This is a genomic window from Bordetella tumbae (genome assembly GCF_054780995.1).
Window position 1 is genome coordinate 113,219 of record NZ_BAAGVG010000009.1, and the last position, 57,671, is coordinate 170,889.

40 protein-coding genes (2 of these 40 running past the window's edge) are annotated in these 57,671 nt (G+C 60.6%); 15 read left to right on the forward strand and 25 right to left on the reverse strand.

Annotation, left to right across the window (positions count from 1 at the left end; translation table 11 throughout):
- Window positions 1-92 carry the 5' portion of an efflux RND transporter permease subunit gene (locus tag ACYVI2_RS07040; protein WP_415821683.1) on the reverse strand. It extends 3,094 nt beyond the left edge of the window, so the window shows 92 of its 3,186 coding nt (coding positions 1-92); its start codon is at window positions 90-92; its stop codon lies off the left edge, out of view.
- Entirely contained in the window at window positions 89-1,141 is a 1,053-nt protein-coding gene (locus ACYVI2_RS07045; protein WP_415821700.1) for an efflux RND transporter periplasmic adaptor subunit, read from the reverse strand. The genes ACYVI2_RS07040 and ACYVI2_RS07045 overlap by 4 nt, the downstream gene beginning before the upstream one ends.
- A gap of 233 nt (window positions 1,142-1,374) precedes the next feature.
- Between ACYVI2_RS07045 and ACYVI2_RS07050 the strand changes: the two genes are divergently transcribed.
- Complete coding sequence (locus ACYVI2_RS07050; protein ID WP_415821699.1) at window positions 1,375-2,031, forward strand: TetR/AcrR family transcriptional regulator; 657 nt, start codon at window positions 1,375-1,377, stop codon at window positions 2,029-2,031.
- Between the two features lie 113 nt (window positions 2,032-2,144).
- Here the strand turns inward: ACYVI2_RS07050 and ACYVI2_RS07055 are convergent, their stop codons facing one another.
- Together ACYVI2_RS07055 and ACYVI2_RS07060 are read right to left on the reverse strand one after the other, a co-directional pair.
- On the reverse strand, window positions 2,145-3,314 hold the full coding sequence (locus ACYVI2_RS07055) for a tetratricopeptide repeat protein (RefSeq protein ID WP_415821682.1): 1,170 nt from the start codon (window positions 3,312-3,314) through the stop codon (window positions 2,145-2,147).
- Between the two features lie 210 nt (window positions 3,315-3,524).
- Complete coding sequence (locus tag ACYVI2_RS07060; protein ID WP_415821681.1) at window positions 3,525-4,214, reverse strand: GntR family transcriptional regulator; 690 nt, start codon at window positions 4,212-4,214, stop codon at window positions 3,525-3,527.
- A 143-nt stretch (window positions 4,215-4,357) separates the two neighbouring features.
- Between ACYVI2_RS07060 and ACYVI2_RS07065 the strand changes: the two genes are divergently transcribed.
- The 3 genes from ACYVI2_RS07065 (at window position 4,358) to ACYVI2_RS07075 (ending at window position 6,776) form a co-directional block, all read left to right on the forward strand.
- Entirely contained in the window at window positions 4,358-4,795 is a 438-nt protein-coding gene (locus ACYVI2_RS07065; RefSeq protein ID WP_415821680.1) for a carboxymuconolactone decarboxylase family protein, read from the forward strand.
- 27 nt (window positions 4,796-4,822) lie between these two features.
- A complete protein-coding gene (locus ACYVI2_RS07070) occupies window positions 4,823-5,710 on the forward strand; it encodes an amidohydrolase family protein (RefSeq protein WP_415821679.1) in 888 nt (295 codons plus the stop codon).
- Window positions 5,711-5,801: 91 nt separating this feature from the next.
- The gene (locus ACYVI2_RS07075) at window positions 5,802-6,776 is read left to right on the forward strand and encodes a Bug family tripartite tricarboxylate transporter substrate binding protein (RefSeq protein ID WP_415821678.1); all 975 of its coding nucleotides are present in this window, start codon (window positions 5,802-5,804) and stop codon (window positions 6,774-6,776) included.
- A gap of 93 nt (window positions 6,777-6,869) precedes the next feature.
- Here ACYVI2_RS07075 and ACYVI2_RS07080 read toward each other — a convergent pair whose 3' ends face one another.
- From ACYVI2_RS07080 to ACYVI2_RS07120, 9 genes are all read right to left on the reverse strand, one after another.
- Window positions 6,870-8,978 carry a TonB-dependent siderophore receptor gene (locus tag ACYVI2_RS07080; RefSeq protein WP_415821677.1) on the reverse strand — a complete coding sequence of 703 codons (2,109 nt, stop codon included), beginning with the start codon at window positions 8,976-8,978 and terminating at the stop codon, window positions 6,870-6,872.
- Window positions 8,979-9,104: 126 nt separating this feature from the next.
- Complete coding sequence (locus ACYVI2_RS07085) at window positions 9,105-10,772, reverse strand: AMP-binding protein (RefSeq protein ID WP_415821676.1); 1,668 nt, start codon at window positions 10,770-10,772, stop codon at window positions 9,105-9,107.
- An 18-nt stretch (window positions 10,773-10,790) separates the two neighbouring features.
- A complete protein-coding gene (locus ACYVI2_RS07090; RefSeq protein WP_415821675.1) occupies window positions 10,791-11,987 on the reverse strand; it encodes an acetyl-CoA C-acyltransferase in 1,197 nt (398 codons plus the stop codon).
- Between the two features lie 19 nt (window positions 11,988-12,006).
- Entirely contained in the window at window positions 12,007-14,400 is a 2,394-nt protein-coding gene (locus ACYVI2_RS07095) for a 3-hydroxyacyl-CoA dehydrogenase/enoyl-CoA hydratase family protein (RefSeq protein WP_460490282.1), read from the reverse strand.
- A gap of 64 nt (window positions 14,401-14,464) precedes the next feature.
- A complete protein-coding gene (locus tag ACYVI2_RS07100) occupies window positions 14,465-15,757 on the reverse strand; it encodes an OmpP1/FadL family transporter (protein ID WP_415821673.1) in 1,293 nt (430 codons plus the stop codon).
- Window positions 15,758-15,819: 62 nt separating this feature from the next.
- Complete coding sequence (locus ACYVI2_RS07105; protein WP_415821672.1) at window positions 15,820-17,781, reverse strand: 3-hydroxyacyl-CoA dehydrogenase NAD-binding domain-containing protein; 1,962 nt, start codon at window positions 17,779-17,781, stop codon at window positions 15,820-15,822.
- Window positions 17,778-19,064, reverse strand: a complete 1,287-nt coding sequence (locus ACYVI2_RS07110; RefSeq protein WP_415821671.1) for an acetyl-CoA C-acetyltransferase — start codon at window positions 19,062-19,064, stop codon at window positions 17,778-17,780. The genes ACYVI2_RS07105 and ACYVI2_RS07110 overlap by 4 nt, the downstream gene beginning before the upstream one ends.
- A 24-nt stretch (window positions 19,065-19,088) precedes the next feature.
- Entirely contained in the window at window positions 19,089-21,437 is a 2,349-nt protein-coding gene (locus tag ACYVI2_RS07115; RefSeq protein ID WP_415821670.1) for an acyl-CoA dehydrogenase, read from the reverse strand.
- A gap of 86 nt (window positions 21,438-21,523) precedes the next feature.
- Window positions 21,524-22,282, reverse strand: coding sequence for a TetR/AcrR family transcriptional regulator (locus ACYVI2_RS07120; protein ID WP_415821669.1), 759 nt, complete (start codon window positions 22,280-22,282; stop codon window positions 21,524-21,526).
- A gap of 303 nt (window positions 22,283-22,585) precedes the next feature.
- On the opposite strand from ACYVI2_RS07120, the gene epsC reads away from it, so the two are divergent.
- Both epsC and ACYVI2_RS07130 read left to right on the forward strand, forming a co-directional pair.
- Entirely contained in the window at window positions 22,586-23,533 is a 948-nt protein-coding gene (gene epsC, locus ACYVI2_RS07125) for a serine O-acetyltransferase EpsC (RefSeq protein ID WP_415821668.1), read from the forward strand.
- Window positions 23,534-23,547: 14 nt separating this feature from the next.
- Window positions 23,548-24,432, forward strand: coding sequence for an NAD-dependent protein deacetylase (locus ACYVI2_RS07130; protein ID WP_415821667.1), 885 nt, complete (start codon window positions 23,548-23,550; stop codon window positions 24,430-24,432).
- 206 nt (window positions 24,433-24,638) lie between these two features.
- On the opposite strand, the gene ACYVI2_RS07135 is transcribed toward ACYVI2_RS07130, so the two are convergent.
- Complete coding sequence (locus ACYVI2_RS07135; protein WP_415821666.1) at window positions 24,639-25,487, reverse strand: inositol monophosphatase family protein; 849 nt, start codon at window positions 25,485-25,487, stop codon at window positions 24,639-24,641.
- 243 nt (window positions 25,488-25,730) lie between these two features.
- Between ACYVI2_RS07135 and ACYVI2_RS07140 the strand changes: the two genes are divergently transcribed.
- A complete protein-coding gene (locus ACYVI2_RS07140) occupies window positions 25,731-27,392 on the forward strand; it encodes an L-lactate permease (protein ID WP_415821665.1) in 1,662 nt (553 codons plus the stop codon).
- Between the two features lie 948 nt (window positions 27,393-28,340).
- Here the strand turns inward: ACYVI2_RS07140 and ACYVI2_RS07145 are convergent.
- A complete protein-coding gene (locus tag ACYVI2_RS07145; RefSeq protein ID WP_415822012.1) occupies window positions 28,341-29,234 on the reverse strand; it encodes a DUF72 domain-containing protein in 894 nt (297 codons plus the stop codon).
- 87 nt (window positions 29,235-29,321) lie between these two features.
- Here ACYVI2_RS07145 and ACYVI2_RS07150 point away from each other — a divergent pair, with 87 nt between their 5' ends.
- The 7 genes from ACYVI2_RS07150 to ACYVI2_RS07180 all read left to right on the forward strand — a co-directional run bounded on the left by ACYVI2_RS07150 (window position 29,322) and on the right by ACYVI2_RS07180 (window position 39,855).
- Complete coding sequence (locus ACYVI2_RS07150) at window positions 29,322-31,400, forward strand: ATP-dependent helicase (protein ID WP_415822010.1); 2,079 nt, start codon at window positions 29,322-29,324, stop codon at window positions 31,398-31,400.
- A 73-nt stretch (window positions 31,401-31,473) separates the two neighbouring features.
- Window positions 31,474-32,478 (forward strand): magnesium and cobalt transport protein CorA, encoded by a 1,005-nt coding sequence (locus ACYVI2_RS07155; protein ID WP_415822009.1) that lies wholly within the window; start codon window positions 31,474-31,476, stop codon window positions 32,476-32,478.
- Between the two features lie 158 nt (window positions 32,479-32,636).
- A complete protein-coding gene (locus tag ACYVI2_RS07160; RefSeq protein ID WP_415822017.1) occupies window positions 32,637-33,353 on the forward strand; it encodes a thermonuclease family protein in 717 nt (238 codons plus the stop codon).
- A 61-nt stretch (window positions 33,354-33,414) separates the two neighbouring features.
- Window positions 33,415-35,673: an ABC transporter substrate-binding protein gene (locus tag ACYVI2_RS07165; RefSeq protein ID WP_415822008.1), complete on the forward strand. Its 2,259-nt coding sequence runs from the start codon at window positions 33,415-33,417 to the stop codon at window positions 35,671-35,673.
- A complete protein-coding gene (locus ACYVI2_RS07170) occupies window positions 35,670-36,647 on the forward strand; it encodes an ABC transporter permease (RefSeq protein ID WP_415822006.1) in 978 nt (325 codons plus the stop codon). The genes ACYVI2_RS07165 and ACYVI2_RS07170 overlap by 4 nt, the downstream gene beginning before the upstream one ends.
- A 5-nt stretch (window positions 36,648-36,652) precedes the next feature.
- Window positions 36,653-38,134, forward strand: a complete 1,482-nt coding sequence (locus ACYVI2_RS07175) for an ABC transporter permease (protein ID WP_415822005.1) — start codon at window positions 36,653-36,655, stop codon at window positions 38,132-38,134.
- Window positions 38,131-39,855 (forward strand): ABC transporter ATP-binding protein, encoded by a 1,725-nt coding sequence (locus ACYVI2_RS07180; RefSeq protein ID WP_415822004.1) that lies wholly within the window; start codon window positions 38,131-38,133, stop codon window positions 39,853-39,855. The genes ACYVI2_RS07175 and ACYVI2_RS07180 overlap by 4 nt, the downstream gene beginning before the upstream one ends.
- Here ACYVI2_RS07180 and ACYVI2_RS07185 read toward each other — a convergent pair.
- The 10 genes from ACYVI2_RS07185 to ACYVI2_RS07230 form a co-directional block, all read right to left on the reverse strand.
- Complete coding sequence (locus tag ACYVI2_RS07185; protein WP_415822003.1) at window positions 39,812-40,342, reverse strand: DUF1178 family protein; 531 nt, start codon at window positions 40,340-40,342, stop codon at window positions 39,812-39,814. The genes ACYVI2_RS07180 and ACYVI2_RS07185 overlap by 44 nt on opposite strands.
- Before the next feature lie 88 nt (window positions 40,343-40,430).
- Window positions 40,431-40,988, reverse strand: a complete 558-nt coding sequence (efp, locus tag ACYVI2_RS07190) for an elongation factor P (protein ID WP_415807500.1) — start codon at window positions 40,986-40,988, stop codon at window positions 40,431-40,433.
- Window positions 40,989-41,140: 152 nt separating this feature from the next.
- Window positions 41,141-42,337: an elongation factor P maturation arginine rhamnosyltransferase EarP gene (gene earP / locus ACYVI2_RS07195; protein WP_415822002.1), complete on the reverse strand. Its 1,197-nt coding sequence runs from the start codon at window positions 42,335-42,337 to the stop codon at window positions 41,141-41,143.
- An 11-nt stretch (window positions 42,338-42,348) separates the two neighbouring features.
- A complete protein-coding gene (locus tag ACYVI2_RS07200; RefSeq protein ID WP_415822001.1) occupies window positions 42,349-43,551 on the reverse strand; it encodes a DUF2863 family protein in 1,203 nt (400 codons plus the stop codon).
- 143 nt (window positions 43,552-43,694) lie between these two features.
- Window positions 43,695-46,394 (reverse strand): aconitate hydratase AcnA, encoded by a 2,700-nt coding sequence (gene acnA, locus ACYVI2_RS07205; RefSeq protein ID WP_415821999.1) that lies wholly within the window; start codon window positions 46,392-46,394, stop codon window positions 43,695-43,697.
- A 205-nt stretch (window positions 46,395-46,599) separates the two neighbouring features.
- The gene (locus tag ACYVI2_RS07210; protein ID WP_415821998.1) at window positions 46,600-50,445 is read right to left on the reverse strand and encodes an ABC transporter ATP-binding protein/permease; all 3,846 of its coding nucleotides are present in this window, start codon (window positions 50,443-50,445) and stop codon (window positions 46,600-46,602) included.
- 148 nt (window positions 50,446-50,593) lie between these two features.
- Window positions 50,594-51,172 carry a transglycosylase SLT domain-containing protein gene (locus ACYVI2_RS07215; RefSeq protein ID WP_460490283.1) on the reverse strand — a complete coding sequence of 193 codons (579 nt, stop codon included), beginning with the start codon at window positions 51,170-51,172 and terminating at the stop codon, window positions 50,594-50,596.
- Window positions 51,173-51,243: 71 nt separating this feature from the next.
- Window positions 51,244-53,436: a TonB-dependent receptor gene (locus tag ACYVI2_RS07220; RefSeq protein ID WP_415821994.1), complete on the reverse strand. Its 2,193-nt coding sequence runs from the start codon at window positions 53,434-53,436 to the stop codon at window positions 51,244-51,246.
- A 168-nt stretch (window positions 53,437-53,604) separates the two neighbouring features.
- Window positions 53,605-56,196, reverse strand: a complete 2,592-nt coding sequence (gene acnB / locus ACYVI2_RS07225) for a bifunctional aconitate hydratase 2/2-methylisocitrate dehydratase (RefSeq protein WP_415821993.1) — start codon at window positions 56,194-56,196, stop codon at window positions 53,605-53,607.
- Between the two features lie 206 nt (window positions 56,197-56,402).
- On the reverse strand, window positions 56,403-57,383 hold the full coding sequence (locus tag ACYVI2_RS07230) for a tripartite tricarboxylate transporter substrate binding protein (RefSeq protein ID WP_460490284.1): 981 nt from the start codon (window positions 57,381-57,383) through the stop codon (window positions 56,403-56,405).
- Between the two features lie 186 nt (window positions 57,384-57,569).
- On the opposite strand from ACYVI2_RS07230, the gene ACYVI2_RS07235 reads away from it, so the two are divergent.
- Window positions 57,570-57,671, forward strand: partial view of a LysR family transcriptional regulator gene (locus ACYVI2_RS07235; protein WP_415821991.1) — the 5' end (the start) only. The gene runs 828 nt beyond the window's last position; the window shows 102 of its 930 coding nt (coding positions 1-102); its start codon is at window positions 57,570-57,572; its stop codon lies off the right edge, out of view.

Genomic DNA, 57,671 nt, shown 5'->3' on the forward strand with positions numbered 1-57,671 from the left:
AGGGCCTGATGGCGTAGAGCCCAGGCAGACAGATTGAAACGCCCCTCTTCGTGGCGATGCGTGTCGTTGGTGCGGGGGGCGGGCGCGCTCACGAGGCGAAGTCCTCGGGATGCAGCGGTGCCACGGGTTTGACCTTCTGGCCAGCAGATACAGTGTGCACGCCCTGCCAGACCACCCGCTCGCCCGCCTTGATACCGGCCGACAGTACCACGTGGCGGTCGGTGTAGCGCGCGATTTCCACGCGCCGTAACTCCAGCACGTTGTCGCTGGGCTTGACCACCCAGACAGCGGGTGCCGGGCCATCATGGAATAGGGCGGTAGCAGGCAGAGTGAAGGTAGTGTCTGGACCGCTCATGGTATCGAAGGCGATGTTGGCGGTCATGCCAAGCCGGGCGTGCTCGGCGCCCTGCACGGTGAGCTTGATATGGAAGGTGCGGCGCTGCGGGTCGGCGGCTGGCGCCAGCTCGCGCACGGTGGCGTCGAAGGCTTCGCCAGGCGCGGCGGGTAGCGTCACAATGGCCTGCTGACCCACCTTGAGGCGGGCCAGCAGGCTTTCGGGTATATCGGCCACGGCATCGATGTCGCCCGACCAAGCCAGGCTATAGACGGCCTGGCCCGCGGACACGTTTTGCCCGGTATCAGCCTGTTCAGCGGTGATCACGCCTGCATGGTCGGCGACCAGCGTGGTGTAGTTGAGCTGGTCGGCCGCCAGTGCCGCTTGCTGCGCGGCACTATCGCGCTGGGCCAGCGCGGCGGCATACGTATTCTGCGATTGTTCGAGCTGGCTGGCAGCGATCAATTGCTCGCGCGCCTGGGCACGATCACGGGTGAGCTGCTGGCGGGCATAGTCGAGCTGGTGTTGCGCGGCGGTCAGTTGCGACTTTGCTCTGGCTGCGTTTTTTGCGGTCTCGGACGGATCGAGCCGGGCCACCGTCTGGCCTGCTGTCACCATGTCGCCCAGCCGCACCTTGCGCTCGATGATCTTGCCGCTCACTCGGAACGACAGCGGCGTGGTGTAGCGCGCGTCGATACGGCCCGGCACGCTCAGACGCGGGGCGCTGTGATCAGACTGGGCTGGCATGGCCACGACGGTGCGCGGCGGCGCGGCAGTTTCGTCCTTGCCACCGCAACCGGCCAGCATGGCCAGGCACAGCGGCGTGGCTATCAGAACGGCACGCCGCAGGCCGGCGGAGAAAGGGCGGCGAGCGACAGCGCGGGCGGAGGTTCGGAACACGGCATATCTCGATGCGGTTCGGGCGGCGGTCAACCGGATTTGGCTGGTGTCGCACGAAAACAAGGTCGAATTCTAATTCATAAATGTATTTAAATACAATAATGAATCTGAAATTAGGCGCCGATGCTACACTCCACAGCATGGTAAAAGTCCGATTGACACGCGAGCAAAGCCGGGAGCAGACGCGCCAGCGCTTGCTGGACGCGGCACAGACCTTGTTCCTCGCCAAGGGATACCTGGCCAGCAGTGTGGAGGACATCGCAGAGGAGGCGGGCTACTCGCGCGGCGCCTTCTATTCGAACTTCGCCTCCAAGGCGGAAATGTTCCTCGAACTGCTGCGGCGTGATCACGAAACTGTCATGAGCGAGATGGCTGCCCTGTTCGACGACCGGGCCAGCCGCGCCGAGATGGAGGCGCGCGTCGTGGCCTTCTACAGTCAGAAGCACCGCGACAACAAATGCTTCCTGCTTTGGATCGAGGCCAAGCTGCAGTCGGCGCGAGATCCGGTGTTCCGGAACGGATTTTTGTCATTCCTGCGCGAGCAGCGCGCCACCATTGCCGAATTCGCCCGGCAATTCTCAGCCCGTGTGGGCACGCCCCTGACGATGCCGCCAGAGCAGCTCGCGCTGGGCCTGCTGGCGCTTTCCGAAGGTATGCAGTTCAGCTATGCCTTCGATCCCCAGGAGGTGTCGGCCGAGCTGGCCCAGGTCGTACTCGCGGGCTTTTTTGAACGCGTGGTATTCGACCGTCCGCCTGCGACGGGGCCGTCCGCTTGTTCTTTGCCCGACGCGCCATAGGTTCTTCGCCGCAGCCGCATGACATGCGAGAGTTTGCCTATCCTCTCTGACAAGTACCGGCGAAGGGAGTCATGCGATTTGCTTCGTCATTCCATTAATTACAGCGCATTGACCTAGCTGTTGATGCCGGCAAGACGCTGTGCGATTCCTGCCATCATCATTGCCGAAATCTCGTCGTTCAGCTTGCCGAGAAAACGCATGGCCTGGTGATAGTCTCCTTTTACGGCCAGCTTGTCGGCCGCCATGATCAACGCCATGTCGCGGCGTGGCTCATCAATCTTCATCACCAAGTCATAGGCGATGTCTGATTTGCCCAGCAATGCGAATTGCGCTGGCACAGCGCTCATATAGTGCCTCAGGGCCGCGCCTTGCGGGCCGGGTCCGGGGCGAAGCGCCAGGATCTCGTTCAGCAGCTTTTCCGATTTGGTGATTTCTTCTGCGCGGGTAAGCGCCTCTGCGACGATCAGCAGGGTCTGCGCTTTGTCGAGCGGTGCAGAGAGCGCAGACGCTTGCGCGGCAGTGTCGTCCAGCAGGGTTTGTGCCTCGTCCGCCTTGCCATTCTGTCGCAGAGCTCCGGCAAGCTTTGGCGCAAGCCGAAGCACGGCGGCGCGCTCCGGCGCTTGCGCCATGGATCGGCGGGCGCTCGCGATGGCAGCTGTGCGATCTTCGGAGGCGGGCAGGCCAACGGACAGGCCCGTCCAGATCGCGAACTCGAATGCCGAGGGGCCGCCCTCTGCGATCACCTTGACCAAATCCGTGGCAACCGTTGCTGCTGCCTTCGGGTCGATCGATGCCCACGTCTCGAAGATCTGGAAGATTTGTTCGGGCTCCAACGACAATCCCTGGTCCAGGGCCTTGTCCATCGATTCACTGAGATACTGCGCGGCTTCATCCTTGAATCCGATCGCAGCCTGTGATTTTGCAACCTGGACCATCAGCGCAAGCAGCATGGGATTCATCGGAATGCGATGACGGTAATCGGCGATCTCCGCAAGGATAGCGCGCCCCTCGTTCGGTGACCCTGCATCCGCAAAGGCCTGCGCGATCGATTCACTCTGTCTTGTGGTGTCCAGGCGGGTGAGTGTGCCCTTTTTATCGGTCAGTAGCGCATCGGCCTCGCGCAGCGTCTCCAGCGCCCGCGCCTTGTCACCCTGAAGCATCAGGATTTTGGCGTAGGAGGTGAGGAATTCGGCCTTTCCTGTGGCGGTGGGCAGCTCGCGATAGGAGGTCATCGCTTGATCGATCTTGCCATCGAAAAGCTGTGCACTGGCCAGCGCCAGCATGATCCGTTGACGACGAAACTGATCCTGTTCCGGCGCAAGAAAGGTCTGGATGGTGTCGACCAGACAGGTCGTTGTGACGGTCTTGGAGCAATGCTCCACCACCGCTGCGCGTGCATTGGCCGGTTCGGAAGACGACGCCTGCCCCCACGAGGGAGAGGAAAGAAAAAGTGAAGCTGCAAAGAGAGTCAGATATTTGTTCATGGCAAGAGTCTAGGCGATTTGCGTCAGTACCATCATGACGTTTTGGCCTGTGCGTCCCAGGTGCCGGGCGAGTATTTCAGCGGCGCGCACGTCATCGCGGGCAATGGCGGCTTCGAATAGTGCCTGATGTTCTCCAGGCACATTTGCGTCCGGGGCGTGTCGAGTGAGGAAAAGGCGTCGATAACGATCGCTCAGATCGTGCAGGCTGCCGCAGAAACGCAGGAGCAACGGCATATCGCAGGCAGAGACCAGCGCCAGATGAAAGGCCCGGTGCGCTTTTTCCCATCCTTCGGGGCGCTGCCCCCCGTCTTCCAGGCGATGCAGCCGGTGATAGGCGGCAACCAATGCGTCTTCCCAAGCCTCGTCGCCTCGTTTCAACGACTCTTTCAGTGCCGTGATTTCCAGTTGCGTGCGCAGCACGGTGACTTCCCGCAGGTTTTCGGCGGACACCGGGGTGACCTGGTAACCGCGCTGGTCGGTGATTTGGACCAGGTCTTCGGCAGCCAGGCGAGTCAGGGCTTCGCGCAAGGGGCTCAGACTGACGTCGTATGTCTGGCGCAGTTCGTCCAGGCGCAGTCGCATGCCGGGCGGATAGGTGCCGTCCAGGATAGCGGCCCGAATCTGGATAGCGACTGAGGCCGTCAGGGATGTGCTGGCCTGAAGCTTTGGGGGGACAGGAGGAACCTGAGCTTTTTTCATGCCGCATATTGTAGCGCTGAGGCTAAAAAATCGATTTTAAAAATAAAATCGATTTTTTATTGACTTTGCCGACGGCTTCGTCAACCATAAAAAAGAGGCACGGCATGTTGCCGACCTGATACGTCTTGACGAAGGAGTCCGGTATGTCTGCATCTCGCATAGATGCTTCGGTCGTTGTTCAAGCCATGGGCGCGCCGCGCGATCCGGCCGCCCTGGAACGCCAAGCAGATAGTTATCGAGAATTGCTTGGTTATTTGCCGCCGCGAGTTGAGGCGCGTTTGCAGGTGACGGGTGCTCTGGATCCGGTCTTGGTCGACATGCAGGAGCAAATTCGAGCGCACGCCATGAATCCCCCGTGCTTCGACGGCAAGACGGCGCAACTGATGATCTTTGGCATGTTGATGGCGGAATTAAGTGATGCGGCGGTGATTCACGGTATTGCCGCACGCCGTGCGGGCGCGAGTTGGGAAGAGCTGCAGGCAGTGGTGAGCATGGCGTATTTGTTCCGCGGTGTGTCCGCGGCGAATCGGGGAGCGGATGTGCTGGCCCGCATTGCCGAACGCGAAGCACAAGCCCGTTGACGTTGTCATGGTTCAAAGGAGACATACATGAACAGCTCGAACGAGGCACGAGAACCCACGCGTTGTGCTGGCCCTGACCGTCATACTCGACAACCCCGTTTTCAGATGCCTGCGGGGGCATGTGATTGTCACGCCCATATTTTTGGTCCACAGGCGCAGTTTCCTTATTCGCCGCAGCGTAGCTATACGCCGGAGGACTGCACCGTTGATGACTACATCAAACTACTGGCGACGTTAGGCATCGATCGAGCCGTCATCGTGCATGGCGGTGCGCATGGAACGGATAACGCCGCCACGCTGAATGCGTTGGAACGCATGGGGTCCCGCGCGCGCGGCGTTGCAGTGATGCCGCCGGGTTGCCCATTGCCTGAACGTGAGCGCATGCATGCGTTAGGAATGCGTGGCTATCGTTTGTCTACCGTCGTGGGCGGGGGCGTAGGCTTCGATCAATTGGAGGCTTTGGCTGACGAGGCGCAACAGCTGGGTTGGCATCTGGTGCTGCATTTCAAGCATGCCGATGAATTGGTCGCGCTATTGCCACGGTTGCAGGCTTTGCGAGTCGACATTGTGTTGGATCACATGGCGCGTATACGCGGTGACGAAGGCGTGGACAGTCCCGCTTTTGAGGCGCTAGCAAGCTTGATGGACACGGGGCGTGCCTGGGTCAAGCTGGCGAGCTTATATCGACTGTCGTCGCAACCGTATCCTCATGCCGATATGTTGCCGATGATTCATCGTGTGGCAAAACACTGGCCTGACCGCATTATCTGGGGCAGCAATTGGCCGCACCCGATCTGCAATGTGTCTATGCCAAACGACGGCGATCTGGTCGACCTGATTCCCTTGTGGGTGCCCGATACGGCAGTTCAGCAAAAACTATTGGTGGACAACCCGGCCGCGTTGTACGGGTTTTGATTCGAAAAACGGTTTGACGGGGATGCTGCATAACGTTGCACCCGGTCGCAGCCATAAAAAAAGCTCAATATAAAAATGACGGAGACAAGTTATGTTCAAGCAAGTCCGGCGTATGCTGGCGAGCGCCGCTGTAGTGGCATCGCTGTGTGCCAACGCAGCGTTGGCGGCGAGTTATCCCGAGCGCGCAGTGACCATTGTTGTGCCGTTCCCGGCGGGGGGGACCACGGACGTGGTAGCACGTGTCCTCGCTGAAAAACTATCGGGCATTCTCAAGCAGCCGGTGATCGTTGAGAACAAGCAAGGAGCCGGAGGAAATATCGGTGCAGCCTATGTGGCGCGTGCCAAAGCGGACGGCTATACCTTGATGGTGTCCAGCGCAGGTCCATTGAGTATTAATCAGCAGCTATATGCGAATCCTGGGTATGACCCTATTCGCGATTTTGCACCGGTGTCTCTGTTGGCATCGGTACCGATCATGTTGGCGGCGAATCCCAAGGCGCCGTTCCATTCAGTGGCAGAGCTGATCGCCTACGCTAAACAACATCCGGGGCGAGTGGCATATGGATCGCAAGGCAGCGGTACAACGAGTCATTTGACGATGGAGCTGCTCAAGTTGGAAACCGGCATCGACTTGCAGCACATTCCCTATCGCGGCAGCGCGCCCGCAGCTACGGATTTGATGGGCGGGCAAATTCAAGTGATGTTTGATAATTCACCCACGACCTATCCGCAAGTGCAGGCCGGCAAGATGCGGGCGCTGGGCGTGGCTTCGGCAAAACGGCTCGACAGCATGAAAGATATCCCCGCGATCGCAGAAACCGTGCCCAGCTTTGAATCGGAGGCGTGGTTTGGTTTAGTCGCCCCTGCGGGAACGCCGGAGGATGTCGTCGATAGTCTGAATCGCGCGGTGAGGCAAGTGCTGTCGAATACCGAGGTGATCAAGCGTTTCGACGAGGTCGGGGTACGGCTGGTGGGAGATACTCCTCAGGCGTTCGGTCAATTCATTCGCGCTGAGAAGGACAAGTGGGGAAAGATCATCAAGGCGACAGGTATGCAATTGGGCTAAGCATGATCTGAGCGCTGCACCGATGGATAAATCGCCGTAGGCAGGGGAAAGGCTCCTCTGTGCTACGGCGATTTTGTTCTTGCCGTCGTCCGATCAGAACCGATAGGTCGCGCTCATCGTGACCGTACGCCGTTGCCCATAGAAGCAATCGCCGCGGTTCAGGCATGTGACCTCGTAGGTTTTGTCGGCAATGTTGTTCACGTTGAGCGCGTAGCGCCATGCGCCGCTGTCATAGGCCAACATCGCGTCGAACAAGGTGACCGATGGGGTTTCTGGTGCGGCGCCATCGGTGAACGAACCCAGGTAGCGTACGCCCGCACCCGCCGAAAAGCCGGGCATGCTGGCCACAGCAAAGCGATATTTACCCCACAGCGACGCCATGTGTTTGGGCACGGGCTCCAGATCGGAGTCTATGTCGGTGTAGATATAGTTGGCGATGACGTCCAGTTGTTTGGTCACGCGGCCGCGCAGTTCCAGTTCTATGCCTCGTGTCTTGGTCTTGCCTGCCTGAATCTGGTTGTTTGGGTTGGATGGGTCGGGAGCCTGGCGGTTTTTCTCGCGCAGGTCGTAGGCTGCTGCGGTGAACTCCAGATCGGAGTCCGGCGGCATGTATTTCAAGCCGAGTTCCCATTGTTTGCCGCGCATCGGCTTCCATCGATTGCCATAGATGTCCGTGCCGCCGATCGGGGTGAATGACTCGCTGTAGCTGATGTATGGCGACAGGCCGTTGTCTGCAGCGTAGAGCAAACCGAATCGTTTGGTCGTCGCGTTGTCGACTTCGCGGTCGTTGCCTTCGATATCGGTCTGGGCACGGTCGTGGCGGATCCCTGCGACAAAGATCCAGTTTTGATAACGCATCTGGTCTTGCGCGTAAAAACCGAGTTGCTGTTGTTTCGTCTTGGGCGTATCGCTGAGATCGTATTCCGGGATGTTGCCGTAAACAGGATGGTAGACGTTCAACGGGCTGCCGAGGCCCGTGGCTTCTTGTCCCGTTTCGCGATAGCGGCTGTAGTCAGCACCAAACAACAAGGTATGCTGGGTCGAGCCCCAATCCACCTTGCCTTCTACGTTTTGATCGACCAACAACGTACGCATGCGTGGCTTGTGCACGTAATAGTAGCGGTTGAGCGTCATTTGCTCGGGGTCGATGTAGGGGGCTTCGGGATTCGAATACGAGTCCGGATACATCGACTTGTAGTCGACTTTGCTGATCGTATTGCGGAAACTCTGCCGCACGGTCCAGCGATCATTGAACTTGTGTTCAAACAGCCAGCCTACGCTGAATTGCTCGGTGTCATAGGCATCGAAACCCGGTTCGCTGGCAAAGCGGCGCGTGGGAATTTGACCGTTGGGGTTATGGCTGACGCTGCCGCTCCAGGGCAGGAACGATTGCGTGGTGCCGGTTTTGTCTTTTTGGAAATAACCTTGCAGCGTCAGCGAGGTGGCGGCGCTGGGTTGCCACGTGAGCGAGGGGGCAAGCATCAGCCGGTCGTCGCCGACGTGTTGCACTTGCGTGTCGCTGTCACGAGCGACCGCGACGACACGATAGAGCCATTGGCCGTCCTCGGTGACCGGGCCGGTCAGGTCGGCCTGGATTTCTTTGCGATTGTGATTGCCCAGGATGACGCCGATTTCGTGCTGGGCCTCGGCTAAGGGACGTTTGCTGACCAGGTTCAACACGCCGCCGGTGCTGCCTTGGCCGTACAACATGGACGATGGGCCGCGCAGGACTTCGAGCCGTTCCAGCGCGTAAATATCGGTGCGCGGGTTGTTGTAGCTGAAGAACTGGCGCAGGCCATCCAGATACTGCACGGGCTCGACGCCGCGTACGCGAACGTAGTCGGCGCGATTGTCGACGCCGTAGGCGTTGGGGCGCACGCCGGCGGCGTAATTCAGCGCGTCCTGGACATTTTGCGCGCCCTGGTCGACGAATTGTTCACGCGGGATCACCGTGATGGCTTGCGGTGTTTCCAGCAACGGGGTGTCTGTCTTTGTGCCTGTGGCGCTGCGCGTCGCCACATAACCCTCGACGGGGCTGGTGGCGGTTTCCTGGGCGCCAGTGACGCGTACCGTTGGCAGTGTCGCGGCTTCCGTGTCGGTGCCTTGAGCTTGGGCAAAAAACGGGGCCAGGCTGGCGGTCAATAGGGCCAAGGTAAAGGCGGGCGTCTTGCGGACGGGTGTCGCAGGCAAATAACGGTTCAACAGAATCCCCAGATTAGAAAAATGTATCCGATAGTGATAATGATTTGTATTAATTTTATCGAATTATAGTGGGGCTTTGGGAAACTGCAGAGATGGGCTGACCTCGGTATGTCAGATGAGTGGTTTTTACGAGCGAGAGCCGGGTTTCAGTTCGCGGCGCAAGATTTTCCCGACGGCGCTGCGCGGCAACTCATCGCGGAATTCGACGTGGCGAGGGACCTTGTAGCCGGTCAGGTGCTGGCGGCAGTGAGCGATCAGGGTGGCGGCATCCAGTGAAGGGTCGCGGCGGATGACGAACAGTTTGACCGCTTCGCCCGAGCGCTCGTCGGGTACGCCGATGGCGGCGACCTCGCGTACGCCGGGGTGCAGGGCGGCGGCGTCTTCGACTTCGTTGGGATAGACGTTAAAGCCTGATACCAGGATCAGATCTTTCTTACGATCGACCAGATAGACGTAGCCGCGTTCATCGACATAGCCCATGTCTCCTGTGCGCAGAAAACCATCGGGATGAAAGACCAGGGCAGTTTCGGCGGGTTGTTTCCAGTAGCCCGACATGACTTGCGGGCCGCGTACGCAGAGTTCGCCGGTTTCGCCTGGCGGCAGTTCACGGCCGTCATCGTCGCGGATGGATATCTCGGTAGAGGGGACCGGCAGGCCGATGGAGCCGGTAAAGGTGCTGACATCCAGGGGATTCAAGGTGACCGCGGGCGAGGTCTCCGTGAGACCGTAGGCTTGGCATAGCGAGACGCCGGTCACCTCGCGCCAGCGTTGGGCTACTGCGCGTTGGATGGCCATGCCGCCGCCGAGTGTGATGCGCAGCCGGGAAAAATCCAGCTTGGCAAAGTCGGGATGATTCAGCAATGCGCAAAACAGGGTATTGACGCCGGTGAGCGCACTAAAGGGTGTTTTGCGCAGGGCCTTGATGAAGGCAGGCAGATCGCGTGGGTCGGGAATCAGCAGGTTGCGTGCGCCCAGTTTGATGAAGGTCAGGCAATTGGCTGTGAGGGCGAACACGTGATAAAGCGGCAGGGCAGTGACGATGCATTCCTCGCCCTCGCGCAGATGTCCGCGTATCCACGCATGGGCCTGACACAGATTGGCCAGCATGTTGCCGTGGCTGAGCACGGCGGCCTTGGCGACACCGGTGGTGCCGCCCGTGTATTGCAGAAACGCAGGGTCGGCGCGCGTCAGAGTGGGTGGGCGCAGCGACAGGCCACGCCCGGCAGCCAGTGCGGTACGCAGGCGCACGGTGCCGGGCAGTGACCATGCCGGAACTTTGCGTTTGATGTGGCGCACGGCCAGATCGACCACGCGGCCTTTGATGGGGCCCAGCAATTCGCCTATGGAGGTGACGACGATGTGGCGCAGGGCGGTATGCGGCAATGCCTTTTGCAGGGTATGGGCAAAGTTCTCGGCGATGATGATGGCCTGCGCGCCGGCATCGCCCAATTGGTGTGCCAGCTCATGGGCGGTATAGAGCGGATTGCAGTTCACGACGACGCAGCCTGCACGCAATGCCCCGAACAGGCAGATGGGATATTGCAGCAGATTGGGCAGCATCAGCGCGACACGGTCGCCTTGGCGCAGACCGCGTGATTGCAGCCATGCGGCAAAATCGCGCGACAGACGATCGAACTCGGCGTAGGTGATCGTGGTGCCAAGACTCGTGTACGCAGGGTTGCCGGCAAAACGCCGACAACTATCGTCGAGTATCGTCAGCAGCGATTCGTAGGGCGCAGTGTCAATGTCGGCAGGGACGCCGGGCGGGTAATGATCGAGCCAGATGCGTTCCATATGTCGAGTCGATGCGAGCTACAGTGCCTCGAATATACCGGCTGCACCCATACCGGTGCCAACACACATCGTGACCATGCCGTATTTGCCGCCGGTGCGCCGCAGGCCGTGCACGACGGTGGCGGTGCGGATCGCACCTGTCGCGCCCAAGGGGTGGCCCAACGCAATCGCGCCGCCCAGCGGATTGACCTTGGTTGGGTCCAACTGCAGGTCGCGCATGACGGCCAATGATTGCGCGGCGAACGCCTCGTTGAGTTCGATCCAGTCCAGATCCTGTTGTGCGATGCCGGTTTGTGCGAGGGCTTTGGGAATGGCCATTTTGGGGCCGATGCCCATGATTTCGGGGGGAACTCCCGCGACCGAGAAACCCACCACGCGCGCCAGAGGAGCGAGATTGAGTTCACGCAGAATACGCTCGGACACGAGCACGACGGCGGCGGCGCCATCGGACATCTGCGAGCTGTTGCCTGCGGTCACGGAGCCGCGCGCGGCAAACACGGGACGCAGTTTGGCGAGCGCCTCGGCGTTGGTGTCTGGGCGTGGGCCTTCGTCGTGTTCCGCCAGTTTCTCAACCGTACGTACGGTCCCTGCCTCGCCGGGCAGGTGCGTGACGGTCTGATAGGGCGTGATCTCGTCGTCGAAGTGTCCTGCGGCGATCGCGGCGCAGGCTTTTTGATGAGAGGCCAAGGCAAAGGCATCCTGGTCCTCGCGCGAGATCTTCCATTGGGCGGCGACTTTTTCTCCAGTCAGGCCCATGCCGTAGGCCATGCCCAGGTTTTCATCGTGCGCAAAAATCTCGGGATTGATGGCGACTTTATTTCCCATGATTTGCGGCATGGCGCTCATCGATTCGGTGCCGGCGGCAATCATGACGTCGGCCATGCCCAACCGGATTCGCGCGGCAGCATCGGCAACGGCCTGTAAGCCAGAGGCGCAAAAACGATTGACCGTAACGCCCGGTACATTGTCCGGCAGACCGGCGAGCAGCAGGCTCATGCGGGCGACGTTCATACCTTGTTCGGCTTCGGGCATGGCGCAGCCCGCGATGACGTCTTCGACGCGGGCGGGATCTAAAGCAGGGACCTGGGCCAGCGCGGCGCGCAGGGCGGCCGCCAGCATATCGTCGGGGCGGGTCGTAGCATAAAGGCCATTGCGCTTGCCCACGGGCAGGCGGGTGGCGGCGACGATATAGGCGTCTTGAATTTGTTTGCTCATCGGGAATCCTTGTCGGGTGTCAGTTGCGCAGCGGCTTGCCGGTTTCCAGTGTGTGCTGGATACGTGCTTGCGTTTCCTTGGTACGCAACAAGGCCACGAATTCGCGGCGTTCGACGGCCAGCAGCCAGTCTTCGTTCACGCGTGTGCCGGCTTCGACTTCGCCGCCGCACAGGGCGACAGCGGCACTGCGGGCAACCTGGTAATCATGGGCGCTGATCATGCCCCCTTCGCGCATGTTGACCAGCACCATTTCAAAGTTCGCGATACCGGTGCGGCCAGCAACGGGAATGTTGGTCACGGGCAGGGGCGGGGTGTGGCCGGCATCAGCGGCGGCGCGTGCTTGCTTGATCGCGACCCACAGCAATTCGTCGGGATGAAACACGACCTGGTCGTGCGCTTGCGCATAGCCCATGTCGATGGCCTGCAGTGCGCTCTTTGAGACTTGTGCGGTGGCAATGTTCTGGAATACCGGCTGCAGATACGGAAACACCTCGGCGGGCGTTGCCGTCATCGCGGCCAATGCAGCGGCGCGTGCGGCGAGGGCTTTACTGCCGCCTCCTGCCGGCACCAGGCCCACACCGGCCTCTACCAGGCCGATATAGCTTTCCAACGCCAGGACCCGATGGCTGCAATGCATGAGAAATTCGCAGCCGCCTCCCAGCGCCATTCCCTGTACCGCCGCGACGGTCGGCACACGTGCATAACGCAACGATAGCGAGGCGCGCTGGAATTTTTCTACGGTAGCCTCCAACATGTCGAATTGACCGGCGACGCATGCCTGCACGACTTGCGACAGATTCGCGCCCACGGCAAACGGAGCATCATGCCAGACGACCAACGCCTCCAATTGCTGTTCGCTATGCGCCACCGCATGCAGCACGCCGTCGAGGACTTCGTCACCGATGGCGTGCATTTTCGAGGTGAATGACAGGATGCCGACGCCTGGGTCCAATTCGGGCAGATGCCATAGACGCACCCCTGCGTTTTCCCAAAGCGTGGTGCCTCGTGTGACGGAGGCTTCGCCAACCAGACGCTCGGGGAACAACTGGCGTGCATAGACGGGCAGCGCGGAGCGGGGTTGTTGTTTGCCGTCGCGCGCGGAATAGGAGCCCTGCGCGTTGTGTACACCTTCGCGGCCGTTTTCTTGTACCCAGTCCGGTAGAGGAGCCGTGCTCATCGCCGCACCGGCGGCGATATCAGCTGCGATGGCATCGGCAATGCCGCGCCAACCGGCCGCTTGCCAGGTGTCAAAGGGCCCTTGCGCCCAGCCGAATCCCCAACGCATTGCCAGATCGAGATCACGAGCGTTATCGGCGATATGTTCGAGCTGGGTGGCGCTGTAGTGAAAAATGTCGCGGAACAGGCTCCACAGGAATTGCGCCTGAGGATGTTTGCTCGCGCGCAATGCTGCAAAGCGTTGCGCCGGATCGCGTTGTTTCAGGATCGCATCGACTTCGTCGGCAATGACACCCGCCGAGGGGCGATAGTCGCCCGCCGCGGGATCCAGTACCTGGATCTCTTTGCCGACTTTGCGATAGACGCCGATGCCGCTTTTCTGGCCCAACGCGCCGCGCTCGATGAGGGCATTGAGCCACGCAGGCAATTGAAAATGCGGATGCCAGGGATCCGATGGCAGCTTGTCGCGCATGGTGGCCACGACGTGGGCGAGCGTGTCCAGGCCCACGACGTCGGCGGTTCGATAGGTGGCACTCTTGGGGCGGCCGATCTTGGGGCCGGTCAAGGCATCGACCTCGTCAAAGCCCAGGCCGAGCCGTTCGGTGTGGTGCAGCGCGGCCAAAATCGAAAACACGCCGATGCGATTGGCGATGAAGTTGGGCGTATCCAGCGCGCGGATGACGCCTTTGCCCAACTGACTGGTCAACCAGCTTTCCAGATGATCGACGACCTCGCCTTGTGTGTGGCGGGTGGCGATGATTTCGACCAGACGCATGTAGCGCGGTGGATTGAAAAAATGCACGCCGCAGAATCGGGCGCGCAGATTTTCAGGCAGGGCGTCGGCCAATTCGCCGATAGACAAGCCGGATGTGTTCGAGGCCAGGATTGCGTCGGGAGAGACATGCGGGGCGATACGCTCGTACAGCGCCGTTTTCCAGTCCATGCGTTCCGCAATGGCTTCGATGACCAGATCGCAGTGAGGGAGCTGATCGAGGTGGTCATCGTAGTTCGCGGGCGTGATCAACGCGAGGCGCGACGGGCTCGCAAGCGGCGCGGGCTCGAGTTTTTTCAGGCCTGCCAGGGCTTTGTTCGCGATGGCATTGCGATCGCCGTCTTTGGCGGTCAGGTCGAACAAGGTAACGGGAACGCCGGCGTTGGCGAGATGGGCGGCGATTTGTGCGCCCATGACACCCGCTCCCAGTACGGCGGCGTGTTTGACAATGAACTTGCTGCTCAAAGCGGTCTCCTGTTTGGGCAGCGCCAGGCGCTGCCTGATAGCGAACGGGACAACATGATGACGATCAGAACCGGGTGGACACCTGGATCCCCAGGATGTTCCCTTTGCTGCGATAGTCGCCCGCGACGCGGCCCTTGGTCAGCGCATTGCCCGAGGTGGTATCGATGTCGGCATCACGCAGGTACAGATAGGTATAGCCGACGTCGATTTGCGTGTCTTTGCTCACTGCATACTGTACTCCGGTTGAGAACCACCAGCGATCCGTGTCGGGCAGCGACGTGGGGCGATCGCTCGGGTTGTGCACGGGGGACTGATCCCAGGCGACACCAAAGCGCCATTTCCATTTCGGTGCAAGCTGATAATTGGCGCCCAGCGCGACGCGCCAGGTGTCGCGGAAATCCAGCGGCAGCGTGTCGGTCGGTCCGCCGTCGTTTTTGATCTTCAGTTGGGGCAGGCTGCTCCAGCCGGTCCAGGAAATATCGGCCAGCAATTCCCACCGTTCATTCAATTGATGCACGGCGCTCAAGATCAACGAGTCGGGCAGGTCGACCCTGGTGCTGGCGTCGTAGGACAAGGATTGCCCTGGCGCAAAGCCGTCGATCTTGGTGTCGCCTTTGGCGTTGTGGCGAATCTTAGACCGGTAAGATAGCCCGATGCGGGTGTCCTCGGTGGGTTGCAGCATGAAGCCGATGTTCCAGCCCCAGGCATCGCCGTCCAGATTCAAATCGGCATCGCCAGGCAGAAAAGGGCCAGCAGGCGTCACTGGAACCACCACTTTCTTTTTGTATTGCGCGTCGATGTGTTGCCAGTTCACGCCGAAGCCCATCGAAAATTGGTCATTGACCTTGTAGGCAATCGACGGGTTGATGTTGATGGTCTTGATGTCGAATTTATTGGAGTGATACTGGCCGACCCAATCGTCGTTGTATTCGGTCATCAATCCAAACGGTGCACCGACGCCCAGGCCGACAAACCATTTTTCGTTCAGCTGCCACGAGAAATAGGCATTGGGCACGACCCCGAGGTTGCCCGCATCGCCGCCATTGCCTCCCATGGGTGCACCGCCGCCTAGCGCGGTGGGATTGCGGCTATTGCCGTTGTCGCGAAACTTGAAAGACGGTTGTATGGCGTTTACGCCGGCGGAAATATTGAAGCCGGGCAGATAGGTCATCCCGGCGGGATTGTAATAAATGGTGCTGGCGTTTTCCGCGATGGCGGCCGAGCCGGCGTAGGCGTTGCCGAGGCCGCTGGCATTTTGCTCCAACAACTGGAAGCCGGCGGCGTGTACGTTACTGGCACTGCCGATCGCCGTGATAGCAACGGACAAAGTAGCCAAGGCCAACGATTTTTTATGCATAGTGTGTCTCCTCTCGTCAGGCGTGAACATGGGTGTTGCATGGGCCTGTGCGTTGGCGTTTTTTATGTCGTACTTGTTTTATGCAGCTTGTTGTTCCGGTAGTGCAGCGGCCCGCCCGTGAACGGGGCAAAGCCTGTGCCAAAAATCACGCCCGCATCAGCCAGGTCGGCGTCGGCGACGACGCGTTGATCGACCTGCTGTTGCGTGCGTTCGATAAGGGGGGCGATTAATTGTTCTGCCAGGCCCGCGGGCGAGGTCCCTGGTTCACGCTTGCGGGCTTTGCCGTCGTGCCAGGTGTAAAAACCCTGGCCGCTTTTACGGCCCAGATCCCCGCGGGCGATGCGATCGGCGAGGCAGCGCGGCGGCTCGGCCTGTTGTGTGAGTTGCTGGCCGGCCGCCAGGGCAATATCCAGGCCCACCGTGTCGGCTAATTCCAGCGGTCCCATGGGCATGCCAAAGTCTGTCATGGCGCGATCGACGGTTTCAGGCGAAACGCCATCATCGACCTGTCGCATGGCGGCCAACATATATGGCGCCAGCACTGCATTGACCAGAAATCCAGGCGCATCGCTGACGGGCAGGGGCAGCTTGCCGAGCTGGCCGACAAATGCGCAGGCACGAGCTTGTATCCCTTGTTCGTCGGGGCCTGCCTGGACGACCTCAACCAATGGCATTTGCGCGACAGGATTGAAAAAGTGGACGCCGATCAGCCGATGCGGCTGGGTCAGCCCGGCACGCAAGGTGCCCAGCGACAGACTGGACGTGTTCGTGGCCAGGATCGCATCGGGTTTGAGGCGGGATTCGATCGCACGGTACAGGGCTTGTTTGGCCTCGATCTGTTCCGTGATGGCTTCGATCACCAGGTCGGCGCGAGCGACACCGTCGCCCGCAGGGTCCGGGATCAGGCGATCGGCGGCCGCTCGCGCAGCATAGGGATCTTTGAGTTTGCGTGCGTAGAGTGCCGCGGCTCGGCCGATAGCCGGCGCGATGCGTGCGGCGTCCTGGTCCTGCAGCGTGACGGTCATGCCTTTCAGTGCGCACCACGCCGCGATGTCGCCGCCCATGGTGCCGGCACCGACGACGTGTACGTGCTGTACAGGTGAAACCCCATCGCGCGCCTTGCCGCAGGATTTCAGGCGTTCTTGCAAACGGAAAACACGCAGCAGATTGCGCGCCGTATCAGAGGTCAGGATGCGGTCGATGACCTGTGGTGCGGCGAGGGCATTGCCGTCGTATTGCGACCATAGGGTGACGATGGCAGGGGCGGCAGGATAGTGGCCCAGAGGGTCTTTGGCGTTGACTTGCTTCAGGACGCGTTTGGCCACCAGCGATTTGAATGGCGCATGGTTCAACCACGCGGCGATGCCGCGCGCTCGACGAGCCGGTTTGCCGGACAGCACCTGGCGGCGCGCAGCCGTGTCCGATAGCCTCGGCGGCACGCGTGCGTCGACCAGGCCCAGCGTGGCGGCCTTGCGCGCATCGGCCGGGCGCCCCGTCAACATCATGTCCAGTGCGGCGACGGGGCCGATCAGTGCGGGCAACCGGCGCATGCCGCCCCAACCGGGAAAAATACCCAGCATGACTTCCGGCAGCGCGAGCGAGGTGCCCGGCACCTCCACTGCCAACCGATAGCGGCACGCGAGCGCCAGCTCCAGGCCGCCGCCCAGGCAATGCCCCTGGATCAAGGCAAGGGTGGGATAGGGCACGCTGGCCAAGCGGTTGAACAAATGCCAGCCTCGTTCCACCAGCGCGTGTGCTTGTTGCGGCGTGGCGAGCCCGGCGAATTCTTCCACGTCCGCGCCGGCGATAAAGCCTGCAGCTTTTCCTGAACGAATGATGAGGCCTGCAGGCGGGGTGGACTGCAAGGTGTCCAACACCTGGGCAAGCTCAGTCATGACCTCGGCTGACAAGGCGTTGACGGCGCTATCGGCGCGGTCAATCGTCAACCATGCCAAGCCATCGGCTTCGCGCTCCAGGCGCCAGTGCCGCCATTGCGATGGCGAGAGCTCTGTCGTGGACGTCATTGTGCAGCCTCCGTTTCCAGCAGCATGGCGCCGCCTTGTCCGCCACCGATGCAGATCGCTGCCATGCCGCGTTGCAAGCCACGTGCACGCAGCAGTTGCAGCAGATGCAGCACAATACGTGCGCCCGAGGCGCCGACGGGATGGCCGAGCGCAATGGCGCCGCCTTCGATGTTCAAGCGTGCCTGGTCCAGCACACCCCAGGGTTCAGTGCCAAGCTCCTCCCGGCAATAGACGGTATCGTTCCAGGCCGCGAGGCACGCCAGCACTTGCGCGGCAAAGGCCTCGTTGATTTCCCACAGGTCCAGGTCGTTCAGGCCCAGGTGATGCCGCTGCAGGATCGAGGTGGCCGCGTGTACCGGCCCCAGCCCCATTTGCGCAGGATCCAGGCCTGCCCATTGCGAATCGACGATACGTCCCAGCGGTTGCAGGTTCCAGCGTTTGACCGCGTCCTCGGAGGCCAATAGCAGCAATGCCGCGCCGTCGGTGACCTGCGAGCTATTGCCCGCAGTGATGTTGCCCCAGGGCTTGTCGAATACCGGACGCAGTTTGCCCAGCCGCTCGATGGTGGAATCATCCCGTACGCCGTCATCGATGGGATAGAGCGTGCCGCGGGCATCGATCAGCGGCGCGATCTCGTGAGCGGCGGCCGCTCTAGCTGCCAGGGCGCGTGTATGGCTGCGTGCTGCATACTCATCCATCGCGTGGCGGCTGATACCAAAGCGTGTGGCAAGGTTTTCTGCAGTCTGTCCCATGGATAGCCCCACCACGGGATCGGTGAGTCCTTTGACCAAGCCGATCACCGGGGCGATGCTGCGCCAGGGAAACCCGCGTAGTGCGGCGAAACGATTGCCCACGCCGCGTGCCGAGTTCCAGCGAGCGAGCCAGCGCGTCATCTCGTCGGAGACAAGCAAAGGCGCACGTGACAGCGCATCGACACCGCCGGCCAGGACCAGAGAGGAACGGCCGGTATGAATGTTTGCGATGGCGCTGTCGAGCGCCTGCATGCCGGAGGCGCAGTTGCGCATGACGGTCCAGCCGGGCACGCGATGGCCGCAGCCCAGCCGCAGTGCAATGACGCGGCCGATGTTGACCTCATCTGCCGACGGCGCTGCACAACCTACGATGACTTCGTCCAAGTCCTCAGGGGTGAAGGGTTGCCGCAGCAACAGCGCGCGTCCGGCCTGTACCGCCAGATCCGCGGCGGAAAACGGGCCCGGCGCGTTGCGCGCCTTCAGGAAAGGAGTGCGCGCACCGTCCACGACATAGATAGGGGCGTGTGGCATAAGGTTTTCCTTCGCGTATGTGTCCTAGGCGGCTTTACGTTGAGCGCCTGGCTGCATGGCGCCCGTCATACCGAAGTCGAACGGAAAATCGTCGACCCGGATGACTTGATCGCGCAACGTATCTCGGCGCTTGATGCATTCATAATCACGCTGGTCCAATCCACCCCGGGCGTGCGCTGCCTCGGCCAGATCGCGGACGTTGGCGCGCGGATCACCTGTCAGCGCGCCGGTTTTTTCATAGGCGCGCAGGCGCGCGTCGGCAGCCTCTGCATTCAGCGTGGCAACGAGGGCTTGTTCCAAGGCACCGACAGGCTCGTGCTCGGTGTCCGGCACATGGCAGTTGGCGGTCAATCGTTCTCGTGTGGTGCCAGGCTCAGTCAACAGGCGGGCAACATGTTGGCTTAACTCGTCGGATGGTGTGTGCTGCATGAGTCCCCAGGGAAACACCAGTCGGCGTAGCATCCAGCCTACCGAACGTTGTGGCAGGTTGTCCAGTACGCCGACAAATGCAGCCTGTAAACGTTGCAGCGCATCCTGCAGCGCCCAATGGGCCAGCGGCGCGTCTGCCGATTGCCGTCCCTCATCTTCGAATCGCTTGAGTACGGCAGAGGCCAAATACATCTGCGACAGGATATCGCCCAACCGTGCCGACAGGCGCTCGCGACGTTTGAGGCTGCCGCCCAGCAGCGCCATCGACACGTCGGCAAGCAGTGCAAAGCTGCAGGCGTAGCGCGTTAGCTGGCGGTAATAGCGGTGCATCTCAGGCGCTGCCGAGGCCGGCGCGTGTGCCAGGCGTGCTCCGGTCAAGGCGTGACCCATTGCGCGTAAACCGTTACCCATCACAAATCGGACGTGACGCCAGAATGCACGATCAAAGGCTTTCAAGCCCTCTCGGGTATCGCTGTTTCCCGCGGCCTGCATTTCTGTCAGGACATAGGGATGGCAACGGATCGCGCCTTGGCCAAAGATAATCAGGCTGCGTGTCAGGATGTTTGCGCCTTCTACGGTGATGCCTACAGGGACCTGCTGATAAGCCCGTCCCAGAAAATTGGAAGGCCCCAGGCAGATGCCTTTGCCACCGATCACGTCCATGCCATCGTTGACGACTTGGCGTGCGCGTTCTGTGATGTGGTATTTCACGATGGCGGAAACTACCGAGGGCTTTTCGCCGAGATCGATGGCGCCGGCAGTCATCACTCGCGCTGCATCCATCAAATAGGTATGCCCGCCAATACGCGCCAAGGCTTCTTCTACGCCCTCAAAGCGGCCGACCGGCGTACGGAATTGGCTGCGTACTCGCGCATAGGCGCCGACAGTGCGTGCTGTGAGCTGTGACATCCCCGTATTCGAGGCTGGCAACGAGATCGATCGGCCCGCGGCCAGGCATTCCATCAGCATCCGCCAGCCTTGGCCCGCTCTCGCAGGGCCGCCGATGATGAAATCCAGCGGCATGAATACATCGGTGCCACGCGTGGGGCCATTCATGAACATGGCATTCAACGGGAAATGACGCCGTCCCGTCTCGACGCCGGGATGATCGTGCGGAACGAGTGCGCAGGTGATGCCGACATCAGCGGGGCCGCCCAGCAATCCATCCGGGTCATAGAGCCGGAATGCCAATCCCAACAACGTGCATACCGGGGCGAGCGTGATATAGCGTTTGTCCCAGGTCACGCGCATGCCCAGCACTTCCTCGCCTTGCCACATGCCTTTGCAGACGATGCCGGAATCAGGAATCGCGGCGGCATCGGAGCCGGCCCAGGGGCTCGTCAGCGCGAATGCGGGGACTTCGTCGCCGCGCGCCAAGCGCGGCAGGTAGTGATTTTTCTGGGCTTCAGTCCCGTAATGCAGGAGTAATTCGGCCGGTCCCAGCGAGTTGGGCACCATGACCGATACGGCCAGCGCAGAAGAGCGCGTCGACAGTTTGGTGATGATCTGCGAATGCGCGTAGGCGGAAAAACCCAGGCCGCCGTATTCGCGCGGGATGATCATGCCCAGAAAGCCATTGTGCTTGAGATAGTCCCAGGTCTCGGCAGACAGGTCGTATTGTTTTTGCGTGACCTGCCAGTCATCCACCATGCGACAAGCGTGTTCGGCCTGATTGTCCAGAAATTGTTGTTCGTCCGCAGTCAACACCGGCTTGGGCAGATCGAGCAATCGCTGCCAATCGGGCCGTCCGCGAAACAGTTCGCCTTCCCACCAGACCGTGCCCGCCTCCAGCGCATCGCGTTCTGTGTCGGACATGGGCGGCAGGACTTTGCGGTACGCCTGAAACAAGGGGCGCGACAACAGTGTGCGCCGGATCGGTGGCACGGCCACTACGATGACGATCAGGGCTATCAAGATGCAGCCAATCGCAAATAGTCCATTCATCTCTGGTGTCTCCGTCATTGTTGTTATTGCCTGTGCCCGTTGCGAGTCTTGACCGCTGCATACGGGCGAATGTTCGGTTCGCGTTGTCAGGACGTGGCCGGTGACGCTGGCGGCAACGGCGCGCGCAAACCGCCCAATAAAAAGCTCATCAGCCGTTGTAAGGTGCGCTCGGGATCGTGCGTCGGATCGCTGTCTTCCAGGGACCAGCCCATGGCCAGCCTCAAGACGTCGGTGCCGACGATGGCGTACGAGGTGGCGCCCAGCATGAATTGAAAGCGCCAGATAATCTCGGTGCGAGGCACATCGGGCAGCGCTTTGAAAAAAGCGTTCTGATAGCGTTCCATGACACTGGCATATTCCTCGGCCACGATGGCGCGGATAAAGCCGGTGGGATCCGTCATGGTGCGTTCGAGCAGCGGCAGGAAATTCTTGCCTACGTGTTCGGGGCGCGATGCCAGCCGCAGCAGGGTGCCGAAGAACGCATCCACGATGTGCGAAGGCTTGAGCGGCCGTCCTTCTGCCTGACCCTCCAGCTCGTCCAGCAGGCGCAGACGTTCCTGGTTGAGCACGGCCAACCGGCGCTTCAGCACGGCCTGTACCAGTGATTCTTTGGAGCCGAAGTGGTAGTTCACGGCAGCCAGATTGACGCCAGCCTCGCTTGTGATCTGCCGCATCGAGGTGCCATCGTGCCCTTGCTGTGCAAAGAGCCGTTCTGCGGTGTCCAGGATGATGTCGCGAGTCGACTGCCCCAGGGACTGAGTGTCGTCAGGCCCGTTCGCCGTTGAACTTGACTCGGCCTGAGCAGACCCGGTGTTTCCTGCTGCGTCGGTACTCGGCTTGTTCATGATGAATTTCATTCAAACGTTCGTTTGAATGAAATATAAAGGTAGATAGGTTTCTAATCGAGTCAGCATTAACCCGTAGGCGCATCAAGGTGGGGCGATGCAGGGTTTTTGCCGCATGAACCGAAACGCATGCTCGCGCAATGTGGCGCCAAAACCCCATTGTGAGACGGGTCGCGAGAGGCAAAATCCGCGCTAGCGGTTACAGTTCATGAATATTGCGCTGCAGAATGCGCGGCGCAGGCTTTTCTCAGAGGTTTTCATGTTTGAATGCACGCCGGCTGTGGTAGCCGCAGGACTGTTGTCATGAACGATTCGTCTCAAGCTCACTGGAATCTGGACCATATCGTTTCCGGGCTGCGAGCGGCCCGTGTCGACTGGCGCGGCCCGCGCGGGCGCCTGCGCGAGGATTCGGGCGATCGCGAGTTCCCCTCGCAGGAAAGCCTGCGCACGATCATTCGGCAATTGTGCGGAGCGTTGTTTCCGATGCGGCTAGGCCCCATCGATCTGCGCGCCGAGGTCGAGGACTTTTACGTCGGGCATACCATCGGCGCGGCGTTGGACGCATTGTTGCATCAGGTCTGCCTGGAGCTGCACCACATGGGCCGCAACGCGGGCGAGGCGGAATCAGACGATACCTTGCATGCCCGCGCAGTGCAGATCGTACGGCAGTTTGGCGCCGCGTTACCGCAGGTGCGGCGCGCATTGGATCTGGACGTGACAGCAGCCTATCAAGGCGACCCCGCTGCACATAGCGTCGACGAGGTGCTGCTGTGCTATCCCGGTGTGTCCGCGATGATTCATCATCGCCTGGCCAGTGTGCTCTACAAGCTGGGCGTACCGATGCTGGCCCGCATTGTGGCCGAGATCGCGCATGCCGATACGGGGATCGATATCCATCCGGGCGCCACCATCGGCAAGAGCTTTTTTATCGACCACGGCACAGGCGTCGTGATCGGCGAGACGGCAATCATTGGCGACCGTGTACGGCTCTATCAGATGGTGACCTTGGGTGCGAAGCGTTTTCCGCCTGGCGAAAATGGCGAACTCAAAAAAGGCCTGCCGCGTCACCCGATTATCGAGGACGACGTGGTGATCTATTCCGGCGCGACGATCCTGGGGCGCGTGACGATCGGCCGCGGTTCGGTCATCGGCGGGAACGTCTGGCTCACGCGCAGCGTGCCGGCCGAGAGCAACGTGACGCAGGCCAGCCTGGTCAATAACATGCCTAATTGCGGGCTGGACAGCTTATAAGGCATCACCGCAACATGCCAGACTTCCATGCGCTGGGTGAGTTCATCGATGGGCACAGACACCTGTTTGTGCTGACGGGCGCAGGCTGCAGCACGGGTTCAGGTATTCCGGATTATCGCGATGCCGATGGCCAATGGAAACGCAGCCCGCCGATCGATTTTCAGGCCTTCATGGGCAGCGATGCCGCGCGGGCGCGTTATTGGGCGCGCAGCACCGTAGGATGGCGCCGTTTTGGCCATGTGCAGCCCAATGCAGCGCATCGCGCACTCGCATTGCTCGAAACGCGAGGCCACATACGCCTGTTGGTGACGCAGAACGTCGATGGTTTGCATCAGGCGGCCGGCAGCCGTAGTGTGCTCGATTTGCACGGCCGTCTGGACGAGGTGCGCTGCATGCGTTGCGATTGGAGGGGTCCACGCGCTGCCTGGCAAGCCGAGTTGAATGCTCGGAATCCGGATTGGGCCGAACTGGATGCCGCCGATGCGCCCGATGGCGATGCGGATCTGGAGGGTGTGGATTTCGCCAGTTTTACCGTGCCGGCCTGTCCTCGCTGTGGCGGTATCGTCAAACCCGATGTGGTGTTTTTCGGTGAAAGCATTCCGCCGGAACGCGGGGTGCAGGCACGTACTGCGCTAGAGCATGCGGATGCGGTGCTGGTGGTCGGATCGTCATTGATGGTGCACTCGGGCTATCGCTACGTGCGAGCCGCCTCTGAGGCCGGACTGCCGATCGCTGCGTTGAATCTGGGGCGCACACGGGCCGACGAGTTATTCACCTTGAAGGTGTCGGCCTCCTGTGCGGAAACCCTGGACGCGTTATATGGGCCTTTTTCCCCGTTGACGGGGGCTGCCGTGGGGGCTGATGCGGTGGGTCCTGATGCGGCTGACCCGGCTGCCTGACAGGTACCGGATGGCCGTGTGCAGCGATGGCGCTGATCAGTCCTGAACGAAATTTCTAAGTGCTTGGCCCCGTTGGATTTTTTGCCAAAGACCCCAGGCTGTCCATAGGGTTGTCCACAAAATCTGGGGATAAGTCTCCAGAGGGTAATGGCGGTATGTCTCCAGGGCCGGGCGATGGCTGCGTGCCGCAACGACGCGCGCCGTCTCTACATCGGAGGAAAATCCTCGCCCATCAACGCGCGACGCGTCGCATGCCAACTGCCGACATCCGGCGCATAAAGCAGACCACCCGTGCGATGCGTCGGTTTGTACGGGCTCGTATCAAAGTGCGCAGAGAATCCGCCAGCCTCACGATGCAATAACCAACCCGCCGCGTGATCCCAAGGATCGAGCTTGTTGTAGAGCATGACGTGGCAGTGCCCGCTGGCCGCCAGACGATATTCATGGGCGGCACAGCGTAGCGACGCAGTCGAGCCCAGCGTGCCCAGGTTTCCATTGACGGTGCTGCGCAGCGGCTCAGGCAGAAACCCCGTGGAAATCATGCCGTCCATGTCGTGAGGCGGCGCCGGCTGTGCCACTTTCAGTGGCGTCTGTGTGCCATCGGCCGCCTCGGACCAGGCGCCTTCGCCCCGTACCGCCATGGCCCAATCATGCGCGACCGGGTCGTATATGACGCCCGCCAATACGTCGCCGCGATGGCACACGGCCACCATCATGCCAAACAACGGCAGACCCGCCACGAAATTGCGTGTGCCGTCGATCGGATCGATCAAAAAAGCCAGGTCCGCATCGACCAGCATATTCAGCAAGGCAGGATTACGAGCCGAGGCTTCTTCGCCCACCATGATCGCGCCGGGATAGAGCTTGGCGAGCTTGGTAGTGATAAAGCGTTCCGCCGCCTCGTCGGCATCGGTGACCAGATCGCGCGGCGAGCTCTTGGTGTGCACGGCGTCGGCGGTGAGCCGGCGAAAACGCGGCATCACTTCGACCTGTGCGGCTTCGGCCAGGATAGCCGCAATGCGGCGGGTGTCTTCTCGGGTAAAGGTGCGAGTCATGCGAGGCTCTAGGGAACGGTGCACAAATCTAGCACGTTTGCAGGGCAGGGTGTTTACGCCGAGCAGATAGATTTCTTAGTCAGCTTAGATGGCTTTCTTACCGGGAACTTACGTTCATGCAACTGTCAGGAACTCGCTGGTTACATGCGCTGGCTAGACCTGTGATTGGCAGTTATCTGAACAACAAACGTGCGTTCCCGTGGGGGCGCTTACGACTTACTAGGTTGAACCGGAGACGACAGCATGACTTGGCAGCAGATCTATGACCCCTTTGGAAATATGTTTATTTCCACACTACTGGCAGCGTTACCCGTGGTGGTGATGCTGGCGGCGCTCGGGGTTTTTCATATCAAGGCGCACATCGCCGCGGGCATGGGGCTCATCACGGCCTTGCTCGTCGCGATCTTTGCCTACGGCATGCCGGCCGAGATGGCGGGGCGTGCGGCGGTGTTCGGGGGCTTTACCGGTCTGCTGCCCATCGGCTGGATTGTGCTCAACATTATTTTCCTGCACCAACTGACCGAGCAGAACGGCAGTTTCAAGGTCTTGCAGGACTCGCTCTCGGGCATTACTGAGGACCGCCGCATTCAATTGCTGCTGATTGCCTTTAGCTTTGGGGCCTTTTTTGAAGGGGCGGCAGGGTTCGGTACGCCGGTGGCCGTGACTGCAGCCATCTTGATCGGCTTGGGTTTTTCGCCGCTGGCGGCCTCGGGGCTGTCGTTGATCGCGAATACGGCGCCGGTGGCATTCGGCGCGCTGGGTACGCCCGTGATCACGCTGGCCAAGGTGCACGGCTACGATCTGGAGCAAGTCACTGCCATGATTGGGCGGCAATTGCCGTTCTTTTCCTTGTTGGTGCCGTTCTGGCTGATCTGGGCTTTTGCGGGGCGCAAGGGCATGTGGGAAATCTGGCCCGCGATTCTCGTGACCGGGGTTTCGTTCGCGGTGCCGCAGTTCCTGGTCTCGAACTTCATGGGCCCTGAGCTGGTGGACATCATCGCGGCGCTGGTATCGATGGCGACCCTGGTAGCATTCCTGCGCGTATGGCGGCCCAAAAACATCTGGACCTCGGCGTCGTTGCGAGGCAAAGACATCAGTGCTGCAGAAGCCAAACCTATGCAGGCGGTGGTGAGTCATAGCCGCGAGCAACTGATTGCCGCGTGGACGCCGTGGGTCATTCTGTCTGTTTTTGTTTTCCTGTGGGGCTTGCCTCCGGTAAAGGCCTGGCTCAATGGTCTCTTTGCACCGGCCTTTCCGATGCCCGGCCTGCATAACCTGATTTTCAAAGTTCCCCCGGTCGTGCCGGCGCCGCATGCCGAGACTGCGGTGTATTCGTTGAACCTGTTGTCCGCGACGGGGACGGCGATTTTGCTGGCGGCTGTGGTCAGCGCTTTCGTCATGAAATACAACCCGATCGCGATTGTGCGCACGTTCTTTAAAACGATATGGCTGGTGAAGTACTCGCTGCTGACCATTGTGCTGATGCTGGCGTTGGGCACGCTGACGCGTTATTCCGGCACCGACACCACTCTGGGTCTGGCCTTTGCCAATACGGGTGTGTTGTATCCCTTCTTCGGGACCTTGATGGGATGGTTGGGCGTCGCATTGACGGGGTCCGATACGGCGTCGAACGTGCTCTTTGGCGGTATGCAAAAAGTCGCCGCCGAGCAGTTGGGGTTGTCGGCTAACCTGATGGGCGCGGCCAACAGCTCGGGCGGGGTGATGGGCAAGATGATCGATGCCCAATCGATCGTGGTTGCGTCGACGGCTACACGTTGGTTCCATCACGAAGGCGATATCTTGCGCTATGTGTTTTTCCACTCGATTGCGTTGGCGTGCCTGGTCGGGTTGTATGTGACGTTGCAGGCCTACGTGTGGCCATTTTCGGCTATGGTGGTGCAATAAATGGTCGACTATTGAATAGTCTTGCTTCTCTCATGTCGTCAGGGTTTCGATGGTGTGAGGGGGGCGTGCTTATTGGACGTCGAGCCGAGGCAATCGGGCCGTGAGGGCTTCACAAAGCCGGTCCGGCCCGCGGGGGCCGGACACCGTGTTCGCTCGCTTCGTCCGGCCCCTACGGGCCTACCTTCAGCATCCGCTCCACTCGGCTTTGAGGCGCCCTCACGGCCCGATTGCCTCGGCTCGACTCGCAGTAATTCAAGCTCGTCACATCGCTGGCACGGCTGTTTTGCTTGGCATTTTTCTGCAACCGTGTTGGCAAAGAGAAAGATCTTGCAGTGCTGCTATTCGCGCGTGCCCTGCACACGCGCGAATAGCGATTGGCCCGGGCATGCGGCGGGGTGGCGTGGTGCCAGTTTGGAAGATCTGCTTGGCTAGAGTTGATGCATGCGGAGATGGGTCGCACATCTTTGAATATCGCGAAGTTGGGGTGCGAACAATATGATGGCCTATGAGAAATCGTGGCTCGAGAGATCTTCTGTTTGCCACCGATGCCAAAGCCCCCGCATGCAGATCACGAACGCTATTCATTGGCGCGCCCGTAGGCGCCAATGAATAGCCGCCCTGCAAGATCTTCATCCTTGTAAAAGCCAGTTCCTACGAAGCCTACGTAGACCACCCGTGCCAGCGACGAGGGAATCAGAGATTCTGCGAGTCGAGGCGGGGCAGTGACCGTGTTGGCGCGCCTCGTGGCTGAGCGAGTGGAGGTCGTAGGGAGGCCCGAAGGGGCCGGACGAGACGAACGAAGCGGTGTCGGACGCGCAGGCGGCCGACCGGCCACGTGAAGCGCCAACACGGTCACTGCCCCGCCTCGACGTCCAACAGAACTCATACCCCCGTCCTGCCCCGGTACAAAACCTCGCTATTCAGGACGAACCAAAGACCCATGCAACATCACTGATGAATACGCAATGCTGCAGCCAATCCCGCCGCATTACGCATCCCCTGATCCTGATAGTTGGTATTCAGCACTGCATGAGCGCTGCGCACCTGCTCTGCCAAACGCTTCAGCCGTTGCGCCAGATCAGCGAGTTCCTCTGGCGAATATTCGTATTGAAAACGGCCTGATGAGGCACCGCTGCTATTGTCCCAAGCAGCCGCATTGCGCCCATGCAAACGCAACACCGCCAGCTCGGGATGCGTGCTGGCCCACACGGCAGGGACCGTGTTGTCGAACCCCTGCGGCGCATCAACGACTGTGTGCGCCATCCCCGCATCGCGCAGCAAATCCAGCGTCCACGCGCTCGCCGAGCTATTTTCAAACCAACTGCGATGGCGGAATTCCACTGCCATCAGGTGTTCCTGCATGTGCCGTTCGCATTCGCGTAACAGTGCGACCCCGCGAGGATTCCTCTGTACCCAGGGCGCAAATTGAAAATGGATAGCGCGCAGCTTGCCCGCCATCCGCAGCGGTTCCAGGCCGACCAGAAAACGTTGCCAGAGCTCGCGCTGCAGCTCCGCAGGCAGTTGGTGATAGAACACCGTGGCCGGGGCGTCGAGTTCGCGTTGAATGTCGGCCGGCAGGTCCCGCACGGGGGCGGGGTGTCCTGTGAACAGGCGAAAAGCCTTGGCATGAAAGACAAAGTCGTCGGGCGTGCGTGTAGCCCACGCATGCGCAGTCCGGCCATCGGGCACGCGATAGTACGTGGCGTCGACCTCGACCAGCGGGAACTGACTGGCGTAATAGCGCAGACGCGCTTCGGGCGTGCGCACGTCCGGCGGATAAAAGCGGCCGCACGCCAATAGCGTCGGGTCGGTCCAGGATGCGGTGCCAGTGAGAATAGGCATGGTGAGGCGCGGGTGGTCGTGTCGCAGTGGGCAGTAACGGGAAAGATCCGTTATCATCTGTATGAATATACAGTTATTTTTTCCCTCATGGCTGCTGACACCGATTACCTCTCCGACCTCAATCCCGCCCAGCGCGAGGCCGCGGAATTCGGCGTGGGGCGGCCGGACGCGCCCGCTTTATTGGTGATTGCCGGGGCCGGCTCGGGCAAAACCAGCACCCTGGCGCATCGCGTTGCCCATTTGATCGTCAACGGCGCCGATCCCCAGCGCATGCTGTTGCTGACCTTTTCGCGTCGCGCGGCGATGGAAATGGAACGTCGTGTGGGCCAGGTCTTGCAGCGGGTGATGAAACTGCATCACACGCAGCAGGCTCCCTCGCTGCCCTGGGCTGGCACGTTTCACAGCATCGGTGCGCGCTTGCTGCGCGACTGCGCCGGTCGCATCGGCCTGTCGGAAAACTTCACGATTCATGATCGGGGTGATGCCGAGGACTTGATGGGCATGGTGCGCCATGAGCTTGGTTTATCGGCCACCGCCGAGCGTTTCCCGCTCAAGGGCACTTGCCTGGCCATTTATTCGCGTGTCATCAACAGCCAGGCCCCTGTCGCCGAGGTGCTGAAGCAAGCCTTCCCGTGGTGTGCCCAATGGGAGGATCAGCTAAAACGTCTATTTGCCGCCTATGTGCAGGCTAAACAAGATCAACAGGTGCTCGATTACGACGACCTGCTGCTGTACTGGTCCGAGCTGATGCAAGACAGCGTCCTGGCCCAGGATGTCGGTGCGAGATTCGATCATGTGCTGGTCGATGAATACCAGGACACCAATCGTCTGCAATCCGCTATTTTGCTGGCGATGAAACCGGATGGCCGGGGGCTGACCGTCGTCGGTGACGATGCGCAGTCGATCTATTCTTTCCGCGCGGCGACTGTACGCAATATCCTGGATTTCCCCTCGCAATTCGCGCAGCCTGCGCATGTCATCACATTGGATCGCAACTATCGCTCGACGCAGACGATTCTGGATGCGTCCAATGCCGTGATCGACCTGGCCAGCGAACGCTTTACGAAAAACCTCTGGACGGATCGCGAGTCCACCAGTCGCCCCGCGCTGGTCACGGTGAGCGACGAGGCCGGCCAGGCGCGTTGGGTTGCCGACCAGGTCCTGGCGCATCGCGAGGCCGGCGCCACGCTCAAATCGCAGGCTGCCCTGTTTCGCGCCTCGAATCACAGCGCGGCACTCGAGCTCGAACTCACGCGCCGCAATATCCCGTTCGTGAAATTCGGCGGGCTGCGTTTTCTCGAGGCCGCCCACATCAAGGACGTGCTGTCGTTGCTGCGTTGGGCGGAAAACCCCCGCAGCCGCTTGTCCGGGTTTCGGGTCGCGCAATTGCTGCCTGGCATCGGGCCGGCGATCGCGGGCCGATTGATGGATGCTTTAGCCGATGCCGCCGATCCTATGGCTGTACTCAAGGATTTCAAGCCCGGTGCCGCAGCGAAAGCGGATTGGCAGGCCTTTGTGGATGCCTACGCCGCATTACGGGCGCCCGGTCAGCGCTGGCCGATGGATCTGGACGTTGCATTGCGCTGGTATGCGCCGCAACTGGAACGCTTGTATGACGATGCGCGCGTGCGCAAGGCAGACTTGGATCAGTTGTCGCGCATCGGCGCCGGCTATGGCAGCCGCGAGCGCTTTCTGACCGAGTTGACGCTGGACCCGCCCGATGCGACCAGCGCCGAGTCCGGCCCGCCGTTGCGCGACGAGGACTACATGATCCTGTCCACCATCCATTCGGCCAAGGGGCAGGAATGGAAATCGGTATTCGTGCTGAACGTGGTGGACGGATGCATCCCGTCTGACATGAGCACCGGCACCAGCGACGAGATCGAGGAAGAACGGCGCTTGCTCTATGTGGCGATGACGCGGGCAAAAGAGCAATTGCAATTGATCGTGCCGCAGCGGTTCTACGTGCATCAGCAAACCGGCTTGGGTGATCGGCATGTGTACGGGTCTCGCACCCGTTTCATTCCCGAATCGCTATTGCCCTTGTTCGAATCGCTGCCAAAGCCCCCCTCGCTAGAGGACCTGCCGTTCGGACGAGGGGTGCGCCCGGTCGATTCCGCGCCGCGCATCGACATTGCGCAGCGGGTTCGCAAGCTGTTCAGCTGAGCTATCATGCGTTGATTGCCCGGCGGGCACTTTGTGTCCCCGTACATCTGGGCTTGCTACAGCGGAGGTTTGCGTGTCGCACAAAGAACCCACTCCCTCATCGCCACAAAGCGGAGTGGTGGCATCGGTGGCGTATGTACAGGGGGAGCGTTCTCATGACGTGCCCCTGGACGAGATCAAGTCCTACACCTGCCAACCGGAAAACCTGCTGTGGATCGGATTGCGCAATCCCGACGCCGAACTGTTGCGTCAGGTCGCGGATGATCTAGGTATCCGCCCCAAGACCCGCGACGAAATGCTGGAGATGCACCGTCGGCCCAAGATCATCGATTTTGGCCATTGCGTTCTGATCGTGGCCATCACCGTCGAGGTCGAGCACGGCCGCCCGAGTTTTGGTGAGACCCAGATCGTCATCGGGCGCGGATTTTTGGTCACCGTGCGGCGCGGCGCGCTCGCAACGCATAGCGGGCTGCGTGAGCGTCTGGAGTCCGCGCCTGATCTGTTGCGGCGTGGCAGCGACTATGTTGCCTCGGAATTGCTCGATCTGCTGATCGATCGCTACGTCACCGCCGCGACCGAGCTCGAGAGCGTGGTCGAAGGGGCTGAGCAAAAATTGATGATTCGTGGCGCCAAGGATTCCGATATTCGCAAACTCTATCGGCAGCGCCGCGATTTATTGCGTATTCATACGGTCATTGCACCGTTGGCGGAAATCTGCCGCCGTCTGGCGACTATGGATATGTCGAACGTGGACGTCAACGCACGGCCGTATTTTGCCGTCGTGGCGGATCGGGTCCTGCGTGTCGATGAACTGATCAACGGATTGCGTGAGGCCTTGGCCTTTGCCTTTGAGGCCAGCCTGATGATTGCGCAGACACAGCAAAACGACATCACCCGTCGTTTGGCCGCCTGGGCCGCCATTCTGGCAGTGCCGACGGCCGTCGCGGGCATTTACGGGATGAATTTCGAGTTCATGCCCGAGCTCAAGTCTCATTGGGGATATCCGGTGACGTTGTCGGGTATCGCCACCGCGTGCGCGGTGTTGTATTGGCGGTTCCGTAAAGCGGGTTGGCTATAGGTTGCCATAGGGCGGCCCTCCGTGCCGGAAATCGCTCGGTATGGGAATTCCAGGATCATTTTCCCAGGGGGCTGCTGCTCAACTTGACACTCCCTGAGCTGACTGCTGAGGCCCGGATATGGCAAACTGCATGGCGTTATTTTTTTCAGGATATTTCCATCTTGCGTAGGCAGTTTTCCTTTGGTGGCCTCGGCCGCAAACTGGGCAGCGTTCTCGGCATTGCGATCGCGGCTGCGGTGGTTCACTGGTTCCAGGGTGAGCCGGACAGCCCGCCCGCGACCGCGCCTGCCAATCAATCAGCGTCGGGTCAGCAGGCGCAGTCCTCCGCCGGATCTGCGAGCGCACAACGGTCGTCCACACCTGCCACCCGGGCAGCGACGGGCTCGGGTGCGGTACCCGCGGGCCGCTATACCCTGCAGGGCGTGGTGAGCAAGGTCGCCGACGGCGATACCGTCACCCTGACGGTCAACGGCAAATCCCGTCGTGTCCGGCTCGACAGCATCGATGCCCCCGAGACTGGCCACAGCGCGCAGGAGCCCGGTCAACCCTATGCCGAAGCCGCGCAGCGCTATCTGGACAAATTAGTCGGCGGCAAAACGCTGACCGCGCAGTGCTATCGGCAAGACCAGTTCGACCGCGACGTGTGTGCGTTGCTGTTGCCAGATGGCAATTCGGCCAACCGCGTCATGGTCGCCTCGGGTTATGCCTGGGCCTATACCGCACGCCGGGGCGATTACCTGAATGATGCCGCCATGCCTGGACTGCAACAGCAGGCGCGACAGGCCGGCCAGGGGCTCTGGGCGCAAGGCGGGCCCACCGAGCCCTGGAAATGGCGCTACGAATGTTGGCGTAACCAGCGCTGCGACGCTCCCTGAGTCCCCACCTTTGCTATGCTGTGCCCCAAGGCTTGAACGGGACACTACACGGAAACGGTTTATGGGTGCATGGCTGCAGCGGATGTCGATGGTCGTACTGGTGTCGGTACTTACCCTGACGGGATGTACGCGAGACCCCATTAACAGTCCCTATGACACCGGCGCGTTGTCCAAAAACACCCTATATACGGCGTTCGTCAGGCAGTCGCCCAAATATCTGGACCCCGCCCGCTCATACTCCAACGACGAAACCCCGTTCACGTACAACATCTACGAGCCGCTCTATGGATATCAGTATCTGAAGCGACCGTACGAACTGATCCCGCGCGCAGCGGCAGAGATTACGCCGCCGCGCTATCTGGATGCGCAAGGGAACGTTCTGCCCGCGGATGCGCCGGGCGAACAGATTGCCGAAAGCGTTTACGACATCCCGATTCGGCACGGCATTCTGTTTCAGCCGCACCCGGCATTCGCCCGGGAGACTGATGGCCGAGATAGCTATTTTCCGTTGCGACAGGGCGAGTTGGATGACAAGTTCTATCTGACGGATTTCCCCCAAACCGGTACCCGCGAGCTAACCGCCAACGACTATGTGTATGGGTTCAGGCGCTTGGCTAGTCCACGGGTGGCTTCGCCGATTTATTCCTTGATGGCCGATCACATCATTGGCATGCAAGACTATGGCAAGCGCCTGCAACAGCGCGATGCAGAGTTGCGCAAGGGTTTGCCTGCAGGTCAGCGCGATCTGCCGTGGTTGGATCTGCGTGAGGATGACGGATTCGAAGGTGTGCAGGCGGTGGACGAGCACACCCTGCGCATTCGTATCAAGGGCAAATATCCGCAGTTCAAGTATTGGCTGGCGATGACATTCACCGCGCCTATTCCCTGGGAGGCGGATCGTTTCTACAGTCAGCCCGGCATGGCCGCGCACGATTTGTCGTTGAATACATGGCCCGTGGGCACAGGGCCCTACATGTTGGTGGAGTCGCTGCAAAATCGCCGCCATGTGTTGGCGCGCAACCCGAATTTTCGCGGCGAACCGTATCCTTGCGAAGGCGAGCCCACAGACCAGGCGCGCGGCCTGCTGGCCGATTGCGGCAAGCCCACGCCGTTCCTGGACCATATCGTCTTCAATATCGAAAAAGAGGCGTTGCCGCTGACCGGCAAATTCATGCAGGGCTATTACGATATCCCGCAGGTCGAGCGCGGCGAAATCGGCGTGGCCATGCTGGTGGCCGCCGGTGACTCGCCAGACAAGGCCAAGACCTATCGCGATCACGGCATTCAACTGCCGACGACCATCGAGACTTCGATCTGGTACATGGGATTCAACTGGCTGGATCCTGTCGTCGGGCAGGGGGATACCCCGGAGCAACAAGCAAAAAACCGCAAGCTGCGCCAGGCCATCAGTATTGCGTTCAATTGGGAAGAGTACATCGCTGTCTTTGAAAACGACCAGGCGGTGGCGGCCAACGGGCCTGTGCCGCCGGGCGTGCTCGGTTATCGCGAACCGCCTGCAGGCATCAACCGCGAGGTCTATGACATCGTCGACGGCAAGCCGAAACGCAAACCGCTCGAGGTGGCCAAACAATTACTGGCCGAGGCCGGCTACCCGAATGGCCGCAATGCGCAAACGGGCGCGCCGTTGATCTTATATTACGACGCCATGACCGGCGGCGGATCCAACCCGATGTTTGACTGGATGCGCCGCCAGATGGCGCAGATCGGCATTCAGCTGGATATCCGGTCGACGGACTATGGCCGTTTTCAGGACAAGATGCAGCGCGGAGCCGCGCAGATTTTTTTCTGGGGTTGGCTGGCGGACTATCCCGATGCCGAAAATTTTCTGTTCTTGTTATACGGCCCGAACGGCAAGGCAAAGCATGGCGGCGAGAACGCCGCCAACTATACCAATGCCGAATTCGATCAGCTGTTTGAACAGCTGAAATATCTGGACGACGGCCCCGAAAAAGTCGCCGTCATCGATCGCATGCAAGCCATCGTGCAACGCGATGCGCCATGGATGTTCGGCTACTTTCCCATGTCGGGTGGAGCTTACCAACAGTGGGTCGGCAATGCCAAGCCCACGCAGATGGTGCGCAACATCCTGCAGTACATCAAAATCGATCCGGCATTACGCGTGAGCAAAATCGACGAGTGGAATACGCCGCGCTGGTGGCCGCTGTGGCTATTGGTGATCGTCGTGGCGCTGGCTATCTGGCCGTCTTATGTCGCCTTGAAACGCCGTGAGCGGCAAACCGCATTCGGGTCACGTCCGGTCACGCCTACGGTGCAGTCCTCCAAGGAGTCCCAATCATGATCGGCTATGTGATTCGCCGCCTGTTATACGGGGTGTTGATCCTGATCGGGGTGAACCTGCTGACCTTTGTGCTGTTCTTTGCCGTGAATACGCCAGACGATATGGCGCGTCTGGCCATTGGCGGACAACGCGTGAGCCAGGAGGCGATCGACCGCTGGAAGACCGAGCACGGTTACGACAAACCGCTGTTTTTCAATACGCAAGCCACAGGTACTCAACAACTGACCGACACGGTTTTCTATCAGCGTTCGGTGCCGCTGTTGACGATGGAGTTCGGCGCCTCGGATGCGGGACGCGATATCAGCCGCGAGATCCGCATGCGAATGGGGCCCAGCCTCGCCCTCGCGATTCCGACGTTTTTTCTGGGCTTGTTTGTCAGCGTCGTGTTTTCGTTGCTGCTGGTGTATTTCCGGGCAACGCGTCTGGATTTTTGGGGCGTGGTGTTGTGCGTGATATTGCTATCGATATCCAGCCTGTTTTACATCATTGCCGGACAATGGTTGTTCGCAAAGCTCCTGCGATTGGTACCGTATTCGGGCTTTTCGGGCGGGCTGGATATGATCAAATTCCTGGCATTGCCCGTGCTCGTTGCCTTGGTATCGCGCTTGGGGCCCGAGGCGCGCTTTTATCGCGCCTTGTTCCTGGAGGAGGTGGGCAAAGACTACGTGCGCACGGCACGCGCCAAAGGACTGACCGAGCGCGTGGTGTTGTTCCGCCATGTCTTGCGTAATGCCATGCTGCCGATCTTGACCGGGACAGTGTCGGCTATCCCCTTGTTGTTCATGGGCAGCCTGATCGCCGAGTCGTTCTTTGGGATTCCCGGATTGGGCAGCTACACCATCGACGCCATCAATGCGCAGGATTTTTCCATCGTGCGGGCCATGGTGTTTCTGGGGGCCGCTTTGTATATCGTCGGGCTGATTCTGGCCGATATCTCCTATACGCTGGCTGATCCCCGCGTGCGTTTCGAGTGACCGCCATGCCAAAATTCGTATTTCTGTGGACGGATATTGCGCTGTTTCTGCTGGTGGCGGCGGTGCTGTTTTATGCGTGGCGCGTGCGCCGCAGTCCAACGCTGCGGGCGACATGGGCCAAGGTGGCGCGTGACGCGCCGGCAATGAGTTCGGCGGTCGTGCTGTTGGCGTTTGTCGTTGTGGGGTTGCTGGATTCCATTCACTATCGGCCGCAGTTGCCGCCTGCGCCAGGGGCCGCCGCCGATGCGCCGCCGATATACGCGCCCGCTGTGCAATCGGCCTTGGATGGTCTGCTGCACGGCACCGTACTGACCCGGCCCGAAAAAACCTACTCAAAGCCGCTCGCCGCGCGTCAGTTCACCAAAGAAACCGAGTTGATCGATGGCCGCCCGTTGCGTGATTTTCCGCGGTTGCGCAGTGGCGGTGCGCATTTGGAAAACCCCGAGACCGAGTTGACGGGCGATGTCTTGCGGCGGCTGGCGTGGGGGGTGGCAGGAGGCGCCGCCGCGGCGCTGTTGGGCGCTCTCTTCCTGGCCGGAGCGTTGTCTCGGTCATATGGCGGGGCGCGGCAAGCTTGCGCCGACGTGGCTTGCGGCCGCACGGAGCTGCCCTGGCGTGCGATGTGGACGACGTATGCGGTGCTGTGCCTCTGCACGGGGGCGATCGTCGGCCTGGCCAGTGGCTATCACGTCTTCGGTACGGACCGCACGGGCAACGATGTGTTGTGGCAGGCGCTCAAAAGCATACGTACAGCATTGGTGATCGGCAGTTTGACGACCTTGGCCATGCTGCCTCCCGCGATTGGTTTCGGGTTGGCGGCGGGCTATTTCAAAGGCAAAGTCGATGACGCGATTCAGTATATCTACACGACACTGACGTCTATTCCCGGCGTGTTATTAGTCGCCGCTTGCGCGTTGATGATGCAGGTGTATATCGATACGCATCCCGATTTATTCGATACATCGGCGTCGCGTGCAGATCTGCGTTTGTTTTTGCTGTGCATGATTCTGGGACTGACAGGCTGGTCGGGTTTGTGCCGTTTGTTGCGCGCGGAAACCTTGAAACTGCGCGAGCTGGAATACGTGCAGGCAGCGCGCGCGTTTGGCGTGTCGCATTGGCGCATCATGCGCCGCCACCTATTGCCCAACGTCATGCACATCGTGTTGATCACGGTCGTGCTGGAGTTTTCCGGTCTGGTGCTGTATGAAGCCGTCTTGTCTTACCTGGGCATAGGGGTGGATCCCGGGATGAACTCGTTTGGCTCAATGATCGATGGCGCGCGCCTGGAAATGTCGCGTGACCCGATGGTGTGGTGGAATCTATTGACGGCTTTCATTTTCATGCTGGCATTGGTGCTGTCCGCCAATCTATTTGCCGATGCCGTACGCGAAGCCTTTGATCCGCGTGTGCGGCGCTATCGTCCGGGAGGATGGTTGAAAAAGAAACTGGGCGCGCCTGCCAAAGCAGAGAAGGGGGCGGCACAATGAACGCAGCCGCAGATACGTTGCTGGCCGTAGACGGCCTCGAGGTCGCAATTGCCGGCGAGACCGGCATGACTCATGCCGTCAAGCGTTTACAGCTCGCCATCGAACGCGGAGAAACCTTTGCGCTCGTCGGCGAATCCGGCTGCGGCAAAAGTATGACGGCATTGGCGTTGCTGCGTTTGTTGCCCGACGCGGGCCGTATTGTTGGCGGACAGATTGCGCTCGACGGAATGGATCTGAATCAGCTGCCCGAAAGCGAGATGCGCGGGGTACGCGGAGGCCACATCGGTATCATCTTCCAAGAGCCATCCACCAGTCTGAATCCAGTGATGCGGGTGGGTGATCAGATACTGGAAACATTGATGGCGCATACGCCATTGCGTGGTGCCGCCGCGCGTGCGCGGGCCATTGACTGGCTGCGGCGCGTGGGCATTCCCGAGCCTGAACGCCGGATCGATGATTACCCATTCCAGTTTTCCGGCGGGCAAAAGCAGCGGGTCATGATCGCCATTGCGCTTGCGGCCGAGCCGACGCTGCTGATTGCTGATGAGCCTACGACGGCCTTGGACGTGACGGTGCAGGCACAGGTGCTGGACCTGCTGGCTGATATTCAACGCGAAATGGGTATGGCGATATTGCTGATCACTCATGATCTGGCTGTGGTGCGCAATGTGGCCAAGCACGTCGCGTTGATGCGCGGCGGAGAGATCGTCGAAAGTGCACCTGCAGAGGTGTTCTTTGAGCGGCCAAGACATCCGTATGCGCGTCAATTGTTTGATGCGATCCCTACCTTTGAAAAGCGCGGGCGGCCGTTGGCGGCGTCGGCAGGGACGACAGAAAATGACGTCTCCAATACGTCGGCATTACCTCGCCAGCCAGGTGACATCGTCCTCGACGTGCAGGATCTGCTCGTGCATTACCCCGTGCGCAAAGGTTTGCTGCGCCGTATCGATTCGTGGGTACAGGCGGTCAACGCCGTTACCTTTACTCTGCGTGCAGGCGAGACGCTCGCGTTGCTGGGCGAGTCCGGCTGCGGCAAGACAACGACGGGCAAGGCACTATTGAGATTGATCGAAGGCGCAAAAATCGAGGGCCGCGCCTTGCTGAACGGCCGGGATCTGCTGCACGTCGAGCGCCGTGAATTGCGCCGCTTGAGGCAGGATATTCAGATCGTGTTCCAGGATCCCTTTGCCTCGCTCGATCCACGCATGCGCGTGGGAGATATCCTGGACGAAGGGATCGCTTCACTGCGTCCCGATATGTCACCGTCCTCACGGCGAGAACGCATACAGCATCTGTTGCAGCGAGTGGGCCTGCCGGAGGATACCGCCAGCCGTTATCCGCACGAGTTTTCGGGAGGGCAACGCCAACGTATCGCCATCGCCCGCGCCTTGGCCGTCGAGCCCAAGGTATTGATCTGCGACGAGCCCACCTCAGCGCTGGATGTGTCGGTGCAGGCGCAGATTCTGGATCTGTTGCGCGAGCTTCAGGCAGAGTTGGGGATCGCCTATCTGTTCATCACGCATAACTTCGGCGTCGTCGAATACCTGGCTGATCGTATTGCCATCATGCATGACGGGCGCATTGTCGAAAACGGCACGGCCGACGCTGTGCTGCATGCGCCTCAACATGAAACGACGCGCCGATTACTCGAGGCAGTACCGAGGCTGGCCTTCGGGACTACTGCAGCCGGTCATCATCCAGAAAATCGGGCAACGCCATGACGTCGATGCCGTCTTCGCTCAAGGCCCGTTGCTCGTCTGGCGTAGCGGTGCCTCGAATCGGACGATCGTCGGCTTCGCCGGCATGAATACGGCGGGCTTCTTCGGCAAAGCGAGGGCCGACGTTTTCGGTATTGCGAATGACCTTGCGGATTTCCTGCAACACGGCTGCTTGCAACTGAGCCATGGCGGCAGCGTCGGCGCTGGCAACAGGTGAGGACCCCGATCCAGCGGGCACAGGTGCGCCGCCGGCGGGAACAGGCGCAGCAGACTCTGCCTTGGCGGGATCCACGGACGGCGCTGCAGGCGCTCTCAGGTGCGAGACATTCAGCCTCGGCGCGGATAGCCGTTTGGTGATCGTGGCGGATCCACACATTGGGCACGTGAGCAATCCGCGCGCCTGTTGCGTGTCGTAGTCTTCGTGCGAACTGAACCAACCCTCGAAAAGGTGGCCTTGATCACATTGCAGGTCGAATACTTTGAGTGCCATGAGAGTGATAGTAGCGCGACAGCAAAACGGCGCCCGCGGGCGCCGTCGGAATACTGCCGCTGACAGGGCGGGCGGGCCGCCCAGGCGATCAGTTGACGCGGCTACGGTATTCGTTGGTGCGCGTGTCGATTTCGATCTTGTCGCCGATGGCGCAGAACAACGGCACGTTCAGTTCGTAGCCGGTGTTGATCTTGGCAGGCTTGAGGACCTTGCCCGAGGTGTCGCCACGGACGGCGGGCTCGGTGTAGGTGATCTCGCGCACCAGGATGGTGGGCAGTTCGACCGAGATGGCACGGCCGTCGTAGAACACGACTTCCACGGGCATGGCTTCTTCGAGGTAGTTCAGCGCGTCGCCCATGCTTTCGGCTTCGATTTCGTACTGGTTGTACTCTTCGTCCATGAAGACATACATGGGGTCGCCGAAGTACGAGTAGGTGCACTCCTTGCGCTCGAGCATGACGACGTCGAATTTTTCGTCGGCCTTGTAGACCGATTCGCTGGCCGAGCCGGTCAGCAGGTTCTTGAATTTCAGCTTGACGACGGCGGCGTTACGGCCGGACTTGTTGTATTCGGCCTTTTGGACCACGAGGGGATCCTTGCCGACCATGATCACGTTGCCGACTCGCAATTCCTGAGCGGTTTTCATTAATTAAAACTCCGGGTGATATAGCGCACTCGCCGTGCTTGCGCGCAGGGGATCCGATACGGCTGGCCCTGCGTGCCCCGGGAGGCTGTCAAAGTCGAGGCCTGGCTCGACGCAACATGCGCGGGCAGAGGGAACTCGGAAAACTCTCTATTCTAGCGTTTCTTGGACAATTTTGCGCAAAATTCAGCCAAGCTGTCCCCTAAATCGGGGCGGGCAGCTTGTGCCGTGTCCCAGGCACGGGCTGCGTCTTGCCAGTCGGTCCAGACAGGGGAACGCAGGGCGGCACTGAGGGCCGCGGCGGTCGTGGATACCCTCGGATTCAGGTCAGCCGTCGGCGGGACTACGCCGAAATCGCCCAGTGCGGCGTCCTCGCTATGCAGAGGCGTATTCCAGGCACGAATGGCCGCGTGGGCCTCGGCAGGGGCAGGATACCGAGTCAGCCAGGCCTCGAGTTTCTCGAGATGCACATTCTCGTCCTGAGGATAAATTTGCCACACCAGCGGGCGTGCTGCCCAGGCGGCCCGTACAAAGGAATCCTCGCCGCGGACAAAATTCAGGTCCGCACACCACAGCAGGCGATCAAAATCCGGCTGTGGGACGAAGGGAACCCGGGCGACTCGTACATGCTCACCAACCGCCACCATCTGCTCGAGGCTCGGTGCCACACCTTCTGGAACGATCAACACGGTGGGGCGGGCATCGTCGATCAGCGCCTTCACCAGCGCAGCGAGCGGTGCTTGGGGGTAGCAGAATAGCGAGACCACGCGGGCCCCGGCGCGCCAGTGTCCCAACACTGCCTCGCCCAAGCCCAGGTCGCGCAGAAAACGTTCTTGCTCATCACGAGAGGCCTGAAACGCCTCGCGTTCGGTGCTCAGCCCGGGCTCGTGCAGCAGTCCGCCCGTGGCTGGGGTGAAACCGGGGAAAAAGAAATACTTGGTCAAACCGTCGGGGCGTTGCGATGGCAGCCCGTGGCAGCTCTCGACCCAGGGCTCTGCACTGAGATATTCCAGGTTGATCCATATCGGCGGCTGCGCCTGGCCGCTATGCAGTTGTTGCTGCATGGCTCGTACGAATGCAGCGGGCGGGTCGCAGGCAAAAGCCTCGATGACCACATCGCCTGGGTCCAGGGCAGGGGGCTCGGGCGTCCAATGCACCACCTCAATGCCGTTGAATGTCTGCCGCACAGCGTCGGTCATGACGCCGGGCTGGATGCGGGAAAAGGCCCGCAAATCGTCAACCCACAGCCGTATCGACCAGCTGTGTCCGCACGCCATCCGTCGCGCCAGCCGCCAGCAGACCCCGATGTCGCCGTAGTTATCGACGACTCGGCAGAAAATATCGGCCCGCATGGCTGGCCTGCTCAGTGGAATTTGGCGGGAGTGGTGTCGGCGTCCTCGGGCAGCTCGGCGTGTACGAATTCGCCCAGCGGATTGGGGAACGTCGGCGCACCGCAGTCTTCGCAATACTCCGCCGGATGGGCGCCCGGAATATGGCGCACCTCGTGCACGCCGTATTCCTTGAGCAGGGCGGCGATCTCGTCGATCAGAGCGGGCTGATTTTCGTCCTCCTGCGGGTCATCCTCACGGCCATAGATAGGCCAGACACACCCGTAGTACACATCGTTGCTGTTACGCAGCGTAAATCCGATGCGGTATTCATCGATATGGCCCTCGCCACAGCCCGCGATCACCGCCCGCAAATCCGAGGCGCTGAGATTTACGGCGCCTTCGAGCCAGTTGATGGCAGCGCGCAGCGACAGCGGCCGCACGCGGCGATCGGCCTCGCGGTTGCTGATGTAATAGGCATCCGGCAACAGGCATTCGATGCCGCAGCCCGGCATCAAGGTCGCCAAGGTGGGTTGCGCCTGTGCCAACCAATTCGCCAGGCAGGCTTCGCGGTTGTAGGCGTCATCGCCAGCATGCTCCTGCCAGCGAAAGATCGGTGCGCGTTCGGGGACCGCTACCGCCCCGACCACATATCTGGTGTCAGCCAGCATATTGGTGGGCTCGGTCTCCGCATTCAGGGCGGGCTTGGACGTATCATTATCCAACGCCTGATTGCCCAGGCGCTGCATCCATTGCCACGTTTCCGAAAAGGTGCGGGGCATCTGGTCGATACTGACCAGATTCGGCATCAGCACAGCACGGGTTCCATCGGCCAGGATATGGCCATGCAGCTGCGCCAACAGCGTTTGCTGGGCCGTAGCGGGAATGGCCCCGGTCGGGATGGCGTAGCGTGTCCAGGCGGCGATAGGAATGACGATCAACAAGACGTCATAACGCTGGCCGTCTTTGTCGATCTGCATGGATTCGGACAGGGTTTCTGCCTGTTCGATCAGGACTTCATAGGCGCCGACATCGCGTTGCGACAGGTGATCCAGCGCAGACTCCAGCGTGGCATCCTGGTTGTTGCGCAGCAGCTTGGAAATCGACTCGGACAGCAGATTTTCCCAGTAAAGATCCTCCACGCGGCTGCCAGAGCGGCTCAATGACAGAGCGAACGAGGCCAAACGCGAGGCGTCACGATTCAGGCGGGGGGAAGCGGAACTGCGGACTCGGGCCATGTGTGATGAGGGCTCTCAAAGAGATTGGAACCCCCTAGTTTAACGCCGGTCCGCTATGTCGGCTCAGGCCGATGCGTGCTGGAAATATCACGTCTCAGCCCTGGATCCCCCGGGGCGAGCCCCGGGGGAGACCTGAATGCCCGTCAGGCGGCCAACAACTGACGCAGCACGAACGGCAGAATGCCGCCGTGTTGGTAGTAGTCGACCTCGATGGGCGTATCGATACGCAGCAGGACTTGCACGTCTTGCCTGGAGCCATCGGCGCGGCGGATTGTCAGCGTGATGTCCTGCATGGGCTTGATACCGTTTTCCAGGCCCGAGATATCAAAGACCTCCGTGCCCGTGATGCCCAGCGAGGCAACGCTGTCATCGCCCTTGAATTGCAGGGGCAGCACGCCCATACCCACCAGGTTGCTGCGGTGGATACGTTCGAAGCTGCGAGCCACCACGGCCTTGACACCCAGCAACTGCGTGCCTTTGGCCGCCCAGTCGCGTGAGGAACCCGTGCCGTATTCTTCGCCGCCGAACACCACCGTGGGGGTGCCCTCGGCGACATACTTCATCGCGGCATCATAGATGGACAACTGTTCGCCCGTGGGCTGGTACAGGGTTTCTCCGCCTTCGAAACGGCTGCCGTCGGGCAGGGCCGGGATCATCAGGTTTTTGATCCGCACGTTGGCAAAGGTGCCGCGCATCATGATTTCATGGTTGCCGCGACGCGAGCCGTAGCTGTTGAAATCGGCCTTCATCACGCCGTGCTCTTTGAGCCATTTGCCGGCGGGCGAGGTTTCCTTGATCGAGCCGGCCGGGGAAATGTGGTCAGTGGTCACCGAGTCGCCAAAGATCCCCAGTGCACGCGCACCCTGGACGGTCGGAATCGCGCCCGGCGCCATGCCAAAGCCATCAAAGAACGGCGGCTCAGCGATATAGGTCGAGTCAGGCCAGTTGTACGTTTCGCCCGTCACGCCCTTGATGTTTTCCCACAAATCGCCAGGGTTGGTCTTGACCTGGCCGTAGTTGGTGCGGAAAGCCTTGGGGTTCAGTGCGTATTTGAGCAGCGCGTTGACTTCTTCGGTGGTGGGCCAAATGTCGCCCAGCCACACGTCGCCCTTTTTGCCCTTGCCGACCGGCTCGGTCATCAGGTCGCGCGTGATCGTGCCTGCCAAAGCATAGGCGACGACCAGGGGAGGCGAGGCCAGGAAATTTGCCTTGATGTTCGGGTGAATCCGCGCTTCGAAGTTGCGGTTGCCCGACAGCACGGCCGCGCAGACCAGGTCGTTGCCGAGAATGGCTTCGTTCAAATCCGGTGTGAGGTCGCCCGCGTTACCGATACACGTGGTGCACCCGTAGGCGGCAATGTCAAAGCCCAGTTGTTCCAGATAGGGCAGCAGGCCGGTTTTGGTCAGGTATTCCGTGACCACCCGGGATCCAGGGGCCAGCGAGGTTTTGATGTGCTTGGGCACAGTCAGGCCGGCTTTGACGGCCTTTTTCGCCAGCAGGCCGGCTGCCAGCAGCACGCTGGGGTTGGACGTGTTGGTGCACGAGGTGATGGCCGCGATCAGAATGTCGCCGTTCTTGATCTGGGTGCCCGTGCTGGTGGTGAAGGCCTGATCGAGCTTTTGGGCCGGCTGGTTAAAGCCGTTTTCCGCAATCGGCTTGGAAAACAGATCGCCGAACGTGGTCTTGACGTTGCCGATTTCGATACGGTCTTGCGGGCGCTTCGGGCCGGCCAGCGAGGGGGCAACCGTGGACAGGTCCAGCGTTAGCAGCTTGGTGTAGTCGACATCCGTGGCCTTGGGCACGCCGAACATCTTTTGCGCCTTGAAATAGGCCTCGAATGCGGCGATTTCCTCGGGCGTGCGGCCCGTGCCATGGAAATAATCGATGGTGCGTTCGTCGACCGGGAAGAAACCCATCGTGGCGCCATACTCCGGCGCCATGTTGCCGATCGTGGCGCGCTCTGCCACCGACAGACTGGCCGTGCCCGGGCCGCAGAATTCCACGAACTTGCCCACGACCTTTTCGCGACGCAGCATTTCCGTAATGGTCAGCACCAGGTCGGTCGCGGTCACGCCGCCGCGCAATTGACCCTTGAGCTCGACACCCACCACGTCAGGCGTCAGGAAATAGACAGGTTGGCCCAGCATCCCGGCCTCGGCCTCGATGCCGCCCACGCCCCAGCCGACCACGCCGATCCCGTTGATCATCGTGGTGTGGCTATCGGTGCCCACCAGCGAGTCGGGGTAATAGATGTTGTCTTTCTTGTGGACGCCACGGGCCAGATATTCCAGGTTGACCTGGTGAACGATCCCAAAGCCCGGAGGCACCACGCCAAAGGTATCGAATGCCTGCATACCCCATTTCATGAACTGGTAGCGCTCTTGGTTGCGCTTGAATTCCAGTTTCATATTCAGGTCCAGCGCGTCCTTTGTGCCGAAATAATCGATCATGACCGAGTGATCGACCACCAGGTCGACCGGGACGAGCGGCTCGATGCTCTTGGGATCCTTGCCCATTTTCTCGGCGACCGACCGCATGGCGGCGATATCGGCCAGCAGCGGCACACCGGTGAAGTCCTGCAGCACGACACGTGCCACGACAAAGGGGATTTCGTCTTCGCGTTTGGCGTTGGCCTGCCAGTTGGCCAACTGCTTGATGTGTTCTTCGGTGACCTTTTGGCCGTCGCAATTGCGCAGCACTGATTCGAGCACGATGCGGATCGAGACCGGCAGACGCTGCACGTCTACCCCCAGCGCCTTGCCCAGGGCCGGCAGGGAATAGAGCTGACAGGATTTGTCGCCGATCTTGAAATTCTTGAGGGTATTAAACGTGTTGTGCGGCATGATGGGACTCCGTGGGTGTGGGACCGCGTAAAGCTGCCATTTTCTGGCCTTTTGGCGCGTTTGTCATGTGATGCTGAGACATCGCTATGTTGCGTATTTTAGTCTTATGTCTTATATAAGACTATAGGGGTGAGTCAAAGTTCTCGCTGTTTTCAGATAATTTGTCAGGCAGTCCAGCCAGCGACTGACAGCGGGGTGGTGCGCATCATTGTCGCGCCGCCTGCATCTGCCGGTTGACCAGATTTGCATAAGCGCCGCCTTGTTGCAGCAACGCATCATGCGTGCCCGACTCTACAATCTGCCCTCCGTCTACTACGGCAATGGTATCGGCTTGGCGTATTGTCGACAGGCGGTGCGCAATAATCAGGGTAGTGCGATGGCGCATCAGCTCGGCCAAGGCCTGATGTACCTGGGATTCACTGATGGCGTCCAAATGCGACGTGGCTTCGTCCAGAATCAGAATCGGTGCGTCGCGCAGGAATGCCCGCGCAATGGCGATGCGTTGGCGCTGGCCGCCGGACAAGGCCACACCGCGTTCGCCGACAGGGGTATGCAGCCCCTCGGGCAGGCCGGCGACAAAATCCGACAGCGCAGCGCGGGCTACGGCTTGATCCAGTTCGTCCTGATTGGCATGGGGGCGGGCCAGGCGGATGTTGTCTTCCAGCGTGCCGTTGAGCAGCCAGGTGTCCTGGGCCACCAGCGCGATACGACTGTACAGTGCATCCAGGGTCAGGTCCGGCAAGCGCTCCTCGCCGATACGTACGGCGCCTTCCTGCGGATCCCAGAATCGCAACAACAAGCTCGCCAAAGTGCTTTTCCCCGCGCCCGACGGGCCGACCAGCGCCAGGGTTGCTCCTGCCGGTAACGAGAGCGATACGCTGCGCAGGGCCGGTTGATGCCGGCCTGGATAGGTGAAGGTGACATCCTCGAACGCCAGCGGCAGGCCCGCTCCCGTCAGGGGCGGTGCAAGCGGACCATCCACGACAGGCACTGGCTCGTCGTGAATCGTACGCAAGCGTCGCGTAGAGGCCAGCGTGTCCGCCAGTTGGCGGCTCACCTGGGCGATCTCGGACACGGGCAGAAAGGCGGCAACCGACAGCAAAATCAGCAATGGCAACATGCTCGCCGCCAGCGCGCCTTGCGTGACCAACCAGGCGCCCGCTGTCGCCACGGCCAGGCCACCCAGACCGGTTGCGATCTCCAACAGGGCGCTTTGCCGCGACAAGTCGGCCAGCAGCGTCAATCGCACACGTTGATAGTCCTGGCAGATCGTCAAAAAGGCGTCGCGCCGACGGCCGGTCGCGGAAAAAGCCACCAGGTCGGACAGCCCCTGGATCGTCTCTGCGAGATGCGCGCTCAGCAATCCCAGCGCCTGCCTGGCGCGGCTGCCTTGTGCGTCCACGCGCGCGCGATTGAGCCATGGTGACAGTCCGGCCCATAGCAAAAAGGGCAATAACGCCAGCATCAGCGGCCAGGCGGCGATTCCCAGGATGGCCAGGACGATGACAGGTACCAATGTCGCAACAAACGCCGGCGCCACCGTGTGCGCATAGAAATACTCAACCGTTTCAACATCCTGCGTGGCCAGCCCGACCAAATCCCCAGAGCGGCGGCGCAAGAGATACGCAGGCGCCAGCGCCTCGAGTTTTTGATACAGCGATATCCGCATTTCGGCCAGCAGTTGATAGGCAATCGAGTGGGCGAGCCAGGATTCGATCCAGTGCAGCGCGGCTGCCGCGATGGCCACGGCAAACAACCCGATCAGCAAACCGTCGAACGGCTCACCGTTTTTCAATCGGGCAATGACGAGCGCACCCAGCACCGACACACCGATAAAGGCGGCCACCCGGCCGATACCGCTGCCGACAGTGATGGTAAATTGTTTTTTCCAAGGACGGATGATCTCCGTCAAGGTCTGCAGTACCTGGCGTGTCGTGATGTGCCGCGCCTCGGTGTCCAACGAGATGGGGGCAGGGCGCTTGTGATCGTCGTCAGCGGGAGCCAAAACGGTACCGCCGTCGGGAATGCTGTCACTCGCATTGCTGCGGGAGCCCGCTGTTTCCGGCATTGACGCGAGGGCTGCGTGTGCGCCATCCTCCGGCGCCACGCCTGAAGTTGTTGGCGCCGCATGCAGCGAATCCTGCTGTCCGCCCATCAATTGGCGATACAGCGTATCGCCCTCCATCAGCGTCTCGTGCGTGCCGGTCTCTGCAATGCGTCCGCCATCCAGCACCAGAATACGGTCTGCGCCAATCACGCTGGACAGTCGATGCGCCAGCACCAGCGTGGTTCGGCCGCGGCTGAGCCGATCCAGGGCCTGCTGAATCTCGGCCTCATTCTCGGCGTCCACCGAGGACAGGGCCTCATCCAGAATCAAAATCGGCGTATCGCGCAACAAGGCGCGAGCAATGGTCAACCGCTGGCGTTGTCCGCCGGACAATTGCGTGCCGCGTTCTCCCAAGACCGTCTGATAGCCCTGCGGCAATGCCGAAATAAACCCGTGCGCATTCGCCGCCGTCGTCGCTGCGAGGATTTGATCCGGCGTTGCATCCGGGCGCGCCATCAACAGGTTTTCTTCCACCGTTCCATGAAACAGTGTGCTGTCCTGCGCCACCAACGAGATGCTGGCCCGTACCGCCTCGGGATCCAGCGTGCGCAGATCCCGGCCATCTATCTCGATGACACCCGATTGGGGGTCATGTAGACGCAGCAAAAGGCGAACTAATGTCGATTTACCAGACCCACTGGGGCCGACAATCCCCACACGCTCGCCGGGACGGATCTCGAAATCCATGCCTTGATGCGTGATCTGCCGGCCACCGGGATAAGAAAACGCGACTTGTCGAAAGGCAATCGCTAAGCCGCCGCGCGGCCCGGATGATGGCATGGCAGACTGGTGGGCATCCGTGTGATCTGTTTGTGGCTCACTTGCCGTTGATGACAACGGCCCGCCGTACAGGGTTTTCTGAATGACGTCTGGCGATGGCTGCCTGGATTGGCCGGTTTGCTGACCTACGCCGCAGGACTGTGGGTGGGGGCTGGCGATGGACGCGGCCGCCGCATCATCTTGTCCCGTCGTTGCTGTTGCCTGCGGCGCCGACGTCGTCGCGTCCAATAGCGCCTGCACGCTGGCTGCTGCCGATTGCCCCATCAGTCCTTGGTGCAGCACAGAGCGCATATCCCGCAGCGGGCGGAAAATTTCCGTCCCGGCCATCAACACCACCAGCAGCGCCGCCAGCGTCATCTGTCCTTCGGCCACGCGCCACGCGCCCAATGCCAAGGCGGCCGCTGCACCGACCGTGATCCCGATATCCGTCGCAAAACGCGCCGAGACCTCGCGCCCCAGCACCTTGAACGTGTTATCCGACAGCGCCCGCGCGCGCTGCGCCAGACGTTCGCCCCATGTGCGGCTCTGGCCAAAGGCCTTGAGCGTGGGCAGGCCTTGCATCGCATCCAGGAACTCTTCACCGAACGCCTTGAATGCCCGAGCCCGTTGACGGGAGGCGTCCTTGTGGCTACGGTGCGCCGCCAGAGGGAGGACCAAGGTGATCAGCGCCGCCACCAGCAGCACCAGCGCCACCGGCCAATCCCACCACGCGATGAAGGCAAAAATCACGATGGGAGCGCAGGCCGCAATAAATAACTGCGGCAGATAGCGGCCAAAAAAGGTCTGCAGTTGTTCCACGCCATCGACCACGGCCAGCATGACGCCGCCTGTGCGTTGGCCTCCGAACCAGGCGGGCCCCAACTCGACAATCTTGTCGTAAAGCTGTGCGCGCAGATTATTCTGGATCAGCGCCGCATTGCGATTGGCCAGCAGATTCAACGCATGCTCAAAGCCGCCGCGCAGCACAATGGCCAGCGCCGCGCCCGCCAGCGGCCACCACAACGCCGTGCCGCTCGCGCCGGCAAACAATTCCGCCAGGAATTTCCCCAACAGAGCAAAGCGCGCGATGCCCGCCGTCAGCCCCAATAGCCCCAGCAGAGCGCACATCAACATTCGCAACCGCACACCGCGCGTCATGGCCCAGAGGGTGGAATCGAAATACATGCTGCTTCCTTATGTGTGGTGGCGCATTGCAGGCGCGGCCATCCTCTACCCTAACATTTCGCAGTATGACGGGTCAGGTGCGCTGGTATATGACAGGGGCGGGATGTGGGCCATCCGCCTTGAATTGACGTGGCTGACTGCTTCGCAGTCAGCCTTTATCGCAATTGCGATACTGCGCGCCGAATCGCTCGGCGCGCGCCTGGACCAGCCGCGCGACCCGTTTCAGCCACGCTTTGCTTTCATAACTGCGGTTGCGATAACCCGTCCAGCCCTCGTGATAATTCAGATACTGGCCGTAGGCATCCCATTTTGATACGCCATTCAGACGCTGGGACTTGCTGATATACCAACCCATGAAGTCTAACGAGTCCGCCAGATCGTCCCGGCTCGACGTCCAACCCCCGGCTTCACGCTTATAGTCTGCCCACGTTTCGTCTTTGGCTTGCGCATAGCCATAGGCCGAGCTGACACGGCCCCAGGGAATAAAGCCCAGAAAATAATAACGAGGGGGCAGGGCGTCGTGCCGGAAACTGGATTCCTGGTACATCATGGCGAAGGGCACCTGCACCGGCACGCCCCATTTCTCGCGCATGTCTTCCGCAGCACGCCGCCAACTGGGTTTCTCACGAAAAATTTCGCAGAGATTTTCAGGGTTGGACGGCGGCGTCGTCGCACAGCCGCCCAACATGATTGCCAACAGGGTCAGCACCAGTGGCCCTAGTTTCATTGCCGGTTCCTTGTTCAGGGGATGGCGGCATTCTAAGCGTTATGGGCCCCGGTGCCGATATTCGAGCCCGTTCAGAAGTCGACTGACATCGACAGTTTATAGACCCGGCCCATGCCCTGGGTGAGCTGGCCAAAGGAGTTTCCGACCGTGGACCAATATTTCTTGTCGGTGACGTTATCCACGCCTGCGCGCCACACTACGTTGTGGCCGTCGATATTGGTCGCATAACGAGCCCCCAGATCGATTCGGGTCCATGCCGGTATTTTGCCGGTATTGTCGATATTGACGTACTGCGATCCGCGCCGTTGCACATAGGCTTGCAAGGTCAAACCGGTGAGTGCGGGCACATCCCATTCCGCGCCCATTACCGCTTGGTAACGAGGTACACCGATCGCGTCGTTGCCGTCTTGCTCGGCGCCGGCAGTGCCTCGCAGCTCGGGATCCATGAAGGTTATCCCGCCCAACAGCCGTACGCCTTTCATCGGCTCGCCGTAGATATTCATCTCGAGCCCGCGATTGCGCTGCGAGCCGGCGATCCCGAATACGAGATCCGAGTTTGTATAGGCTTGGGGCTTCTCGATCTGGAAAACACCGATGTTCCCGCCAATATTGCCGAAATCAAACTTGACGCCGGCCTCCGTCTGTTTCGTGCGATACGGAGCGAGCGTTTCGCCAAAATTGACGGCCCCGGACGGTGCGGTATCGCCTTTGGTCAACCCTTCGATGTGGTTCACATAAAACGACACCTCTTCCCACGGACGCACGACCAAGCCGTAAGCGGGCGTCCATACCGAGTCATCGTAAGTCGTGGTGTGGACACCATTGGTGTCGTAAAGCTTGTCTTTGATCGTTTGACGTCGTACCCCCAGCGTCAGAAAGACGCGATCGTCCAGGAACGACAACTGATCCGACAACGCAAAACTGGTCAAATGGGTACGGCTGCTGGCGTGTGGGTCATCCATATCACCGCCCACAAACGTCGTAGGCGGACGGTCAAAATACTCGGGATCATAGATATCGATCGGGCTGCGATCGCTCATTTCCCACGCTTGTCTGACGCGCGTCTGCAGTCCGGACACACCGATATTCACCAAATGGCCCACCGAGCCGGTCTGGAATTTTCCGCGCATGCCGATTTCGCCGCTGACGGAGTCGCGGGTGTAGGGCACCGTCAATCGGCCCACCGTTCCGACGCCGTTGCCGTCAACGAGGGGCTGACCATAATCGCCGTTCTCGCGGTCGTGGCTGGTGCCGATGGCCGCATAACCCATCCAATTGCTGGTGAAATCATATTCCGCACGGACCACGCCATACGTGCTTTCCAATTCGCTGTACGTCCACGGTTGTCCGTAGTTCGTACTATTGGATGGCGGTGAGGGCGCGTCAGGGCCGCTGAGCCTGAGCGTGGGACGCGGTTGCGAGTAGTGATACTTTTGATAGCCCGCGTCCAATGACACCCGTAGCTTTTCGCCCAGATAATCCAGGCCCACGGTGCCCACCGTCATGCGTTGGCCCGCATCGTCGACCGCCGTGTCGCCGTCGCGATGGGCGGCATTGACGCGGATACCGAACTCCTGGTTTTCGCCCCAGCGTCGCCCAATATCGACGCTGCCACCCACCTGAGAATCACTGGTGTAGTCGATCGTCGCCCGGGTCAATGGATCCACCCCGGCACGCTTGGGCTGGATGTTGATAGAGCCGCCCAATCCCGAGCCTCCCGGCGCGGCGCCGTTCAGGAAAGCGTTCGCCCCTTTCAGGATTTCGACCCGTTCTACCATCTGCGTCGGCAACACTTGGCGTGGCAAAATGCCGTACAGCCCGTTGAATGACAAATCGTCATTGTTCAGCGCAAAGCCGCGGATCGAAAACGTCTCGGCCGAATTCCCATAGCCGTTACCGACCTGCACCGACGAGTCATTCTTGACCACATCGCCCAAGGTCCGCGCCTGTTGGTCCTCGATCAACTTCGAGGTATAGCTGGTGACGACAAAGGGCGCGTCCATATTGTCGATATTACCCAACACTCCCAACTGACCGCCTCGCGCCACCTGCCCGCCCGCGTACTCCACGGAAGTCGGGGCAGAGACGCCGGATTCGCCCGTAACAGTCGTTTCCTCCAGTGTGGTGACACCGCCTTGCACCGTTTGAGACCAGGCGGGCGCTCCAGCGAGCACTCCTGCCGATAATGCGGTATGTAAGGCAACACTGAGCGGTTTAAGACGGATGCGGCCGGCTGGCCGCGCCCCAAAGGCGAAGATAGGCATAGAGAGATTTTAGGGAATGGCAATAAGAATCTCTTTTATTATCGTGATCATCTCGAAGTTAAGCAATCTTTCATTGTTTCAGGCCAGATCACACACCTCAAAACAAAACGGCCCCGAGAAAAATCCCAGGGCCGTTCTACCTACAACTGGCAGTCAACAGAGACCGAGTTACACCTCAATCACTGCAGCCACATCTTTGTAATCATCGATCTTGTCGAAGTTCAAGTACTGATAGATCTGGTCGCCGCTCTTGTTGATGACGCCCATATCCGCCATGTACTCGTCCTTGGTCGGGATACGACCCAGACGCGAGCAGATCGCAGCCAACTCAGCCGAGCCCAGATACACGTTGGTGTTCTTGCCCAGACGGTTCGGGAAATTACGCGTGCTGGTCGACATCACCGTCGCACCCTCGCGCACCTGTGCCTGGTTACCCATACACAGCGAGCATCCCGGCATTTCCGTACGAGCACCAGCCGTACCGAACACGCCGTAGTGGCCTTCTTCGGTGAGCTGTTGCGCATCCATCTTCGTCGGCGGAGCCACCCACAGCTTGACCGGAATATCGCGCTTGCCTTCGAGCAGCTTGGACGCCGCGCGGAAGTGCCCGATATTGGTCATGCAGCTGCCGATGAACACCTCGTCGATCTTGGCGCCGGCCACATCGGACAGCGTCTTGACGTCGTCAGGATCATTCGGGCAAGCCACGATCGGCTCATGCACATCGGCCAGGTCGATCTCGATCACAGCGGCGTACTCAGCGTCGGCATCCGGTTCCAGCAGCTTGGGATCAGCCAACCAGGCTTCCATGGCCTTGATACGGCGGCCCAGCGAGCGCTCGTCTTCGTAGCCATTGGCGATCATCCACTTCAGCATCACGATGTTGCTGTTGATGTATTCGATGATCGGTTCTTTGTTCAAGCGCACCGAGCAACCGGCAGCCGAACGTTCAGCCGAGGCGTCGGACAGCTCGAAAGCCTGTTCCACTTTCAGATCGGGCAGACCTTCGATTTCCAGGATGCGGCCGGAGAAGATGTTCTTCTTGCCTTGCTTGGCCACGGTCAACAGGCCTTGTTTGATGGCGTACAGCGGAATCGCGTTCACCAGATCGCGCAGCGTCACACCGGGCTGCATCTTGCCCTTGAAGCGCACCAGCACCGATTCCGGCATATCCAGCGGCATCACGCCCGTGGCGGCAGCAAACGCCACCAGGCCCGAGCCGGCCGGGAACGAAATCCCGATCGGGAAACGGGTGTGCGAGTCGCCGCCAGTACCCACCGTGTCAGGCAACAACATACGGTTGAGCCACGAGTGGATCACGCCGTCGCCAGGACGCAGCGAGATGCCGCCACGCGTGCTGATGAACTGCGGCAGCGTGTGGTGCGTCTTGACGTCCACGGGCTTCGGGTAGGCTGCCGTGTGGCAGAACGATTGCATGACCAGATCGGCCGAAAAGCCCAGGCAAGCCAGGTCTTTCAACTCGTCGCGGGTCATGGGGCCGGTCGTGTCCTGGCTGCCCACCGACGTCATGCGGGGTTCGCAGTAGGTATCAGGGCGCACGCCTTGGCCTTCGGGCAGACCGCACGCGCGGCCGACCATTTTCTGGGCCAGCGTGAAACCCTTGCCCGAATCAACCGGATTCTTCGGCAGACGGAACAGCGTCGAGGGCGGCAGGCCCAGCGCTTCGCGCGCCTTCGCCGTCAGGCCGCGGCCAATGATCAGCGGAATACGGCCGCCGGCGCGCACTTCGTCAAACAGCACGTCGGATTTGACCTGGAATTCAGAGATGACTTGGCCGTCTTTCAGAGCCTTGCCCTCGTAGGGGCGCAGTTCCACCACGTCACCCATTTCCATCTTGGACACGTCCAGCTCGATCGGCAGGGCGCCCGCGTCTTCCATGGTGTTGTAGAAAATCGGAGCAATCTTGCTGCCCAGGCAGACACCGCCAAAACGCTTGTTCGGCACGAACGGAATGTCTTCGCCCGTGAACCACAGCACCGAGTTGGTGGCGGATTTACGCGAAGAGCCGGTACCGACCACGTCACCCACATAGGCGACCAGGTGGCCTTTTTCCTTCAACGATTCGATGAATTGCACCGGACCGCGCTTGCCGTCTTCCTCGGGCTGGAACGCTGCCCCGTCGCGCTTGTTCTTCAGCATGGCCAGCGCGTGCATCGGGATATCCGGGCGCGTGGTGGCATCGGGGGCGGGCGACAGATCGTCGGTGTTGGTTTCGCCGGGGACCTTGAATACCGTGATGGTCAGGCTCTCGGGCAGCTCGGGACGGCTGGTGAACCATTCCGCGTCGGCCCAGCTTTGCAGCACGGCTTTGGCGTTGGCATTGCCCTTGTCGGCTTTTTCCTTGACGTCATGGAAGGCGTCAAACATCAACAGGGTTTTCTTCAGCGCATCGGCAGCGATGGCGCCGACCTCGGCGTCGTCCAGCAATTCGATCAGCGGGCCGATGTTGTAGCCACCCAACATGGTGCCCAACAATTCGGTTGCTTTGGCCCGGCTGATCAGGGCACACGATTCTTTGCCCAGCGCAACAGCGGCCAGATAGGATGCTTTGACCTTGGCTGCGTCATCGACGCCGGCGGGCACGCGGTGGGTCAGCAGATCCAGCAGATTGTCTGCTTCGCCTGCGGGCGGGTTTTTCAGGAGCTCGATCAGGTCGGCAGTTTGTTGAGCCGACAGCGGCAGCGGGGGGATGCCCAGCGCGGCGCGCTCGGCAACATGTTGACGGTACGTTTCCAGCATGAATAGGCCTGCGTAAAAATCGGGTTGCGGGAAGGGTCTTCGAGGCCGATTGTAGAGGCTGGAGGGGGGTGGGGGCAAGTGTCTTATATCTTATATAAGACTTGATTGATTCAGTGGGGTTTCAAATCCGTGCTGCCTATGGGAGCTAGCTGCGCGTCGAGCCGCGGGAGATGCGCGCGGCACGCGGCTCGACGTGCGCGATAGGGCTATTGCAGCTTGATATTGCGCTCTTGCACGAGCTTTTTGCCCTGGACGGTTTCTTTAGCCAAATAAGTCTTCAACTCCTCAGGCGTGCCGCCAATCGGTTCGGCTCCGATGGTATCCAGCGTGGTTTTCACTTTGGCGTCGCCCAGGGCCTGGCGCATCGCGGCGTTGAGTTTGGCGACAATCTCCGGCGGGGTGCCGGCCGGCGCGAAAGCTGCGAACCAGGGCGTCAATTCGTAGCCTGGCAATCCGGCTTCCGCCACGGTGGGGACGTCAGGCAGTGCCGACGAGCGTTTGGCAGTCGTGACTGCCAAGGCTTTCAATTTGCCCGACATGATGTGCGGCTTGGCCGACGTCACACTGTCGAACATATAGTCCACCTGGCCGCCGAGCAGATCCGCCACGGCCGGGCCGCTGCCCTTGTAGGGCACATGCAGCATGTCGATCCCCGCCATCGATACGAACAACTCGCCAGCCAGATGAATCGACGTGCCGACGCCGGCCGAGGCAAAGGTATAGTGACCAGGTTGCTCCTTGGCTTTGGCGATGACATCGGCAACGCTCTTGCTGTCAATGCGCTGCGGATTTGTGACCAGCACATTGGGCACGATGGCCAGCAACGAAATGGGCGCGAAATCCGCTTGTGGGTCGTAGTTCAGGTTGTCGTACAGTGCCGGATTGACCGCCATGCCATTGGCCGCGATCATGATCGTATAGCCATCGGGTTTGGCACGCGCCACCATCGCTGCGCCGATATTTCCGCCCGCACCTGCGCGGTTCTCGACCACGAACGAGGTGTTCAGTTGCCGGCCCATGGCTTCGCCCAACGTACGGGCAATATTGTCCATCGCTCCGCCGGGCGGGAATGGCACGACCCACGTTATCGGACGTTCGGGATACTCGGCGTGGGCCGCCGCGGCGGCTCCCAACAACGCGCCCGCCGCGCAGAACGCGGCCAGCGGCTTCAAAAATCGGCGATGCATTATCCAATGTCTCCTTGGTGTTACAGAGCAGTTCAGGCGGCGCGGTGAGTATCGTCATAGCGTTCACCGTCATGATTGCCATACCTGAAACAAGTGCTTTTCGGCATGGCCGAAGTATGCCCCTCGATTTTTCACGGGTCCAAGACTATATTGGTTGCTTTCTATACCTGATAGGTATGCGTTTTTATGGAACTTCGGCACCTACGCTATTTTCAGGCAGTCGCGCAGGAAGGCAGTTTCACACGAGCGGCCGCCCGATTGCACATCGCCCAGCCGCCGCTCAGCCGG

Coding starts and splice junctions, on each gene's coding strand:
- ACYVI2_RS07045 (WP_415821700.1), bottom strand. CDS start 1,141: ATGCTGGCCGGTTGCGGTGGCAAGGACGAAACTGCCGCGCCGCCGCGC.
- ACYVI2_RS07105 (WP_415821672.1), bottom strand. CDS start 17,781: ATGACGTCCACGACAGAGCTCTCGCCATCGCAATGGCGGCACTGGCGC.
- ACYVI2_RS07220 (WP_415821994.1), bottom strand. CDS start 53,436: ATGCCTATCTTCGCCTTTGGGGCGCGGCCAGCCGGCCGCATCCGTCTT.
- ACYVI2_RS07055 (WP_415821682.1), bottom strand. CDS start 3,314: ATGCTGGCGCTGGCCAGTGCACAGCTTTTCGATGGCAAGATCGATCAA.
- ACYVI2_RS07075 (WP_415821678.1), top strand. CDS start 5,802: ATGTTCAAGCAAGTCCGGCGTATGCTGGCGAGCGCCGCTGTAGTGGCA.
- acnB (WP_415821993.1), bottom strand. CDS start 56,196: ATGCTGGAAACGTACCGTCAACATGTTGCCGAGCGCGCCGCGCTGGGC.
- ACYVI2_RS07135 (WP_415821666.1), bottom strand. CDS start 25,487: ATGACTCGCACCTTTACCCGAGAAGACACCCGCCGCATTGCGGCTATC.
- epsC (WP_415821668.1), top strand. CDS start 22,586: ATGAACGATTCGTCTCAAGCTCACTGGAATCTGGACCATATCGTTTCC.
- ACYVI2_RS07140 (WP_415821665.1), top strand. CDS start 25,731: ATGACTTGGCAGCAGATCTATGACCCCTTTGGAAATATGTTTATTTCC.
- ACYVI2_RS07150 (WP_415822010.1), top strand. CDS start 29,322: ATGGCTGCTGACACCGATTACCTCTCCGACCTCAATCCCGCCCAGCGC.
- ACYVI2_RS07170 (WP_415822006.1), top strand. CDS start 35,670: ATGATCGGCTATGTGATTCGCCGCCTGTTATACGGGGTGTTGATCCTG.
- ACYVI2_RS07200 (WP_415822001.1), bottom strand. CDS start 43,551: ATGGCCCGAGTCCGCAGTTCCGCTTCCCCCCGCCTGAATCGTGACGCC.
- ACYVI2_RS07145 (WP_415822012.1), bottom strand. CDS start 29,234: ATGCCTATTCTCACTGGCACCGCATCCTGGACCGACCCGACGCTATTG.
- ACYVI2_RS07215 (WP_460490283.1), bottom strand. CDS start 51,172: ATGAAACTAGGGCCACTGGTGCTGACCCTGTTGGCAATCATGTTGGGC.
- ACYVI2_RS07065 (WP_415821680.1), top strand. CDS start 4,358: ATGTCTGCATCTCGCATAGATGCTTCGGTCGTTGTTCAAGCCATGGGC.
- ACYVI2_RS07180 (WP_415822004.1), top strand. CDS start 38,131: ATGAACGCAGCCGCAGATACGTTGCTGGCCGTAGACGGCCTCGAGGTC.
- ACYVI2_RS07050 (WP_415821699.1), top strand. CDS start 1,375: ATGGTAAAAGTCCGATTGACACGCGAGCAAAGCCGGGAGCAGACGCGC.
- ACYVI2_RS07165 (WP_415822008.1), top strand. CDS start 33,415: ATGGGTGCATGGCTGCAGCGGATGTCGATGGTCGTACTGGTGTCGGTA.
- ACYVI2_RS07130 (WP_415821667.1), top strand. CDS start 23,548: ATGCCAGACTTCCATGCGCTGGGTGAGTTCATCGATGGGCACAGACAC.
- ACYVI2_RS07185 (WP_415822003.1), bottom strand. CDS start 40,342: ATGGCACTCAAAGTATTCGACCTGCAATGTGATCAAGGCCACCTTTTC.
- efp (WP_415807500.1), bottom strand. CDS start 40,988: ATGAAAACCGCTCAGGAATTGCGAGTCGGCAACGTGATCATGGTCGGC.
- ACYVI2_RS07100 (WP_415821673.1), bottom strand. CDS start 15,757: ATGCATAAAAAATCGTTGGCCTTGGCTACTTTGTCCGTTGCTATCACG.
- ACYVI2_RS07230 (WP_460490284.1), bottom strand. CDS start 57,383: ATGCATCGCCGATTTTTGAAGCCGCTGGCCGCGTTCTGCGCGGCGGGC.
- ACYVI2_RS07090 (WP_415821675.1), bottom strand. CDS start 11,987: ATGAGCAAACAAATTCAAGACGCCTATATCGTCGCCGCCACCCGCCTG.
- ACYVI2_RS07060 (WP_415821681.1), bottom strand. CDS start 4,214: ATGAAAAAAGCTCAGGTTCCTCCTGTCCCCCCAAAGCTTCAGGCCAGC.
- ACYVI2_RS07085 (WP_415821676.1), bottom strand. CDS start 10,772: ATGGAACGCATCTGGCTCGATCATTACCCGCCCGGCGTCCCTGCCGAC.
- ACYVI2_RS07175 (WP_415822005.1), top strand. CDS start 36,653: ATGCCAAAATTCGTATTTCTGTGGACGGATATTGCGCTGTTTCTGCTG.
- acnA (WP_415821999.1), bottom strand. CDS start 46,394: ATGCCGCACAACACGTTTAATACCCTCAAGAATTTCAAGATCGGCGAC.
- ACYVI2_RS07210 (WP_415821998.1), bottom strand. CDS start 50,445: ATGTATTTCGATTCCACCCTCTGGGCCATGACGCGCGGTGTGCGGTTG.
- ACYVI2_RS07115 (WP_415821670.1), bottom strand. CDS start 21,437: ATGAATGGACTATTTGCGATTGGCTGCATCTTGATAGCCCTGATCGTC.
- earP (WP_415822002.1), bottom strand. CDS start 42,337: ATGCGGGCCGATATTTTCTGCCGAGTCGTCGATAACTACGGCGACATC.
- ACYVI2_RS07070 (WP_415821679.1), top strand. CDS start 4,823: ATGAACAGCTCGAACGAGGCACGAGAACCCACGCGTTGTGCTGGCCCT.
- ACYVI2_RS07120 (WP_415821669.1), bottom strand. CDS start 22,282: ATGAACAAGCCGAGTACCGACGCAGCAGGAAACACCGGGTCTGCTCAG.
- ACYVI2_RS07110 (WP_415821671.1), bottom strand. CDS start 19,064: ATGCCACACGCCCCTATCTATGTCGTGGACGGTGCGCGCACTCCTTTC.